Source organism: Thermosipho sp. (in: thermotogales) (assembly GCF_020054775.1).
GTDB classification, from domain to species: Bacteria; Thermotogota; Thermotogae; order Thermotogales; family Fervidobacteriaceae; genus Thermosipho; species Thermosipho africanus.
This window is the reverse complement of record NZ_JAIHAP010000008.1, coordinates 1-48,543: the sequence shown is the minus strand read 5'-3', so window position 1 is coordinate 48,543 and position 48,543 is coordinate 1. Positions and strand designations below refer to the sequence as shown.

Annotated in this window: 48 protein-coding genes; 39 read left to right on the top strand and 9 right to left on the bottom strand. The window is 28.3% G+C overall.

What is annotated here, in order from left to right; translation table 11 throughout:
- Positions 1 to 174, bottom strand: a 174-nt coding sequence (locus JG780_RS03000) for an FAD-dependent oxidoreductase (RefSeq protein WP_287569164.1), incomplete at its 3' end; no start/stop codon positions are given.
- Between the two features lie 153 nt (positions 175 to 327).
- Here JG780_RS03000 and JG780_RS02995 point away from each other — a divergent pair.
- Positions 328 to 1,092 carry a hypothetical protein gene (locus JG780_RS02995; RefSeq protein WP_114702847.1) on the top strand — a complete coding sequence of 255 codons (765 nt, stop codon included), beginning with the start codon at positions 328 to 330 and terminating at the stop codon, positions 1,090 to 1,092.
- A gap of 36 nt (positions 1,093 to 1,128) precedes the next feature.
- Here JG780_RS02995 and JG780_RS02990 read toward each other — a convergent pair whose 3' ends face one another.
- The gene (locus JG780_RS02990; RefSeq protein WP_038042604.1) at positions 1,129 to 3,009 is read right to left on the bottom strand and encodes a transketolase; all 1,881 of its coding nucleotides are present in this window, start codon (positions 3,007 to 3,009) and stop codon (positions 1,129 to 1,131) included.
- Positions 3,010 to 3,104: 95 nt separating this feature from the next.
- On the opposite strand from JG780_RS02990, the gene JG780_RS02985 reads away from it, so the two are divergent.
- The 12 genes from JG780_RS02985 to JG780_RS02930 are packed head-to-tail and all read left to right on the top strand — an operon-like array spanning position 3,105 to position 14,056.
- On the top strand, positions 3,105 to 3,560 hold the full coding sequence (locus JG780_RS02985; RefSeq protein ID WP_004103376.1) for a flavin reductase family protein: 456 nt from the start codon (positions 3,105 to 3,107) through the stop codon (positions 3,558 to 3,560).
- On the top strand, positions 3,561 to 4,157 hold the full coding sequence (locus JG780_RS02980) for a class I SAM-dependent methyltransferase (protein WP_012579317.1): 597 nt from the start codon (positions 3,561 to 3,563) through the stop codon (positions 4,155 to 4,157). It abuts the gene before it with no gap.
- Complete coding sequence (locus JG780_RS02975) at positions 4,154 to 4,816, top strand: ATP-binding cassette domain-containing protein (RefSeq protein WP_004103375.1); 663 nt, start codon at positions 4,154 to 4,156, stop codon at positions 4,814 to 4,816. Before JG780_RS02980 ends, JG780_RS02975 begins: the two co-directional genes overlap by 4 nt.
- Before the next feature lie 16 nt (positions 4,817 to 4,832).
- Positions 4,833 to 6,029, top strand: a complete 1,197-nt coding sequence (locus JG780_RS02970) for a type II secretion system F family protein (RefSeq protein ID WP_287569163.1) — start codon at positions 4,833 to 4,835, stop codon at positions 6,027 to 6,029.
- A 1-nt stretch (position 6,030) separates the two neighbouring features.
- Positions 6,031 to 6,387, top strand: a complete 357-nt coding sequence (locus JG780_RS02965; RefSeq protein WP_004103374.1) for a type II secretion system protein — start codon at positions 6,031 to 6,033, stop codon at positions 6,385 to 6,387.
- Between the two features lie 14 nt (positions 6,388 to 6,401).
- Entirely contained in the window at positions 6,402 to 7,343 is a 942-nt protein-coding gene (locus JG780_RS02960; protein ID WP_287569162.1) for a hypothetical protein, read from the top strand.
- Positions 7,315 to 7,872: a hypothetical protein gene (locus JG780_RS02955; RefSeq protein WP_012579314.1), complete on the top strand. Its 558-nt coding sequence runs from the start codon at positions 7,315 to 7,317 to the stop codon at positions 7,870 to 7,872. The genes JG780_RS02960 and JG780_RS02955 overlap by 29 nt, the downstream gene beginning before the upstream one ends.
- On the top strand, positions 7,869 to 8,309 hold the full coding sequence (locus JG780_RS02950) for a hypothetical protein (protein WP_004103373.1): 441 nt from the start codon (positions 7,869 to 7,871) through the stop codon (positions 8,307 to 8,309). The genes JG780_RS02955 and JG780_RS02950 overlap by 4 nt, the downstream gene beginning before the upstream one ends.
- A complete protein-coding gene (locus tag JG780_RS02945) occupies positions 8,296 to 8,760 on the top strand; it encodes a hypothetical protein (protein ID WP_004103372.1) in 465 nt (154 codons plus the stop codon). Before JG780_RS02950 ends, JG780_RS02945 begins: the two co-directional genes overlap by 14 nt.
- Positions 8,750 to 12,706, top strand: coding sequence for a type II secretion system protein GspD (locus tag JG780_RS02940; RefSeq protein WP_287569161.1), 3,957 nt, complete (start codon positions 8,750 to 8,752; stop codon positions 12,704 to 12,706). Before JG780_RS02945 ends, JG780_RS02940 begins: the two co-directional genes overlap by 11 nt.
- Positions 12,706 to 13,494, top strand: a complete 789-nt coding sequence (amrB, locus tag JG780_RS02935) for an AmmeMemoRadiSam system protein B (protein WP_004103367.1) — start codon at positions 12,706 to 12,708, stop codon at positions 13,492 to 13,494. The genes JG780_RS02940 and amrB overlap by 1 nt, the downstream gene beginning before the upstream one ends.
- Entirely contained in the window at positions 13,472 to 14,056 is a 585-nt protein-coding gene (locus JG780_RS02930) for a ComEA family DNA-binding protein (protein ID WP_287569160.1), read from the top strand. Before amrB ends, JG780_RS02930 begins: the two co-directional genes overlap by 23 nt.
- On the opposite strand, the gene JG780_RS02925 is transcribed toward JG780_RS02930, so the two are convergent.
- The gene (locus tag JG780_RS02925; protein WP_287569159.1) at positions 14,045 to 14,431 is read right to left on the bottom strand and encodes a hypothetical protein; all 387 of its coding nucleotides are present in this window, start codon (positions 14,429 to 14,431) and stop codon (positions 14,045 to 14,047) included. The two genes, JG780_RS02930 and JG780_RS02925, sit on opposite strands and share 12 nt — an antisense overlap.
- Positions 14,432 to 14,541: 110 nt before the next feature.
- Between JG780_RS02925 and JG780_RS02920 the strand changes: the two genes are divergently transcribed.
- Complete coding sequence (locus JG780_RS02920) at positions 14,542 to 14,970, top strand: FeoA domain-containing protein (protein ID WP_287569158.1); 429 nt, start codon at positions 14,542 to 14,544, stop codon at positions 14,968 to 14,970.
- 1 nt (position 14,971) lies between these two features.
- Positions 14,972 to 16,918, top strand: coding sequence for a ferrous iron transport protein B (feoB, locus tag JG780_RS02915; protein ID WP_287569157.1), 1,947 nt, complete (start codon positions 14,972 to 14,974; stop codon positions 16,916 to 16,918).
- A 20-nt stretch (positions 16,919 to 16,938) separates the two neighbouring features.
- Here the strand turns inward: feoB and JG780_RS02910 are convergent, their stop codons facing one another.
- On the bottom strand, positions 16,939 to 17,211 hold the full coding sequence (locus tag JG780_RS02910) for a thioredoxin family protein (RefSeq protein WP_004103357.1): 273 nt from the start codon (positions 17,209 to 17,211) through the stop codon (positions 16,939 to 16,941).
- A gap of 198 nt (positions 17,212 to 17,409) precedes the next feature.
- Between JG780_RS02910 and gcvH the strand changes: the two genes are divergently transcribed.
- From gcvH to JG780_RS02825, 17 genes are all read left to right on the top strand, one after another.
- Positions 17,410 to 17,778, top strand: coding sequence for a glycine cleavage system protein GcvH (gcvH, locus tag JG780_RS02905; protein ID WP_004103356.1), 369 nt, complete (start codon positions 17,410 to 17,412; stop codon positions 17,776 to 17,778).
- Positions 17,778 to 18,218 carry a hypothetical protein gene (locus JG780_RS02900; protein ID WP_012579309.1) on the top strand — a complete coding sequence of 147 codons (441 nt, stop codon included), beginning with the start codon at positions 17,778 to 17,780 and terminating at the stop codon, positions 18,216 to 18,218. Before gcvH ends, JG780_RS02900 begins: the two co-directional genes overlap by 1 nt.
- Before the next feature lie 62 nt (positions 18,219 to 18,280).
- On the top strand, positions 18,281 to 19,936 hold the full coding sequence (gene uvrC / locus JG780_RS02895; RefSeq protein ID WP_287569156.1) for an excinuclease ABC subunit UvrC: 1,656 nt from the start codon (positions 18,281 to 18,283) through the stop codon (positions 19,934 to 19,936).
- 119 nt (positions 19,937 to 20,055) lie between these two features.
- Positions 20,056 to 21,093 carry an ABC transporter permease gene (locus tag JG780_RS02890; protein WP_012579307.1) on the top strand — a complete coding sequence of 346 codons (1,038 nt, stop codon included), beginning with the start codon at positions 20,056 to 20,058 and terminating at the stop codon, positions 21,091 to 21,093.
- A gap of 14 nt (positions 21,094 to 21,107) precedes the next feature.
- Positions 21,108 to 22,022 carry an ABC transporter permease gene (locus tag JG780_RS02885; RefSeq protein WP_287569155.1) on the top strand — a complete coding sequence of 305 codons (915 nt, stop codon included), beginning with the start codon at positions 21,108 to 21,110 and terminating at the stop codon, positions 22,020 to 22,022.
- A gap of 14 nt (positions 22,023 to 22,036) precedes the next feature.
- Positions 22,037 to 23,053 carry an ABC transporter ATP-binding protein gene (locus JG780_RS02880; RefSeq protein ID WP_287569154.1) on the top strand — a complete coding sequence of 339 codons (1,017 nt, stop codon included), beginning with the start codon at positions 22,037 to 22,039 and terminating at the stop codon, positions 23,051 to 23,053.
- A complete protein-coding gene (locus tag JG780_RS02875) occupies positions 23,050 to 24,192 on the top strand; it encodes an ABC transporter ATP-binding protein (protein ID WP_012579304.1) in 1,143 nt (380 codons plus the stop codon). The genes JG780_RS02880 and JG780_RS02875 overlap by 4 nt, the downstream gene beginning before the upstream one ends.
- A gap of 111 nt (positions 24,193 to 24,303) precedes the next feature.
- A complete protein-coding gene (locus JG780_RS02870; RefSeq protein WP_287569153.1) occupies positions 24,304 to 25,470 on the top strand; it encodes a flagellin N-terminal helical domain-containing protein in 1,167 nt (388 codons plus the stop codon).
- A 113-nt stretch (positions 25,471 to 25,583) separates the two neighbouring features.
- A complete protein-coding gene (ade, locus tag JG780_RS02865) occupies positions 25,584 to 27,308 on the top strand; it encodes an adenine deaminase (protein ID WP_004103343.1) in 1,725 nt (574 codons plus the stop codon).
- A 3-nt stretch (positions 27,309 to 27,311) separates the two neighbouring features.
- Positions 27,312 to 29,594 (top strand): xanthine dehydrogenase family protein molybdopterin-binding subunit, encoded by a 2,283-nt coding sequence (locus tag JG780_RS02860; protein ID WP_287569151.1) that lies wholly within the window; start codon positions 27,312 to 27,314, stop codon positions 29,592 to 29,594.
- Positions 29,591 to 31,009 (top strand): PLP-dependent cysteine synthase family protein, encoded by a 1,419-nt coding sequence (locus JG780_RS02855; protein ID WP_114702841.1) that lies wholly within the window; start codon positions 29,591 to 29,593, stop codon positions 31,007 to 31,009. Before JG780_RS02860 ends, JG780_RS02855 begins: the two co-directional genes overlap by 4 nt.
- 10 nt (positions 31,010 to 31,019) lie before the next feature.
- Entirely contained in the window at positions 31,020 to 32,387 is a 1,368-nt protein-coding gene (locus JG780_RS02850; RefSeq protein ID WP_287569148.1) for an 8-oxoguanine deaminase, read from the top strand.
- Positions 32,388 to 32,550: 163 nt separating this feature from the next.
- On the top strand, positions 32,551 to 33,426 hold the full coding sequence (gene rsmH, locus JG780_RS02845; protein ID WP_004103334.1) for a 16S rRNA (cytosine(1402)-N(4))-methyltransferase RsmH: 876 nt from the start codon (positions 32,551 to 32,553) through the stop codon (positions 33,424 to 33,426).
- Between the two features lie 14 nt (positions 33,427 to 33,440).
- Positions 33,441 to 33,713 (top strand): hypothetical protein, encoded by a 273-nt coding sequence (locus tag JG780_RS02840; protein WP_004103332.1) that lies wholly within the window; start codon positions 33,441 to 33,443, stop codon positions 33,711 to 33,713.
- Positions 33,714 to 33,717: 4 nt separating this feature from the next.
- Positions 33,718 to 35,451, top strand: coding sequence for a penicillin-binding transpeptidase domain-containing protein (locus tag JG780_RS02835; RefSeq protein WP_287569146.1), 1,734 nt, complete (start codon positions 33,718 to 33,720; stop codon positions 35,449 to 35,451).
- 59 nt (positions 35,452 to 35,510) lie between these two features.
- A complete protein-coding gene (locus JG780_RS02830) occupies positions 35,511 to 35,966 on the top strand; it encodes a hypothetical protein (protein ID WP_004103107.1) in 456 nt (151 codons plus the stop codon).
- A 191-nt stretch (positions 35,967 to 36,157) separates the two neighbouring features.
- The gene (locus JG780_RS02825) at positions 36,158 to 36,895 is read left to right on the top strand and encodes a sulfite exporter TauE/SafE family protein (RefSeq protein ID WP_287569145.1); all 738 of its coding nucleotides are present in this window, start codon (positions 36,158 to 36,160) and stop codon (positions 36,893 to 36,895) included.
- Here the strand turns inward: JG780_RS02825 and JG780_RS02820 are convergent.
- Positions 36,890 to 37,819 carry a serine aminopeptidase domain-containing protein gene (locus JG780_RS02820; protein WP_287569144.1) on the bottom strand — a complete coding sequence of 310 codons (930 nt, stop codon included), beginning with the start codon at positions 37,817 to 37,819 and terminating at the stop codon, positions 36,890 to 36,892. The genes JG780_RS02825 and JG780_RS02820 overlap by 6 nt on opposite strands.
- A gap of 157 nt (positions 37,820 to 37,976) precedes the next feature.
- On the opposite strand from JG780_RS02820, the gene JG780_RS02815 reads away from it, so the two are divergent.
- On the top strand, positions 37,977 to 38,840 hold the full coding sequence (locus JG780_RS02815; protein WP_004103109.1) for an EamA family transporter: 864 nt from the start codon (positions 37,977 to 37,979) through the stop codon (positions 38,838 to 38,840).
- A 75-nt stretch (positions 38,841 to 38,915) separates the two neighbouring features.
- Here JG780_RS02815 and JG780_RS02810 read toward each other — a convergent pair whose 3' ends face one another.
- Complete coding sequence (locus JG780_RS02810; protein ID WP_004103111.1) at positions 38,916 to 39,470, bottom strand: hypothetical protein; 555 nt, start codon at positions 39,468 to 39,470, stop codon at positions 38,916 to 38,918.
- Between the two features lie 310 nt (positions 39,471 to 39,780).
- Here JG780_RS02810 and JG780_RS02805 point away from each other — a divergent pair, with 310 nt between their 5' ends.
- The 4 genes from JG780_RS02805 (at position 39,781) to pgeF (ending at position 42,232) form a co-directional block, all read left to right on the top strand.
- Positions 39,781 to 39,954, top strand: coding sequence for a hypothetical protein (locus JG780_RS02805; protein ID WP_004103113.1), 174 nt, complete (start codon positions 39,781 to 39,783; stop codon positions 39,952 to 39,954).
- 69 nt (positions 39,955 to 40,023) lie between these two features.
- Entirely contained in the window at positions 40,024 to 41,163 is a 1,140-nt protein-coding gene (locus tag JG780_RS02800; RefSeq protein ID WP_287569142.1) for a lysoplasmalogenase, read from the top strand.
- Between the two features lie 127 nt (positions 41,164 to 41,290).
- Positions 41,291 to 41,428 carry a hypothetical protein gene (locus JG780_RS02795; protein ID WP_004103133.1) on the top strand — a complete coding sequence of 46 codons (138 nt, stop codon included), beginning with the start codon at positions 41,291 to 41,293 and terminating at the stop codon, positions 41,426 to 41,428.
- A 12-nt stretch (positions 41,429 to 41,440) separates the two neighbouring features.
- Positions 41,441 to 42,232: a peptidoglycan editing factor PgeF gene (gene pgeF, locus JG780_RS02790; RefSeq protein WP_287569141.1), complete on the top strand. Its 792-nt coding sequence runs from the start codon at positions 41,441 to 41,443 to the stop codon at positions 42,230 to 42,232.
- Between the two features lie 214 nt (positions 42,233 to 42,446).
- Here pgeF and JG780_RS02785 read toward each other — a convergent pair whose 3' ends face one another.
- The 3 genes from JG780_RS02785 to zorA form a co-directional block, all read right to left on the bottom strand.
- A complete protein-coding gene (locus JG780_RS02785) occupies positions 42,447 to 42,839 on the bottom strand; it encodes a hypothetical protein (protein WP_287569140.1) in 393 nt (130 codons plus the stop codon).
- 85 nt (positions 42,840 to 42,924) lie between these two features.
- Positions 42,925 to 43,578, bottom strand: a complete 654-nt coding sequence (locus JG780_RS02780; RefSeq protein ID WP_012579291.1) for an OmpA family protein — start codon at positions 43,576 to 43,578, stop codon at positions 42,925 to 42,927.
- The gene (gene zorA, locus JG780_RS02775; RefSeq protein WP_012579290.1) at positions 43,571 to 44,812 is read right to left on the bottom strand and encodes an anti-phage ZorAB system protein ZorA; all 1,242 of its coding nucleotides are present in this window, start codon (positions 44,810 to 44,812) and stop codon (positions 43,571 to 43,573) included. The genes JG780_RS02780 and zorA overlap by 8 nt, the downstream gene beginning before the upstream one ends.
- Positions 44,813 to 44,902: 90 nt before the next feature.
- Here zorA and JG780_RS02770 point away from each other — a divergent pair, with 90 nt between their 5' ends.
- Both JG780_RS02770 and JG780_RS02765 read left to right on the top strand, forming a co-directional pair.
- Positions 44,903 to 46,699, top strand: coding sequence for a hypothetical protein (locus tag JG780_RS02770; protein ID WP_158301505.1), 1,797 nt, complete (start codon positions 44,903 to 44,905; stop codon positions 46,697 to 46,699).
- On the top strand, positions 46,696 to 48,543 hold a 1,848-nt coding region (locus JG780_RS02765; RefSeq protein ID WP_287569139.1), incomplete at its 3' end, for an SNF2-related protein. The genes JG780_RS02770 and JG780_RS02765, both read left to right, overlap by 4 nt.

The following is a 48,543-nucleotide window of genomic DNA, read 5'->3' as shown; positions in this document are numbered from 1 at the left end:
AGTAAAAAGGTGTGAGGCTGTAAGCATAGCTTTAGTAGGAATACACCCTTTATTGGTACAAGTACCACCAAATTCTTCTTTTTCAACAATTGCAACTTTTTTGCCAAGCTGTGAAAGCCTTATCGCTGCAACATATCCTCCAGGCCCTCCACCTATTACTATTGCTTCATACATGTTTTTACCTCCTTTGTTTATTCTACTAACTTATGATATAATATAATCTCATTTTTGGCAACAAGTTTAATTTTAGAAAAATGGAAAAAACTTATAAATATGTTAAAATTTTAATATAAAATATGATAAAATATAAAATGTTGGGGGGATTTAATGGAGATCAGACTGTTTGGCAAAGAATATGGTGTTTATTTTCAGTCAGAAAAAATTGTTTTAAAAAGTAAAAAGGCAGAGCATATTTTATATTACTTAATTTTGAATTATAAAAGAAAAGTATTTGTTAGTGAAATTCTTAACGTTTTTTTTGAAGGATATGATGAAAGTTATTCTCGGAAGAATCTTAATACACTTTTATATATGCTCAGAAAAGGATTAAATTTAACAAAAGATTCTCTAAAAATTGATAGGAATGTTGTATATTTAGACGTTTCGAAGTTGAAGATTGATTATATTTTATTTCAAAAGCTTATGGATAAAAGTCCTTCAAAAAAAACAAGGGATGAAATTGCAAAGATTTATAAAGGTGAGCTTTTGGAAGGCTTAGATGAAGAGTGGGTTGTTCCTTATCGTGAGTTGTGTGAAATGCAGATTTTAATGATCACTCAGCAATTGAAAAAGAATGATTTGAATTTATTTGAAAAACTTGCTGAGTTACCTACTAAAAATGAAATACCAATGGAACTTGCTTTAAAACTAATAGTATTGGATAGAAAAAGAAGAAATCCAATGTTTATTCCATTACTTATAAAGTCGCAGAGTGATATTAGTTCAAAAATTAGAAAAAGTGACTTTTATGTGAAGGTTTCAAAAAATACATATTTAATATTATTTGAATCCGGGAAGTCCGACAGTGAAACTTTGGAAAATATATTAAAGTTTAGATTTAATAATGATATTAAAATAATTGAAAAGCTTTAACTATTTAAAAAAGCCTGGCTGATGCCAGGCTTTTTATTAGTCTTCTAATATTTCTTTAACTTTATTTTTAATACTATCACTATCAAAACCATAAATTTTGAATAAGTAATTGCTATTACCAGATACTGGGAACCTGTCAATACCAATCTTAACAAATTTGTCAGGGATAATTTTTAGATTGAAGAGTTTGTTTTCTATTAATGTTCCAAGTCCATTGTAAACATTATGGTCTTCAATTACAATCACTTTGTTTCGTGTGTATCTTGTAAGAACTTCCTCGTCTAAATCAAGTGGACAAGATACATTAAGTAAACCTACTTTGATTCCTTCATTCCTTAGTTCATCTACTGCTTTTAATGCTGGAGGAATTATTGAACCCATCGTGATAATTACAATATCATCTCCATCTCTTAATATATCAATTTTTCCATATTTAAATTCGTAATTTTCATCAAAGAATATGCTTCCATCTTCTTTTTTTATAGGTTCTAATTTACTTCTACCCATAGCTATTACAAAATTTCCATATTCTGATGCAACATATCTTACTGCTCTATCAGTTTGATTTGGATCTGCAGGAACAATGACTTTGAAGCCAAACCATGATAGAGGTGCAGAAACATAATTTAACGCATGATGTGTTTTTCCATCTTCACCAACATCTGTTCCGCAGTGAGTTACTACAACCTTAAGGTTTGTATTATTAATTGCGTTTAACCTATGTTGATTAAATGTTTCATCTATCCCAAATACTCCAAAATCTGCAAAAAATGTAATAAATCCTTCAACACTTAGTGCACCTGCTAATGCAGCAGCATTATGTTCTTGAACGCCAATTTCAATAAGCCTATCCTTTCTTTCTTTGTCAAGAAAATCTAATTTTACAGAAGATTTGAGATCGCAATCAACCGCTACAACGTTATCATTTATTAATGCAAGATCAGCAATAGCTCTTCCCAATGCTGATCTATTATCAGTTTTTTCTGTATAAGTTCTAAATTCACCTTTATTGATATTTACATCGTATTTTAATAACAATTTTTTATGTTCTGAAATTGGCAGTTTTTTTCTATTTTCAATGTATTTATCTATATCAATATTTAATCCGAGTTCTTGAATAGCCTTTTTGAATTCTTCTATTGATAATGGTTTACCGTGGTATTTTGGTGTATCTTCCATAAAGCTTACGCCTTTTCCAATAATAGTATGTGCAATTATTGCTGTTGGTTTTCCATCATTTTTAGCAATTTTTAGAGCCGAGAGTATTTGCTCGAAATCGTGTCCGTTTATTTCCAAAGTATTCCATCCAGCTGCTTCATATTCTTTTTTTAGATCTACATACATTATCTCTCTTGCTCTCCCGCTGATTTGAATATCGTTATAGTCAATAATAACAGTTAGGTTATCGAGATTATATTTATTTGCAGTTCTTCTTGCTTCTGCTACTTGGCCTTTTGCACTTTCACCGTCACTCATAACAACGTAAACATGATAGTCTTTATTTTTTAATTTTCCAGCTAAAGCCATTCCAACACCTGCGGAAAGTCCTTGGCCAAGATTTCCAGTAGTCCATTCAACGCCAGGAATACCTCTTGTGATATGTCCTTCAAAAATACTTGATGGATGTCTAAAACCAGTTAAAACTTCTTCTCTATTGATAAACCCATACGCTGCAAGTGTACTATATACCGCAGGTGAAATGTGACCATGGCTAACTATGATTCTATCTCTATCTTCGTTCCAAGGATCATTTGGAAAAACTCTTGCAAAAGAGTATAAACTAACTAAAATATCAATTGATGACATAGAACCACCTGGATGTCCAGATTGAGCTACGGTGGTCATGGTTAAAATATCTCCTCTACATTTTTTTGAAATTTCTTCAAGATTTAAATTCAAAATATACACCTCCTTCATTTTATCTCAATATATTATACCAAATGAAAAACAAATTTTCAGTAAAAATATTGTTATAAAAATTACTATGTTATAATATATTCTGAGGTGATTTTATGGATGCTTTGTCAAAAATTTATAACTCTGTAGCAGTTGTAACAATGAATTATAATGGTAATTTAAATGGGATAACTGTAGCCTGGATAATGAGGACTTCTATAGATCCAAAACTTTTAGCAATTTCAATAGGTAAACAGCGATATAGCTATGAACTTTTGAAAAAAGTAAATTTTTTTGGAATAAATTTGCTTAGTATCAATCAGATAAATATTGCAAAACATTTTGGAACTATTTCTGGAAGAAATTTTAACAAATTTGAAGGAATTGATTTTAAAATGAGTAAAAATAAAATTCCTATATTAAATGGTGTAGTTGCATATTTAGAGTGTGAAAAAATTGGAGATTTTGAATCAGGAGATCATAATATATTTTTAGGAAAAGTTAATTTTGAAGAAATTTTTAATAATGAAAAAGTTCTATTGTATGGAGAACATAAATTTTGGAGGGATTAAATGTTTGAGCATTACTATACTGAAAAACCAACAAGTGTTTTAAAAGTAAAGATTGTTGAATTAAAACTAAAAAATGGTCATGTATACAGATTTAAAAGCCCGAGTGGTGTATATTCATTTGGAAAGATTGATAGAGCGACAAAAATTTTGATCGAAAATAGTAGAATTAATTTTGGAGATGTATTAGATATTGGCTGTGGTTATGGAGTGATTGGAATAACTCTAAAAAAAGAAAATCCTGACATTAACCTTTATATGAGCGATATAAATCAGCGCGCAGTTGAGTTTGCAAAAATTAATAGTAAAGATAACAATATTGAAGCTGATATCAGACAGGGATATTTATATGAACCGTGGAATAATATGAGTTTTGATCATATAATTTCAAATCCACCAATTGTGGCAGGAAAACAAGTTTGGATGAACTTGATTGAGGGTGCATTTGAAAAGCTTAGAGAGGGTGGTACATTAGAACTTGTTGCATACCATAATAAAGGTGGAAAGAGAATAAAAGAATATATGAGATCGATTTTTGGAAATGTTGAAGAATTGTGTAAAGAAGGAGGAATAAGGGTATATAGTTCTAAAAAATTATGACGCTTGAATTAAAAAATGTAAATTATATTTATAATTATAAAACAGTATTTCAAAAGCATGTTTTAAAAGATATAAACTTTAAAATTAATGATAATGAAGTTATTTTCATAATTGGGAAATCGGGAAGCGGTAAGACTACTTTGTTATATTTAATGGATTTTCTTTTGAAGCCTACTTTTGGAGAGATAGTTGTTGACGGCGAGGATCCTTTTACAAATCCTCATAAATTTAGGAAAAAAATAGGTTTTGCCTTTCAGTTTCCAGAAAAGCAGTTTTTTTCTGAGACTGTAGAGGATGAAATTATGTTTTCAATAAAAAATTTTGAAATTAAAAATCCAAAAGAAAGATTAGAAGAAATTAAGGATTTAATGAATTTAGATGATGAGTTATTGAAAAAATCTCCATTTCAACTTTCTGGCGGTCAACAAAGAAAAGTTGCAATAGCTAGTGCAATTGCTCATGATCCAGAACTCCTTATATTAGACGAGCCGACAGTAAGTTTAGATTATAAATCTGAAAAGTCGTTGATTGAATTTTTGAAACTTTGGGCCAGTAAAAAAGATAAATCATTGATAATAGTAACACATGATCTTGAAAAATTTTCTGACTTTAAAGGTAAAATTTTTGAAATTGTAGATGGGGAAGGTTATTTCCAGTAAACAGGGGGGAATTATTTTGAAATTTGCTTATAAAGCCTACGATAAAGAAATGAAAAAGATAAGAGGGGAAATTGAAGCATATAATCTTCAAGAGGCATTATCTAAGTTAAAATCTAGTGGTTATATAGTTATAGATATTAAAGAAGCAAGTAAAGTAAAGAAATTTAATTTTAATATATTTAGTATAAGATTAAAAGATATAGTTTTTTTTACAAGGCAATTAGAAACTATGGTAAAAGCCGGATTAAGGTTAAGAGAGGCAATTTATATTTTGTCAAACCAAGAGATATTTTCAAAAAGGTTTAGAAGTATTTTAGTTAATATAGTTAGTGAATTAGATGTGGGAACGTCTCTTTCTGAGGCGTTTAAAAAGCAAAAAGCTTTTGATGACGTATTTATCAATATGATTAAAGCCGGGGAAGAAGGTGGAGTTTTAGAGGAAACTCTCGAAAAATTAGCTAGTTATTATGAAAATTTAAATAGAACAAATCAACAGGTAAAATCTGCTATGGTTTATCCTACGTTTATTTTAGGATTTGCTGTTATAGTTGTTGTAGTAATAAGTGTTTTTATCTTGCCAAAGCTTTTCAATGTGTTTGGAACTATACCAACAGGGGGTATAATTTCCTTTTTAATTAGTGTCAATAAAGTTGTGACAGGTAATCCATTTATGGTAGCTTTTGTTATAATTTCTTTATTAGTTGGAATGTTTTTATTTTTAAGAACAGAACCGGGTAAAAAAACGAAAGAATTTTTCGGAAGATTATTTCCACCGATTAGGAAATTGCAGGAGAAAATTACATATGAAAGATTTTGTAGAACATTTGGAGTTTTAATTGCAAGTGGTGTTTCAATAATAGATTCATTGGAGATGGCAGCAAAAGCTTCAAATAATTTAAAGTTTATTATGAAAATAAAAAATGTTTCTGAAAAAGTAAAAAGTGGAAGTACTTTAAAGCAAGCTTTGAAAAGTGAAAAAGTTTTTCCTCAGATTATTTATGAAATGATTGGTACTGGAGAGGAAACAGGTAAGTTAGACACGATTATGGAAAAAGTGGCGGACTTTTTTGATGAGCAAATTCAACAGGATACAAAAAAACTTTTATCAATGCTTGAACCTTTAATGATTGCTTTTGTAGGTTTGTTTATTGCATTTTTAGCTTATGCAATGTATTCTACTATTTTTCAAATGCAATCTACTTTTGGTGGTTAATATGACATATATTGAGGTTTTAATGGTTATTGCAATTTCGTTAATAGTTTTTTCTGTTTCAATTTTTTCGTTGTTTTCGATTCTTGATAAAGTTATGCTAGAAGAAGAATTATTTAAAACGATTGTATATTGTGGATTGTGGAAATCTAATGCTGATATGATTGAGTATAATGCTGATACTGTCAAAATTTATTACTCGTTATTTACAAAGAATGAAATACTAATAAGGAAGAAGATATATTTTGGAGATTATTTTGAAGATAATAACTTGAGAATTATTCCAAGAAAAAGTGTTACTTCAGGAACTTTTGGGAGTTTTAAGATTGAACCTATTTCATTTGATGTATCTGTAAAATAAAGGGGGGAAGTTTTTTGCCGAATCTTTTAAGTAGAAGATTGGTTGGGTTTGATATAATTGGCAGTAAAGTATATCAGGCGGTTGGTGAGTATTTTTTTGGAAAAATCAAAATTAAAGAATTAAGAGAATATAATGGAGATTTTGAATTTGAAGTAGATGATTTGATTATAGTGAATATACCTTGGGATTTGATTTTAAATTTAAATCTTCAAATGCCAATGATAAAAAAAAGGAAGGATATTGAAAATTATATCGTTTTAGAAGTTTCACAAAATTTTAATTTAGAAAGTTCTGAATTTAGTTTTGATTTTTTAAAAACTTCTAACGGTTTGGAAGTATTTGTTGTAAGAAAAGCCGATTTAAATGAGTATTTTCACAAATTAGAATCTATGAAGATACCTGAACCAGATATTGTTTGTCCTGATTTCTTTAAGGAATCTTTATTGCTTTCAAAATTTCCAGGTTATAACATTGAATTTTTCATAAATTCAGAATATTCGGGGCTAATTATTTTAAATGGAAGTAGTATAGAATCGGTAAGGTATTCAGAATTGAGCCTAAAATACTTAAATGATTTGTGCAATGATGAATTTGGTTATAATTTATATGAAGTTGAAGATTTGGATGATGAAGCTTTAAAAGAAGATGTTAGTAGATTTTTATACAATTTTTTAGGAGACATGTTTTCATTGATTGAACGTGAGATTTTTGTTAGTTTAAATTCTTCTCAAAAACAATTAACGATTGAAGATATACAATCTGGATTTGTATATACTGATTCAGAATTAGTGAATAAATTAATTTTTGAACATTATACAGATTCTGAAATTTTTAATAAAATTTTCACTGCTCGCAATTTTAAATATCCTGTTATAAAACCTAAGTATTTAGGAAGTTTAGGGTTAATTACAAGGGGGGGATTTGAGTTTGGAAAATTTAAATTTATACAAAGATAAAGAAAAGAGAATTTCATTAAAGAGATTTTTAATATATTTAATTATATCGTTTCTACCTTTTTTTTCATTGTATTATTTTTCTCAATTCTTTTTGTTTACAAATATAGCAAATATAATTAGAAATCATCCATTGGTTTTTAATGAAATTTCTTTTAATGAATTAACTGAAATTCCTGACATTGTTGATTTAAAGATTTCAGAATATGATTCTAAAATAAATAGTTTGATTAATAAGATTAGATTTTTAAAAACTTCTTTGAATAAATCTTTCTTTTCAAAGTATTTTCTTCAAGTTTTAGTTAATGAATTATCTAATATTAATGAATATTTTTTTATAAAAAATATTGAATTTGATGGTAATAGTTTTTTGATAACTTTTTATGAATATTCGGAAAAGCCTGTTGTTCCCGAAACGATAAAGGAGAAATTAAGTAAGTATTATAAAAATGTCGAACTAAAAGTTACTGACATTAAAAATGTATATGAGAATTTTAAAATGTATGAGTTACAATTGGGGGGAGAGTTGTGAGTTTGAAATTAAAAATTGCTAATTTGATTTTAATTATAGCCTTTTTGTTTGGGATTTTATTTGCACTGTATGATTTTTTATTTATTAAAATTTCATTTTTAAAAAAGTTTAATCAAAAAACTATAATTTTAGATAGGAAAATTAGTGATTTTAAAATTTTGTTAACGCAGTATAATAATGCAAAGTTATTTTTAAATAAAGATAGTCATTTTAGTAGTGAAATAGCTAAGTATTTAGATGAAAACAAACGTTTATCTAATACACTTGAAAGGGAAGAATTTGAAAAGTTTTTCTATAATTTGGTTAATTCAAAATCTATAATTATTAATAAATTAAATGTTGATGTAAATGTTGATTTTCCATTAATATTTAATTCCAAAAGTAAAGCAAACATTTCGTTAGATTTAGAGGTTGGTGATATAATTGACATTAAATAAGAAATATTTATTTATTATTTTAGTGTTAATTTTAATTGTAGTAATTTTTTTCATTTCTATTTTAAATTTGAGAAAAAGTTTAGAAGTTGAAGTTTTAAGTTCTGTTAATGTTGTTAAAATAAAAGATTATTATCTAAACTTTATTAATGTAAAAGATGTAAGTTTTTTTGAGCCTTATTACTTGAAAATTGATGGAAGTTACTCGAAATTGGGTAATTTTTCAATTGTAGAAGATTTAGAATATTTAGGTTATTATGATGAATCAGGAACTTCAGTGGTATATTTAAGAAATGATAAGCAATTATTGAAAGTTGATCCCAAGCAGATTTTACTAAATAGATATTACATATTAAATATTTCAGGAAATAGTCTTGTGGTATTAGATATTAAAGATGGAAGTATTAAATTAATAGTTTCAAAAAAGTCAGGGGGGATAAGTGATGAAAATTAAATTTGCAGTTATTTTATTTTTGGTTATATCTTTAAATTTGATTGCTAATTTAGTTAACGTTGATTATTACATAAATGGTAATAAAATGCAGTTGATAATAGAGAATGATAGGAATCTTCAACCCTCTGAAGTTGATTTTGGTTGGAATGATTCACAAAATGTTTATTATTTGACCTTAAAAAATACAATTTCTAAAAATTCATTTTTACCAGTATCGAAAGGTCCTTTAGAAGGTTTACAAATAGTAACTATTAATAATGATACAAATGTATTCTTGTTTTATCTGGTACCAGTTAAGGTTGATTGGATTGTTATGGGGAATAAAATAGTTATTACAATGCCTGTAAGTGTTTCTGATAAGAAATATAGTTTTTCATTTTTGAATGCTCCATTGGATGTTGTTATAAGGGATTTTTCTGATGCAATTGGTGTTAATATTTCACTATACGATGGAGTTAGAAATAAAAATGTGAATCTCGAGGTCAATGATGTTTCTATTGAAGATGCTTTAAGATTGTTACTATTAAATAATCCAGATGTTTGTTATGCATATGGACCGGATGGAACGCTTTATTTGGGGTTAGAAAATGAAATTAAAAAGAATTTTGCATATTATTGGCAAATTTATTATGAGGAAATTGATTCTGAGAAAATAAGATTGTTACTTGGTGCTGGAACTTTTGCTAATTATATAAAGGATAAGAGCAAACTATTTGTCTATGGAGGCATTAGGGAACACAGATTAATTGCTGATGCTATATCTCAGCAGCCCAGTAAGTCATGGTATTACTTTAAATTTAATGTTAGTAAAGAAGTTTTAGAAGATTTTTTAACTAATATTTCGAGTATATATGATTTTAAATATTCTATTTTGTATGGATTAAGGCAAGTTGCGATATATTCAGATAATGAATCTGCTAATACTATTGGTTACTTAATTTCAATTTTAAAAGATAGTTTTGACGATCCATTTTTTGATTATGTAACAGTTGAAGTTGGGTATCCAGAAAGAATAAAAACTATTTTAGAAAGCTTAAATATACCATTTAAATCTTTAGGTCAAGACATAAAAGTTCCAGAGAAGTTTAGAGATGTAGTGATTAGATTAAATAATGATAGAACAATAGGTAATCCTTACAGAATGGTTTTTGAAGATATAAATGTTGATACAGTTAAAAGGGCATTAGAATATTTAAGTGTTTCCGAGGAAAACGGTAAGGTTTTAGAAGTTAATGGAAAAGTTTTCGTAACTCTTTTTGTAACTAAACAAGTTTATTCTAGATTTATGCAATTTTTGGAACTTGCAAGTGTAAAAACTTTAAGGTTGAAAATTAATAAAGAAAATTTAAAACTGTACGATGTGGAAATTTTAAAGGAATTTTCAGATGGTAGTTTCTTGATTAGAGGAAAAGAAAAAGTTATTGATGAAATAATTGCTAATAATACTTTAAATTCAAAATTTGTTTTAGAGATAACTCCATTTGATCCGCCAAAAGCAGTTTTTAAAGCACTTTTGGATGCTTCACCAGTCTATGAAACTGATAATTTGATGGTTTTTAATAATGTAAATAATGATATGGAAAACAAGGTAAAGGAAATTAGAGAAAGTTACGGAGAAAAAATACAGTTTATTGAAAATATTCATCTTAATGAATCTCAAACAAAGATTTTAAAAGATTTGTATAACATTGAAGTTATCAATACTGAAAAAGGTGTTATTCTTAAAGGAAGACAAATTTCCAAGGCATTTGAGTTTATAAATAATTATTTTGGCAATAGTGAAAATAAATATTATTTGGAGAAAATAAATCTTCAAAATTACGAAGAACTTCAAGGAGTAATATCGCAGTTGTATAAAGTGAATATGGAATATTATCCAAAAAGTCAGATATTAATTCTTAATGGAAGTAGTGAAAATGTTGAAAAAGCAAGAGAATTTGTAAGAAAATACTCACAAGGTAAGAGTTTTAAGATTTTAAATAATGTTTATTTTGATGGAATTGACGAATTATTAAAAGAGGTGGGAGAATTAAAGGTATTTAAAATAAACAATAATGTATTGCTTTTAGGGAGCCAGTCAGAAATCGATGAAGCAGAAACTTTGCTTGAAAATTTAACTAATGATTCGACAATAGTTTCGTTGGCAAGTGATTTAGACGAAGGAAAGATTAATGAGCTATTAAATCTTTACTTTGGAAATAACATAATTGTTAAAAAAATAGATGATAAGTTTTATTTAAAGGGCAATGAAAAATTAGTTTATAGGGCAATAGAGTTATTAAAAGAATTTTCTAAGAATCAAATAAGTTTCGAAAATGGTAGATTATATATAGATGTAAAAGATTATGATTTAGACGAATTAATTAAGAAAGTATTTTTATTAACAACTAAAAAGAGTGTAATATTTGATGAAGAAGTGAAAAAGAAAGTAGATATAAAATTGTCAAATGCATCGATAGAAGATTTTGAGAAATTATTAAACGAATACGGTGTTTTTGTTAGAGAAGAAAACGGATTTTTACATGTTGGAAGAAAATTAAAATCACAATTTGTAGAGGTTGTTGATAATAAAATTACTATTAATGCTACTAATATTTCAATAGAACAACTTGCCAGAGAAATTTATCCCAAATTTGGTTATTCGGTTTTGATTGATTCTGTAACCGATAATTTGAATATTGTTTTAAAAGATTCGAGTCTGGACGAATTTGAAAATATTATAAGTTCGAAAGTCGATATAACAAAAGAAGGAAGTATGGTATTTATAAAACCAAAAGGGCAAGAAAATGTTACAAATGTTAGTGGGAAAAATGTGAATATAAGTGAAGATGGTTTAATTACAATAAACGCAGAAAATGTTCCACTTAAAAATATAATTGAACAGGTTGTAAAAGGTTATAAATACTCTGCTGTTATTTCAAGAGAAATTAATTCAATTGCTAATATTTACGTTCAAGATATTACTTTTGATGATTTTGAAACAATTTTAAGTAATTATAATGTAGCAATAAAAAAAGAAAACGGTATTTACATCTTTGATATGATAACAGGTAGTTCAACAAAGACAACTACAACATTTGTATTTTCAGTTTCTCAAAATGTTGATAAAGTAAAAGAATTAATAGAGTTTTATGGTGGTCAATCGTTTGTTGATACTTCGGCAGGAGTTGTTATTGCAACAGGAATTGATGCAAAAGTTGCTGAAGAGGTCAGAAGTTACATTAAACAAAATTTAAATGCAAAGCTTGCATTGATAGAAGTTAAAGTAGTAGATGAAGAGTTATCAGATAATTTTGAGTATAATTTGGGGAAAATAACGTCAGATTTGGGTACTTTATCAAATGATGATTTTAACGTTAAATTATCATTGAGTAATTTGAGCATTGAAGGAATTATAAATAAGTTATTGTCTATTGGAAGTGATGGTAATAGTAGTTTAAATATTGAGATAGGCAATGGAAATAATGTAACTAATAAAAACACAAATGTTTTAGCAAGTCCAAACGTAGTAGCAAAGAGCGGAGAAACAGCAAGTATTTTAATAGGTGATAAGATCCCTATAGTTTTATCAACAGCAGAAAATACTCAAGAAATTAAATACATTGAATCTGGAGTAACACTTGAAATTACTCCGTATATTAATGCTGATAATACTATTGATTTGGAACTTAATATTAAAGTCAGTAGTTTTGATTGGGATTTAAAGAGACAATACTCGCTCTCATTACCAGTTGAAAGAACAAGAGAATTTTCATCAAAGATATTGTTGAAAGAAAATCAGACTTTAGTAATTGGAGGACTTTCTAGAGAGGAAAATAGCAAAACAGTTTCAAAGATTCCAATATTAGGTGATTTACCAATTATTGGAAAATTCTTTGTTTCTGAAAAATCTGATAAAGTTAAACGTAATATAGTAATATTTATTTCAGCCAAGGTTGTGAAATAATGGAAAGAGAGATGTACTATGCTGATAAATTTTATCCTAAAAATTCAGAATTATTGATAAAATTTTTTAACCAATTTTGCAAAGTAAAAGAAATTAAAAATACAAATTCTAATTTTGGTTTAATTTTGCCTCATGCAGGATACGTTTATAGTGGCAAAACGGCTTTGTATGCAATATGTAAAGCTTTGGATTTTGGAAAACCTGAAAGAATAATTATATTTGGAACAAATCATACTGGAATTGCCGGAAATATTTGTTCATTGTGGCCAAGAGGAAAATGGAATACTCCCTTTGGATATGTTGGGATTGACGAAGAATTAAATAATTATTTGTTAAAAAATGAAATTTTTGAAGAGAACTATAAAGCTCATATATTAGAACATTCAATTGAAGTTTTGCTGCCGATTTTAAAATATTATTTTGGCAGCTTTAAATTTGTACCGATTATTTATAATTATCAATCTTATGAAAACACAATAAAGATAGTTGAATTATTAAAAAAGATAGATTTAAAAAATACTCTTTTAGTTGCTTCATCTGATTTTAATCATTACGAATCTCATGAAATTACTCTTAGAAAAGATGAAAAATTGATTGAAAAGATATTGGAAAGGAATATAGAAGGAATTTATTCGCTAAGAAAATCAATTAGTGCTTGTGGAATAGGGCCAATGTCAGTTTTAACGATGTATTTTGATAATGTAAAGCTTGTATATCACACTACCAGTGCCGAATATTCAAAGGATTATACTTTTACCGTAGGGTATGCAAGCTTTGTTTTATGGTGAGATTTTGAATAGCAAAATAAAGTATTTTAAAGAATTTATCATTATTTTCACACTATTTATATTGATAAGTACAGTTATATTTCATGAAAAACAATATAATAATGTAAATAGTAAGGAAATTAAGAGAGACTATGAATCACAAATAATAGATCTTAACAAGGCTGATTTAGAACAGTTAATGAGTCTTCCTGGGATTGGAACAGTAAAAGCAAAAGCAATTATTTCCTACAGGCAGGCGCACGGGAATTTTAATTCAATTGATGATTTAATAAATGTTACTGGGATTGGTCCGTCAACACTTGAAAAAATAAGAGATTATGTAACAGTTTCAAAAACGAATGAGGTACAAATTAATATGAATAATGAGCTAAAAAAGATAAATATTAATGAAGCTGATGAAAAACAGCTTGAAAAATTACCAGGAATAGGTCCTTCAAAAGCAAAGAGAATAATTGAGTATAGAGAAAAAAATGGTAAGTTTAAGTCTTTAGATGAACTTCTAAATGTTAATGGGATTGGTCCAAAAACACTTGAAAAGATTGAAAATTATTTAGCGTTTTGAAAATATAAAATATAACAAAAGTAAAGAAAAAAGGAATGCTATTAGTTGAAAAATATTGTAAAAAGATAATAATGAAACAAATAAGAAAGTTATACCAAGAACAAGTGAGATTTCGTCAGTAATTTTATTATTAAATTTGCTAAATAATGTCGATAAAGTAAGAATTGCCAATGTATTGAATAAAAAGCTAAGGAAGAGTTTAAAATACAACTTTTCCATTCCAGGTATAAATTGTCCTCCAGAAATTCTTCCAGGAACTTTTAAAATCCAAGAATATTGAATTATTCCTTTTGAAAAAAGCGTTACTGTGAACATACTAATTATAGTTAAAGTCAGTGAAATTGTTATGACAATCCATTTTAATTTATTATTCATAAAATCTCCTCCTTTTAGTCATATATAAATTATATCACTACTTGACTTTAACTAAAACTTTTGATAAAATCTTGTTGAGAATAATTTTCAATAAGAAGGGAGTAGTAGCTTTGACTTTAGATAAAATACCTGAATGTGTAAAAGTGAAAATTTTATCAATCAAGGATTCTAAAATTAGAAACAGACTTTTGGGTTTGGGATTAATTCCTGAAAGCATAGTCGAAGTTGTTAGAACTTCTCCTATGGGAGATCCAAGAATGTACAGAGTTTTTAATAAATTAATATCTATGAGGAATTCAGAGGCTTCTACTATTGAAGTTGTATTGTTAGATGATTCAATACCATTATCTTTGGCAAATGATGGTGAATATGAAGTTGTTAAAGTTTGTGGAGGAAAAAGATTTATATATAAGATTAGTAGATTGGGAATTTTGCCGGGAAAAATTATTCAAATAAAAAATAGTGAAATTTTTGTGGATAATAGTAAGATTCATTTAGGTGAGGGGATGAAAAACAAAATAATATTAAGGAGGAAATGATATGGTAGTGACCGTAGCTTTAGTTGGGAATCCAAATGTTGGTAAAACAAGTATTTTTAATAGGCTCGTTGGTGCAAGGCAATATGTTGCAAATTGGCCCGGAGTTACTGTAAGCAAAATTGAAGGTGCAACAGAATGGAAAGGAAATACGTTACATTTTATAGATCTTCCTGGAACGTATTCTTTATCATCAAAATCGATTGATGAAAAAATTACTAGAGATTTTTTGTTTTTTTCAACTCCTAATGTGACTCTACTAATAGCTGATTCTTTGAATCCGGAACAGAGTTTTTATCTTCTAATAGAAACTTTGGAGATTACAAAAAGCGTAATCTTGGTTATGAATTCTTATGATGAAGTTAAAAGGCAAAAGACAAAAATTGATAAGTATGAACTTCAAAAACATTTTGGAGTCCCTGTAGTATTTACTTCCGCAAAAACTGGAGAAGGAATTAGTGAGTTAAAAGATATGATAGTTGATATAGCAAAAGGTAAAAAAATTAAAAATGTTATTTTTGATTATAAAGAATATGAAAAGATAATTGTAGATATTGAAAATCAAATTCCAGATGATTTATTTAAAAATAAAAGATATGCTGCACTTAAATATTTAGAAGGGGACGAATATTTTGTTAATAAACTTGAAAATATAGTGAAAATTGATAAAGCTATTAAAGAAAATGCATTGAATCATATTCCGAAAATAAGATATGAATATGTAAAATACGTATTAAAAGAAGCGTATTCTGGTAATAATATTGAGTATATAAAGACCATGAATGATAAGATAGACCACGTTTTAACACACAAAATATTTGGTATTCCAATTTTAGTAGCTATTATGTATATTATATTTAAATTTACTTTTGATGTGGTACAGCCATTAGCTGATATATTGGATTATTCTTTTAGTCAACTTGCAGACTATGTAAAATCTTTTGGTGATGGTTTGTTCACTTCGTTAATTGCAGATGGATTAATTGGTGGTGTTGGTGGTGTTTTAGTATTTGTTCCTAATATTTTTGCATTGTTTATTGCGTTAGGTATTTTAGAAGAAACAGGTTATTTGCCCAGAGCAGCTTTTGTATTGGATAGAATAATGTATAAAATGAAACTTTCAGGAAGATCATTTATGTCTTTACTGTTAGGTTTTGGTTGTAATGTTCCATCTATTATGACTGCAAGAGGATTACCAGATGAGAAAGAAAGATTAGGAACTATACTTTCGGCACCTTTTATTTCATGTAGTGCAAGGTTGCCTGTTTATATGATGATAATCAGTATATTTTTTCCAAGGTATAAAGCTGAGGTTTTGTTTAGTATTTATGCTATAAGTATATTGATTACAGCTTTTACAGCTTTTTTTGTCAATAAAGTATTTTTCAAGGGTGAAAGTGTCCCATTAGTAATGGAATTGCCCAGGTATAGAGTGCCTACGATTAGAAATATAGCAATTTATATGTGGAATAAAGGAAGTCATTTTTTAAAGAAGGCAGGAACAATAATTCTTATTACAAGTATTTTAGTTTGGGGACTTACTTATTTTCCAAATAAAGGAGATGTTGAAACAAGTTATGCATCATATATCGGAAAAACTTTGGAATATATTTTAAAACCTCTAGGTTTTGATTGGAAAATTGGAACAGCATTATTTTTTGGAGGTGTTGCTAAAGAAGTAATAGTTTCGACAATGTCTATGTTATATGGATTTACAGAGGGAGATTTGATTAGTGCAAAACTCGCTCTTAGTGAGTCTTTAAATAGTGTAAATGCTTATGCATTTTTAATTTTTGTGATGTTATATATTCCTTGTTTTGCTACAATTGCGACCATAAAAAGTGAAACTGGAAGTTGGAAGTGGGTTATTTTTACTGTAATATATAGTTTTTTGATAGCATATATATTGTCCTTTATCTTCTTAAATTTAGGAAAATTAATTATAGGCTAATAGGGATTTCCCTATTAGCCTTATTCTTTATTACTTATTTCTAGGTATCTTTCAATTGTATTTATTACCTCACTAATACTAAAATTTCTTGCAAATCGTTTGATTTCAAATTCTTTATCCAATATTATTACTGTTGGTACTGTAAATACTAATTTTTGAGCTGGATAAGAAGGATTTTCTATAACGTCAATTACCTCAATATCAATATCAAAGTTTTTTGCTATAGTTTGGATTTTAGGAAGCATAGCTTTACATACACTGCATTTGTCATTCTTAAAGTATTCTATCTTCATTAAATCACCTCCTGATCTAATTCTTCCAAACATTGTCCATTTTAACATTTGATTTATGACATTTCAATAATTTTATTAATACAGGAAAATTACAAATTTTCTATTAGAATTAAACTTATATACTATCTCTAGATAGTTGAAATAGTTAGTTTATATGTTAGAATATTAATGAACAAATAAAATCAAGGAGGGGTTTTCATGAAAAAATTTACAAAAACTCATGAATGGGTAGATGAAAACGGGTATGTTGGAATTACTTCTCATGCACAAGAAGAGCTTGGAGATATTGTTTATGTTGATTTGCCAGAAGTAGGTAAAGAAGTTAAAAAAGGTGATGTTTTGTTATCAATAGAAAGTGTTAAAGCAGCAAGTGATGTTTATGCACCAATTAGCGGAAAAATTGTAGAAGTAAATAGTGAGCTTGATGCAAGGCCAGAACTTGTTAATGAAGATGCTGAAGGTGAAGGATGGTTGGTGAAAATTGAAATTTCAAATCCTTCAGAGCTTGATGAATTGATGACCGAGGAAGAATATAAGGAATTTCTTAACAGTGAAGGTGATAATTAATGTTAGGGGTTACCGCTTATGCAGTTTTGGTTTTTATAATGAATATAGTAATTGGATTGGTATTATTGCTTGGTGTGATTCAACAAGCTAAATCCTCATTTGGTATTTCAAGTGTGGTGTCATGGGTATTTTTCGCTGTTTCTCTTGCGTTTTTTGCATCTGGTGGATTTGTAAATTTTTATTCAAAACTTGGTTTGTCTATATCGCCAGTTGCGTATTTAGTAATAGCTATTTACTCAATGCTAGCTGCTAGTGATATTTCAAAGTTGAATATTCGTAAGGCAATGAGAAAAGCTATACTATTTTCAATAATAATGATTGTCTTCTTGATAATTGATTTGATTTGGGTTAAAGATGCTGCATTTGTTGCTTTATTTTCTATCGGTTGGGCATATGTTATAACTTTGATTTTTGGTATTAAAAATAGAAATATAGAATAAGAAAAGTTTAGCTCATAAAAAATGTGGGGGAAGTCCCCACATTTTTTGTATGGAGGGATCAAATGTTAGACAAAAGTGTTTTATATAACGTCAGTGAAAAACCTGGAGTATATATCTTTAAGAATGGAAGTGAATATATTTATATTGGAAAAGCAAAAAATTTAAAAAGAAGGCTTAATTCACATTTTTCACTTAAAGAAGAAAAGAGTAGGCTAATTGTTGAGGAATCAAATAGTCTAGAAGTTATTATTGTAAAAAATGAAAAAGAGGCATTATTATTAGAGGCTACCTTAATATTTAAACATAAACCAAAGTATAACATAATGCTAAAAGAAGGTGAAAGATATCCGTATATTAGGATATCAGATGATGAATATCCGTATGTTGAAGTTACAAGAAGTAGGAAAAGTTCAGGAATATTTTTTGGCCCTTTTACTAATATAACTTTTACAAGATTATTGTTAGAGATTTTACAAAAAATTTTTGGGTTCAGAACTTGCAAAAAAGATTTATCTAAAATTAAGAAACCTTGTATTGAATATCATTTAAAAACATGTCTGGCACCATGCAAATTTGAAAATAAAAATATTTATATGTCGGCAATAAATAATTTAAAAAAGGTTTTATCAGGAGATTTTGAATTTGTAAAAGACTATATTGAACAAAAGATGAATTATCATTCTAAAATGCTTGATTTTGAAAATGCAGCTAAATATAGAGATTTGTTATTATCATTTGAAAAACTGTTAAACACACAAGGTGTGATTTTAAATGATAAAAGATGTGTGGACTATATTGCATATTCAAAAAAAGTTTTTTTAGTTTTAAAGGTTCGTGGTGGAGTTTTATTATCAAAGCTTTTTTATGAAGCGAATTTGTCATTTGAAGAATTTTTATATCAATTTTACTATGGAATGAAAAGTGATTTACCGACAAAAATAGTTACATTCGAAAGTAGTAATTTAAATAAAATAGAGTTTGATATACCTATAAATGTTTCTTTAGATGATAGTGATAGATATTTACTTGAAATAGCATATGAAAATTTAAAAGAACATTTCAAAGCAAAAAGACTGAGAAGAGATACTTTAAAAAAGATTAAAGAAATATTAGGTTTGAAAAAGATTCCATATAGAATTGAAGGAACAGATATTTCTCACAGAAATGGAAAATTTACAGTAGCATCTTTGGTAGTGTTTGAAAATGGAGTACCAAAGCCAGAAGAATATAGAAGGTATAAACTTGGTGATATTTTAGATGATTTTGAAAGTATCAGGATGTTTATTAGGAAAAGATATACAAAACATGAAGCGCCTGATCTAATTTTTGTTGACGGAGGAAGAGGACAGGTCAATGCTGCGATTGAAGCGTTTAATGAATTGGGACTAGATGTTGATGTGGTTGGTATTGCTAAAAAGGAAGAAATAATTGTTACAAAAAATAAAGAATTTAAATTGAAAGAAAATGATGAAGTTTTACGCACTTTAATATCAATACGTGATGAAACACATAGAGTAGCAAATAGTTTTAGTGGTAGCTTAAAGTTAAAAAATTATACATTAAGCAAACTAGACGATATTCCAGGAATTGGACCAAAAAGAAAAAAAATATTGCTTAAAAAGTATAAAAGTATAGAAAATATAAAAAATGCACCTCTTGAAGAACTTTCGAAGATAGTGGGTAATAAGATAGCGTTACGTTTAAAGGAATATTTATAAGTATTTACTAAAAATTACAAGATTTAAAATAAAATTAAGTTTAATTCAGACTTGAAACATTTTTTACTGCTGTTATAATAATATTGATGTAAACTTAAAAAATTTAGGAGGTGTTAAACTTGACGGCGTATATTATTCGGAGGCTTTTGCTACTTCCACTGATTTTGTTTGGTGTAACTTTGATAATATTTAGTTTTACAGAAATATTAGGTCCTGAAAAAATGATTTCAGCATATGTAAATCCAAATGTATTTGACAAGCTTTCAAATGAAGACATTGATAGATTAATTGAAAAGTATGGTTTAAATGATCCAATGTGGACTAGATATTTTAAATGGCTTGGTGGAGTTTTAAAAGGTGAATTGGGATGGTCTGTTACAGCCAAGCAACCAGTTGCTGATGCTATTAAAGAAAGAATTCCTTATACGATCGAGCTTGCACTTTATGCATTTATACCGGTTATTGCAGTTGGTATTTGGTTAGGTGTTACGGCTGCGGTTAATAGAGATAAGTTTATAGATCATTTTATAAGGATTTTTGCAATTGTTGGTTGGTCTCTTCCTGATTTTGTTTTTGGGTTAATAGTTTTGATGATTTTCTATTCAGTTCTTGGATGGTTTCCACCAGGAACTTTGAGTGATTGGGCAGATTCAATAGTAAAATCAGATAGTTTTCATAAAATAACGCATTTATTGACAATTGATGCTTTATTGAATGGAAGACTTGATGTTTTCTGGGATGCATTGAGACACTTAATTGGACCTATTCTAACAATTTCTTGGCTTTGGTGGGCGTATTTGTTAAGAATTACAAGATCAAGTATGCTTGAAGTTCTTGGTAAAGAATATGTTAGAACTGCTAGAGCTAAAGGGGTTCCTGAAAAGGAAGTTATACACAAACATGCCAAAAAGAATGCAATGATTCCTGTTGTAACGGTTGCTGGTGCAATGGTTATTGGCTTACTTGCAGGAACTGTTATAGTTGAAGTTATTTTTAATAGAGTTGGAATGGGTAGATTTACAGCACAAGCAGCTACTCAGCTTGATTATGCAGCAATTTTAGGTAGCACTTTGTTTTATTCAACACTGCTTGTTATTGGAAATTTGATAATCGATATACTATACGCAATATTAGACCCAAGAATCAGACTAGGTTAGGGAGGTGGATGTTGATGAATACAGAGTTTAAAAGAACAATGAAAAAATTGTTTAGAAATCCTTCTGCAGTTTTAGGATTTTCATTGTTAATATTTTTTGCGTTGATTGCTGCATTTGCTCCATTACTTGCACCGCCTGTTAATCCAATGTTTCCAGATGAAAATGGAAATCCTATGAAACTTGAAGATCCGTACATAATGCCAATACTTTCTTGGAGTTCAGATCCAGTACCACCAAGCAAAGATCATCCCTTTGGTATGATTGCCGGTAGAGACATTTATTACGGGGTAATTTGGGGTACAAGAACTGCTTTTAAAATTGGTTTAACAGTTGTCACGTTATCAACAATAATTGGTTTAATAATAGGATCAATTGCTGGTTATTTTGGTGGTTGGATAGATGAAATTCTAATGAGAATTACGGATATTTTCTTATCAATACCATTTTTGTTAGCTGCAATGGTATTAACAACAATATTAGGAAGTGGTTTAGATAAAGTTATGATTGCAATGATAGTTTTTGGTTGGATGGCAGTTGCAAGATTAATTAGAGCTAATATATTGCAAGTTAAAGAAGAACAATTTGTTTTGGCTGCAAAGGCTCTTGGAATAAAAAACTTTATTATAATTGTAAGACATGTACTTCCAAACACAATCTTCCCGGTTTTAGTTCAAGCTACAATGAGATTAGGATCTTTAGTAATTACAGCTGCTGCACTTTCATTCTTAGGACTTGGTGCTCCAATTGGTTATGCTGATTGGGGTTCAATGCTTAACTATACAAGAAACTATATATTAGGTGCTAGTGGTCAAGCACTAGCTTATTGGTATACCGTTTTTTATCCAGGAATGGCAATGGTTTTGTTTGTATTAGCATGGAATTTAGTAGGTGATGCTTTAAGAGATGTCTTTGATCCGAAATTGAAATAAAAGGAGTGATTGAGTTGGAAAAAAAACCATTATTAGAAGTAAAGAATTTAAAGACCTATTTTCATACAGAAGATGGAGTTGTTAAAGCAGTTGACGGAGTGGATTTTGAAGTTTATCCTGGCGAGACACTTGGAATTGTTGGTGAATCTGGTAGTGGAAAAAGTGTTACCTCATTATCAATTTTAAGATTGTTGGATCCAAATGGTGAAATTTTAGAAGGAAGTCAAATAATTTTTGAAGGAAAGAATCTTTTAGAGCTATCAGAAGATGAAATGAGAAAAATTAGAGGTAATGATATTGCAATGATTTTTCAGGAGCCAATGGTAGCTTTAAATCCAGTTTTTACAATTGGTGAGCAGATTATGGAAGCAATTTTGTTGCACCAAGATGTTGATAAAAAGGAAGCAAGAAGAATGGCAATTGACATGTTAAGAAAAGTTGGAATACCTGAACCAGAAAAACGTGTTGATGAGTATCCACATGAATTATCTGGTGGTATGAGGCAAAGAGCGATGATTGCAATGGCACTTTCATGTAAGCCAAAATTATTAATTGCGGATGAGCCAACAACTGCTCTTGATGTTACTATTCAAGCGCAAATACTTGATTTAATGAAGGAATTACAAAGAGAGTATGGAATGGCTATAATTTTAATTACGCATGATGTTGGTGTTATTGCAGAAAATGCTGATAGAGTTGTTGTAATGTATGGTGGAATGGTTATGGAAACTGCTGATGTAAAAGAATTATTTAAAGAAATGAGACATCCATATACTTGGGGACTTTTAAATTCAATTCCAAGATTAGATATAGAACAGGACAAACTCTATAATATACCAGGAATTGTTCCTGATCCATTACATTTTCCACCAGGATGTAGGTTTAATACCAGATGTGAGTTTGCAGATGAAAGATGTAAAAAGGAAATTCCACCTTTATATGAAGTTGGAAAAAATCATTATTCAAGATGTTTTTATTATAAAAAAGTTGAAGAGGCTCAGAAACTCAAAAAGGCTGGTGAAAGTGCATGAGTGAAAAAAAAGTATTAGTTAAAGTTGATAATCTTGTAAAGTATTTTCCAATTCGTGCAGGAGTATTTAAAAGAATAGTAGCATGGGTTAGAGCAGTAGATGACATCAGCTTTGAAATTTATGAAGGTGAGACTGTTGGGCTTGTTGGTGAATCAGGTTGTGGAAAAACTACTGCTGGAATGACGCTTTTAAGACTTTATGAGCCTACATCTGGAAGAATTATTGTAGACGGAAAGGATACAACATATTATTTTATGCCACGTTATAGAGCAAAGAAATATTTAAAGAAAATGTATATAGAGAAATTTAAAAAGGAAGATCCATCAAAATTTACAGGAATTGATAAAGAATATTATGAGTTATATGAGGAACTAGGCGAAAGTGGTTTTTATAGCAAACTTTTAGATAATATCACTGAAAAGAGAAGAGATTTTAGAAGAACGATGCAAATAGTTTTTCAGGATCCATATAGTTCTCTTAATCCAAGAATTAGAGTTAAGACAATTGTTTCTGAAGGGCCTGTATTGCATGGGCTGATAAAAAAATCTGAAGTAGTAGATAAGGTAAAAGAAGTTTTAGAAGAAGTTGGTATTCATGGAGAACATATGTATAGATTTCCTCACCAATTTTCTGGAGGACAACGTCAAAGAATAGGAATAGCAAGGGCATTATTGATGAATCCAAAATTAATAGTTGCCGATGAAGCAGTAGCAGCACTTGATGTTTCCATTAGATCTCAAGTTATTAACTTAATGCTTGAACTTCAAAAGAAACATAATTTAACTTATTTGTTTATCTCACATGACTTATCAGTCATTAAATATATTTCTGATAGGGTAGTCGTTATGTATTTAGGAAAAATTGTTGAAAATGCTTCCAAGAAAGAACTATTTGATAATCCATTACATCCCTATACAAAAGCATTAATGAGTGCTATACCGGTTCCAAATCCTGAATATAAAAAGAAAAGGATAATTTTGACAGGAGATGTTCCAAGTCCAGTAAATCCACCTAGTGGATGTAGATTCCATCCAAGATGTCCTGTAGCAAAGGAAATTTGTGCAAAAGAGGAACCACAATTGAAAGAGGTATCACCGGGTCACTTTGTAGCTTGTCACTTCCCAGGATCATTAAAATAATAAAAAATTCTTTAAAATAGCATCTCACCAGTAAGGTGAGATGCTATTTTTTTAGGAAAAAAATAATTAATAAAGAAAAATTTGTTAGAAAAAGAATAGGAGGTGTATAAAGTGAGAATAAACCATAATTTAAGCGCTTTAAATGCTTGGAGGCAAATTTCATTAACTAATTCAAATATGTCAAAAACGTTGGAAAAATTATCTTCTGGATTAAGGATTAACAGAGCAGCTGATGATGCAGCTGGACTTGCAATAAGTGAAAAGATGAGAGGTCAAATTAAAGGACTTGATATGGCAAGAAAGAATGCACAAGATGCTATATCATTAATCCAGACAGCAGAAGGTGCATTGAATGAAGTTCATTCAATCCTTCAGAGAATGAGGGAACTTGCAGTTCAAGCAGCAAGTGATACAAATACTGATGTTGATAGAGAAAATATTCAAGCTGAAATAGAACAATTGCGTCAAGAAATTGATAGAATTGCTCGTTCAACCGAATTTAATACTAAAAAGCTTTTGAATGGAAATTTAGAAAGTTTTAGAGCAAATCCTGAAGCAAATATTGTAAATGGCGGAATAATAGATTTAACAATTAACACTTTAAATCAAAATGCTAAAGAAGGTACTTATTTGGTTGAAGTTGGACAATTTAGAGGTTCACCTACAAGTGCATTGGATGTAAGAATAACTTTAGTAACAACTTCATCTGTTTATAGCACAATTGTTACTTCTTTTGCTCAAGGATATGTTCTAGTAGGTGGTGTTACTCTAAGATGGGATTCAACTGTCTTATCAATTTCGAATTATAATGGATTACCAAGTGGTGAAGTTATTGATGCTGCGGTTGCAAGAATTGAAGGGAAATACACTGGTTCTGATTATTTGGTTTTCCAGATTGGTGCAAATGAGGGTGCGAATATGATTGGCGGAATTGATGCTGTTGATTCAAAAAATTTGGGACTTAACACTAGTTTAATTGATGTTACTTCGCAAGATGGAGCAGAAAGGGTAATAAGTTTAATAGATGCTGCTATAGATAAAGTAAGTGGAATTCGCTCAAAATTAGGAGCAATGCAAAACAGATTGGAACATACAATTGCTAATTTAGGTGTTTCATCGGAAAATCTAACATCGTCTGAAAGTAGAATAAGAGATGCTGATATGGCTAAGCAAAATATGTTCTTTACAAAACAGCAGATATTAATTCAATCAGGTATGGCTATGCTTGCTCAGGCAAATACACTTCCACAAAATATTTTACAGTTACTGAGAGGTTAAAAAGGATAATATTTTATAATTTTACGAATTTATTATTAAATAAGATAAAAAATCACCCTTTTTTATAAGGGTGATTTTTTTATATAATCTTCCTAAAAAGAAGGAGGGATATAATGAAAATTTATGAAATTGTTCCTGTTGCTTTAGGGAAAAAAATGCCTGATGTATTAATAAAGAATGTTAATCTTGTAAATGTTTTTACTGGAAAAATTGAAAAAACTAATATTGCTCTTTATAAAAAAAGAATTGCAGGAATTGGAGATGATTATAAAGTTGGAAAGGAAGTTATTGATGCAAAAGGTCTATTTGCAATTCCAGGACTTATAGATGCTCATGTTCATATTGAAAGTTCTATGCTTTCACCTACTGAGTTTGCCAAACTAATCCTTCCTTTTGGTACAACAACTATTATTGCTGATCCACATGAAATTGCAAATGTTTTAGGAGTAGAAGGTATTGAATACATGATTAAGTCAACTGAAGGTATACCGTTGAATGTCTATTTTGCAATTCCATCTGCAGTGCCAGCAACAAATCTTGAAACATCAGGAGCAACACTTGGTGCTGAAGATATGGTAAGCTTAGTTGAAAAATATCCGTTTAGAATTATCGCTTTAGGAGAAGTTATGAATTATCCTGGTGTTTTAGATTGTGATAGAGATTTAATTACAAAAATTGAGATATTAAGACATAAATATAAAAAGATTGATGGTCATGCACCAGGATTGACGGGAAAAGAATTAAATGCATATATTGATGCTTTTGTTCGATCTGACCATGAATGTGAAACAAAGGAAGAAGCATTAGAAAAACTTTCAAAAGGAATGCAAATATTTATTAGAGAAGGGACGGCAGCCAGAAACCTGAATGCATTACTTCCAGCAGTAAATGAAATGAACCACTTTTTCTTCTCTTTTTGTACTGATGATAGAGACCCAAATGACATAATTGAGAGAGGTCATATAAATGGAATTATTAAAAGTGCAATTGATAGTGGAATTGATCCAATAATTGCAATTAGGATGGCAACAATTAATACTGCTAAATATTTTAATTTGAGAAGTATGGGTGCAATTTCACCTGGTTATAAAGCTGATATTGTTTTTATTGATAATTTGAAAGATTTTAATATTAAGTTTGTTATTAAAGATTCAAAGATTGTAGTTGAAGATAAAAGGATTAATATGAATGTTGAAAGCATAATTCGTAATATTCCAAACACATTAGGCAAAATAAATATTGTAAAAAACTACTCTTTAAGTATTAAAAATAGGAATAGAAAAATACGTGTGATATCTGTAAAATCTGGGACTCTCTTAACAGATGAGCTAATAGTTGAACCAAATGTTGAAAAAGGTTACGTGGTTTCAGATATTGATAGAGATATTATAAAAATAGCAGTTTTTGATAGGCATAAAGCAAGTGGTTATTCAATTGGTTTTGTTCATGGACTTTCAATTAAAAATGGAGCAGTTGCAACTACAATTGGTCATGATTCTCATAATTTAACTGTTGTTGGGACAAATGATGAGGATATGAATTATGCAATAAGTAGAATAAAAGAGTTGAATGGAGGAATTGTTGTTGTAAAAAATAAAAAGCTTATAGCTTCTTTGTCGCTTCCGATAGCTGGATTAATGTCAGACAAAAACTATGGCTTTGTAGTTGAAGAATTAAGAAAATTAAAAAATTCTTTAGTAGAAATTGGTGTAAATAGTGATATTCTAATGCAAATACACTTTTTACAACTTGCTGTAATACCAAAATTAAAGATTACAGATAAAGGATTAATTGATGTTGAAAAACAGAAAATAGTTGATTTATTTGTGGAGGTGTAATTTATGAATGTAATTGGAAAGAAAGTAAAGAGAATTGATGGATTAGAAAAAGCCTATGGAACCTCAAAATACGTAGCAGATTATTATTTTGAAAATATGTTATATGCAGGAGTAGTTTATGCTAATGTTCCACATGGAATATTGAAAAATATAGATATTTCGGAAGCAAAGAAAGTTCCCGGAGTAGTATATATAGCAACATACAAAGATGTTCCAGGAGTTAATAAATTTGGCCATGTTATAGATGATATGAATTTTCTTGTTCCTGTAGGGGAAAAAATTAGGTTTGAAGGAGATGTTTTAGCACTGATTGCTGCTGAATCTATGAATGCAATTGAAGAAGCTAGAAAATTAATAAAAGTAGAAATTGAGGAGTTGCCACCTGTTTTGTCGATTGATGAAGCAATACAGGATAAAATAATTGTTAATGGGAAATCAAATATTGGTTTTCATAGAAAAATTAGAAGAGGAAATGTTGATGATGCTTTTTCAAAAGCTGATCTTATTATAGAAGAAAATTTTGAAACGGGGTATCAAGAACATGCATATTTAGAAACACAAGGAGTTGTTGCAAATTATACTCCAAGAGGGGTAATGGAAATTTATGTTAGTGCGCAATGTCCATTTTATGTTCAAAAAGACGTAGCAAAAATATTAGGAATAGAATTAAATAGATTAAATGTAATACAGACTGAAACTGGTGGAGGATTTGGCGGAAAAGAAGATGTTCCATCATACATAGCATCAAAGGCTGCTCTTTTATCATATATTACAAAAAGACCTGTAAAATTAATCTATACAAGAGAAATGGATATTAAAGAAACAAGTAAAAGACATCCTAGTAAATCATATTATAAAGTTGCATTTGCAAAAGATGGAAAAATTTTGGGAATTAAGACAAAAGTTTATTTAGATATAGGAGCTTATTCAACTCTTTCACCGATAGTTATGTATAGAACAATGGTACATGCAAGTGGAGCTTATTCGGTAAAAAACGTAAGTGTTGATGTATATGGAGTATATACAAATAAAGTTCCTTGTGGAGCTTTTAGAGGCTTTGGTTCACCTCAAGTTTTAGTAGCAATTGAATCGATAATGGATCGCGCGGCAAAAAAGTTAAATATTGATCCGTATGAAATAAGAATGAGAAATGCACTTGATAGAAATAAGGAGACATCAACCGGACATGTACTAACTCAATCAGTTGGGGCAAAAAAAACTTTAGAAAAAGTTTATAAGGCATCAAATTATGAATTTTTAAAGAAAGAAGTTTTAGAGTATAATAAAAATTCTACGTTTAAAAAACTAGGATTAGGTTGGTCTCATATTTTTTATGGTGTAAGTTTAGGAGCTGGCGGTCAACATCTTGATGGCGCTACTGCAACGATTAATGTTCAATCAGATGGTACTATTAATGTAATGATAGGTAATACCGAAATGGGGCAAGGTGCAAAAACTACAATGGCGATAATAGTATCGGAAATATTGGGACAAGATATTTCAAAAATTAGAGTTTTACAACCTGAGACATTGTTTATTCAAGATAGTGGGCCGACTGTAGCTTCAAGGACTACATTCTTTAGTGGTAATGCTTTAAAGATAGCAACTGAGAAATTAAAAGAGAACATAGTTGGATTTTTAGCTTCTTATTTTGGTGTTGGCAAAAATGAAATTATTTTTTTAGACGGGAAAGTGTTTATTAGAGAAAAAGTATTTTCTTTTGAAGAAATTGCAAAGTTATGTAATGATAATAACGTTAAGTTGTCTGAGGTTGGATGGTATAAATCTCCAAAATTACATTTTGATCACGAAAACGGAATTGGTGAGGCGTATATAACATATAGTTTTGCAACGCAACTTTCTCTTGTGGAAGTTGATTTTTTAACTGGAAAAATAGCATTGAAAAAGGCATGGGTTTGTCATGATATTGGAAAAGTTATAAACTTTGAAGGTGCCGTTGGTCAGGTCCATGGCGGGGTAATTCAAGGCATGGGGTACGCTATTATGGAAGAAATCAAGCAAAATAATGGAAAAATCCTTACTACTAATTTTAATAATTATTTGATTCCAACTATTAAAGACATTCCTGAAGAAATTCATGTTTATTTTGTGGAAGAAGAATTTTCAGAGGGACCATTCGGTGCTAAAGGATTGGGTGAACCATCGTTAATGAGTTCACCACCTTCAGTTTTAAACGCAGTTTCTAATGCTATAGGGGTTTTTTTAAATAAGATACCTGTTTCTTTAGAAGAAATAGTAAAAAATACTAAGGAGGGAAAATTATGAAAAGCAAAGTCCCTGTTATTGGACCAACTTTTGAAGAAATGCTTAATCCAGAAAAGATTGATCCAAAAATTAGGAAAAGAGCTATTGAAATGAAGAAAAAAGACCCACTTCATCCAATTAACTTGTTTAATATTACTTGGAAAGATGAAAATAATGAAATTTATTATTTTGAAGTTCCAAAAGAGATTACAGGAGTTGATGCTAATATAATTGTTTTATATGCAAAAGAATTTCCGTCAGGAAGTCATAAAGTGGGTGCAACATACTCAGTGTTGGCAGAAAAAACCGTTTATGGTGAAGTGGATCCATTGAAACATACATTAATTTGGCCATCAACTGGGAATTATGGAATTGGAGGAGCTTGGGTTTCATCTAGAATGAATTATAGATCTATTGTTTTACTTCCAGAACTTATGAGTAAAGAAAGATTTGAAATTATTAAAAAATATGGTGCTGAGGTTATTGCAACGCCTGGTTGTGAATCAAATGTTAAAGAAATATATGACAAATCAAAAGAACTATATAATAAAGATCCTGAACACGTAAGAATATTAAACCAATTTGAAGAGTTTGGCAATTATAGATTCCATTACTATGTTACAGGAAATACAATGATTGAATTAGTAAAAAATAAAAAAATTGGAAATTCTAGAATTTCGGCAGTTGTTTTAGGTGTAGGTTCTGCTGGAACGATAGCATCTGGTGATAGAGTAAAACAAGAATTTTCAGAAGCTAAAGTAGTCGCTGTTGAGCCATTACAATGTCCAACGATTTCTCTCAATGGATATGGTGGTCATGATATTCAAGGTATTGGAGATAAGCATGTTACATGGATTCATAATGTTATGAATAATGATGCAGTTGTTTTGGTTGATGATATGGAATCAAAGAAAATGCTACAGGTTTTAAGCGATCCAGTGGGAATTGAATTTTTGAAAGAATTTGCTCCAAAGGATATGGTTGATTTTATATCAGATAAATTTGGGATATCAGGAGTTGCTAACTTAATTGGAGCAATAAAAATAGCAAAGTATTATAACTTTACATCTGATGATAATATTTTTATAGTTGCAACTGATTCAATTGAGAGGTATTATTCGGTTATGAAAGATTTAGAGGAAAAGTTTGGAAAACTTGATAGAGCAGAAGCTAAAGCACGAACTGAAAGAATTTTATTATATAAAGAGCCTTCTTGGGTTTTTGAAGGTGATAAATATTCTAGAGAAAGATGGCATAATTTAAAATATTATACCTGGGTTGAGCAGCAAGGAAAAACTGTAGAAGAGTTAAATGCACAGAAGGATCAGAGTTATTGGATTAAGCAACAAGAAAAAGTTTATGAAGTCAATGAAAAAATACTTGAATATAGAAACAAACATTATGATGAACTTATGAAAATATATTTTGAAGATTGAAGGTGATAATGTGAGAAAATTATTTAAAAATATATCTTATATTTACACATTTGATGAAAAAATTGGAGATATTGAGAATGGTTATATTTTAGTGGAAGATAATGTAATTAGAGAGGTTGGAAGAAATTGGGAGAATATTGAAGCAGATAAAGTATATGATTTAGATGGATATATGGTTATTCCTGGTTTTGTAAATACACATCATCATATGTTTCAATCACTTACTAGAGGACTTGCTGCAGACAAAAAACTTTTTGATTGGCTTGTTTTTCACTACGAAATATGGAAATTCATAGATGAAGAGGCAATTTATATAAGTAGTTTAATAGCACTCTATGAAATGATTAAAACTGGTGTTACAACAACAACTGATCATCTTTATCTTTACCCTTATGGAAATAACAAGCTTTTTGATGCAGAAATCGAAGCTGCAAAATTGATAGGTGTAAGGTTTCATCCTACAAGAGGAAGTATGTCGCTTAGTAGAAAAAACGGAGGTCTTCCTCCAGATAGTGTTGTTCAAACTGACGATGAAATATTGCAAGAAAGTGTTAGAGTTATAGAAAAATATCATGATCCAAGCAAATATTCTATGCTTAGAGTTGCGCTTGCGCCTTGTTCGCCGTTTTCGGTGACACCATACTTGATGAAAGAGACTGTAAAAATTGCTGATAAATATGATGTTTTACTTCATACACACCTTGCTGAAACAAGAGATGAAGAAGAATATTGTCTTGAAAAATTTGGGAAAAGGCCCGTAGATTATATGGAGGAACTTGGTTGGCTTAACAATAAAGTGTGGTTTGCTCACATGGTTTGGTTGAGTAAAGAAGATATGGAAAAACTTTCAAAAAATGATGTTGGAATGGCACATTGTCCTTCTTCAAATATGAGGTTAGGCTCTGGAATTGCTCCAGTAACTGAGTTAAAGAATAAAATCAGAATAGGAATTGCTGTGGATGGTAGTGCAAGTAATGATACAAATAACATGATAATGGAAGCAAGAAATGCACTATTACTCCAGAGAGCAAAATATGGAGCCAATGCTTTAACTGTTAGGGAAGTTTTAAGAATGGCAACAATAGGTGGAGCAAGTGTTTTAAAAATGGATGATTATATTGGAAAAATAGCACCAGAAATGGCCGCAGATTTTATAGGTTTTAAGTTAGATAAGGTTGAATTTGCTGGAGGTTTACATAATCCAATAAATTCTATATTGCTTTGTGACCCAAAACAGGTTGATTTATCTGTAATTAATGGAGAAATGAAAATATTTAATGGTGAATTTACGAGCTTTGAGATTTCTGACTTTTTAGAAAAACATAATATGATCTCAAAAAAATTGTTGAAAAAGGCAGGAATTTTATTAGAAATTTAATTGTAATATAAATGTATACTTTTGTTATTAAATTAGAAACGAGCAGCAGAGCTTATAAATAAATGCTTAAAAGCTGCTCGTTTTTTTTAATTTTAATTTTGAAAAAGAATATTTAAATGTTATAGTAGATAATGAGTTATTTTAGCGGAGCGGAGCGAGAAAAGTGAGAAAATATGAAGATAAGCATATTCCAGTAATGCCTAAAGAAGTTATTGAACATCTTATTTGGAAAAAAGATGGAATATATGTTGACTGTACAGTTGGTGAAGGTGGTCATACTTCCCTTATGGCCTCAGTTTCGCCTAATATTTTTGTTATTGGTTTAGATATTGATTCTGAAGTGTTGACCATTGCAGAAAAAAATCTTTCCAGCTTTAGTAATGTTAAACTCTTCAAGTCTTCCTATGTTGACCTTCCTGTTGTTTTAAAAGCCCTTAATATTGAAAAGGTTTCTGGAATCTTGATTGACCTAGGTATATCAACTTATCAGCTGAAAGCTGAAGGTAGAGGTTTTACGTTTAATAGGGATGAGCCTCTTGATATGCGTATGAATTTAGAACAGAAAAAAACAGCATATGATGTTGTAAATTTTTATTCTGAAAAAGAACTTGCAGATATTATTTTTAAGTATGGTGAAGAAAGATTTTCTAGAAGAATTGCAAGAAGTATTGTAAATAGTAGACCAATTAATTCTACTTTAGAATTAGTTGAAGCAATAAGAAAAGCTTTACCACCTCAGGAAATAAGGAAAAGAAAAAGACATTTTGCCACAAAAACTTTTCAAGCGATTCGAATTGAAGTAAACGGTGAACTAAGTAACATTGAAAATTTTTTAAATAACGTTCCTGATTTGTTAGAAATTGGGGGTAGACTTGCAGTTATTTCATTTCATTCACTTGAGGATAGACTTGTAAAACATTTTATTAAAAATTCAAACAAATTAAGGCAAATAGTTGGTCCAATAATACCTAGTAAAGAAGAAATTGATGAGAATCCAAGAGCAAGAAGTGCAAAATTAAGAATAGCGGAGCGAATTTAGGGGGAGGGATTTTTATGGCAATTAGTGTTCAAGCGAAGCGGAGCAGAGTAGAAAAGTTATCAAAGTTATCCGTATTAGAACTTTTAAAAAAGTTTTTTCTAGTAGCTATCCCAGCATTGCTTATTTTTACGATGGTTTATGTTGTTGTTCATTTTTCCACCCTTAATGTAGAAATCCAAACTCAAAAAGAAGCATATCAGAGAGAATTAGTTGAGTTAAACACTAAATTAATTAACCTCAATAAATCGATTGAATCTCTTACAATTGGACTTGAAAACATAAGATAATTATATGAAAAATCCGCGAGTAATATTCTTGTATTTTATATTTGTTATTTTAATTTTTATTGAGATAGTTAAACTTTTTGAGGTTAATAAGATTGAAGAAAACACTATAGTTTATGAAAAAATACCTTCATTGAGAGGTAAAATTTATGGTTGTAATAACCAACTTCTTGCAACTAGTCTTCCGTTCTATGTTGCATATTTTGATGTTGATTTTTTTAAAAGACTGTATAATCCTTCTTATGATTTAGATATAAAGCTTCTTGAAAGTCGATTTAATGTGAAAATAGACTTTAATAAAAGATTTGTTAAATTAGGAGAATCTTTTGATATAAATGTATTGAAACAAAAAATACCTGTTGAATTAAGAAAGTTTGTTAATATTAGTATAAATGAAAAAAGACTGCGATTGGAAAATTTTGGGTTAGAACAGATAATAGGAATAGTCAGAGACGGCAACGGTGTAAACGGTGTAGAAAAGTCTTTTAATGAGAAATTATCAAAGAAGCAAGATGGTGAGATTAATTTAAAAGTTTCAGGTGGTGTTACAAAAGAAGCATCAATAATTCAATATATTCCACCAATTAATGGTGAATCAATTGTTTTATCAATAGACACGAATATACAAAAAATATTGTATGAAATAGCATTTGATTCAAAAATTAATTATCATGCAGAAAATGTAGGAATAATTTTAATGGAAACAAAGACTGGAAAAATAAGAGCTTTAGTAACGACAAATAATTGGCCTGATTATTTTATGGGATACATTGAACCAGGTTCAGCAATGAAACCAATGTTTTATTCAGCTGCACTAGATCTTGGTGTTATTACTGAGGATTCAACATTTGTTTGCAAAGGTTATATTTATCCAGATAGTGAGTTAGATATAAAGATTAATGATATCCACCCTCATGGTTTGATAGATTTGAAAGAAGCAATTTCAGAGTCATGTAATGTTGCCGCAGTTTCAACTTCTAAAAAAATAATCGAAGAATACAATTATGAAACTTTATATAATATTTTTAAAACTTTTGGTTTTGGTGAACAAACTGGTATTGAGCTACCGAATGAAATTGAGGGAGTTTTAAATTCTCCAGATAAATGGTCAAAAATTGAATGGGCATATTTACCAATAGGATATTCAATTGGAGTAACTCCATTACAATTAATAACAGCATTTAATAGTATTTTTAATGATGGTATATTAATAAAACCAACATTAATTGAAAATGGTATTCCTAAAAAATACAGAGTAATGTCTACTAATACAGCTAATAAGATGAAAAAATTTTTGAAAGAAGTTGTAGAAAATGGTACAGGAATTTTTGCAAAAATTCCTGGAATGGATATTTATGGTAAGACCGGTACGAGTGAAATTCCTGGTAAAGAAGGGAGTTATATTATGACATTTGAAGGTAATTTTTCTTTAAATAACATAGATTATACTGCTTTAGTTTGGGTTACAAATCCTGAAGGATATTCACTTTCTAGTTATGTGGCAGCTCCAATATTTAAACAAGTAGTTTTAAAACTAAAGGAATATTATTCAAAAGATAATAGAATGATTTATGTAACACCTGGTTTGGTTCCTAATGTTGTAGGATGGAATATTAGGCAAGTATTTGCTTTAGAAAAATATTTTAAAATAAAATTTGTCGGAAAAGGGTTGTATGTAAAAAAACAGTTTCCAGAGCCAGGAAGTTTTAATGAAGAAATAGTTGTTTATTTAGGTGAGTGAATATTCAAAGAATGCAATATAAGGTAACTTATATTGCATGGTAAAGAAGGAGTGAGAAATTGGTAGTAAAATCTAGATTTGTTATCGTTCCAATGCCAGTTATGCAATTTGTAATGAAAGCAAGGCCAGCAAATGCTGGTAGAGCGTATTTATATCTTTATTCTATGTCGATTGCAGTTGGTAAAAAGGTGACTCCATGGATTTCATATAGAGATTTAGCAGATTATTTCGGTGTTAAATATGGAACTATTGAGCTTTCGATGAGGCTTTTGCAAAGATTAAATGCAATTGTACCAATTGCCAGAAAAAATAAGAAAGGATATGGTCAAAAATATATTGTAAATGTTCCTGAATATGTTAATGGTGAATTTATTTTTGTTGATTTAGAGGAATCATCAATATTTGATGATTTAGTACTGGATGAAAATTCAAAAACATTTGTATCTGTTATAAAAAGGTTTAAATCAAGAAAGGAAAAAGCTATGAAGGATCAATTAAAACTGTTTGATGATTGAATAATTTTGTCAACAAGAAAACCTGCCAAGCAATTGCTTGGCTTTTTTGTTTTTATAAAGTAGTTTGTGTAGATATATTTATATGTAAGATTAAATATAAAAAATATTATCACATATATTTGTTCAACGATATTTTATATCATCCAAAAAATATAGTATAATATATAAAAATAAAAGCAGGAGGCTAAAAAATGGCAATACTGTTATACTTATTTCTCTTTTTTGCGGGAATTGCAGCAGGTTTTATAAATGTTCTTGCTGGTGGTGGATCAATGCTTACACTACCTGTATTAACACTGCTTGGACTTGATATTTCTGTAGCAAATGGTACTAACAGGGTAGGTATTTTACTTCAAAACATAATTGCAACAAAAAATTTTAAAAAACATAGACTTTTTACGTTAAAAGAGGGATTTTCAATTGCTTTGCCTGCAACTATTGGTGCAATCTTTGGTACTTTTACTGTCTTAAATTTAAACAAAGAACTTCTTGAAAAGATTATTGGTACTATTTTTTTGTTTATGAGCTTTTTTATATTGTATAAACCAAAACTATGGGAAGAGGGAAAAAAAGTGAAAAGAAATTATCTAATCACTTTTATAGTATTTTTTGCAATAGGATTTTATGGCGGCTTTATTCAAGCTGGTGTAGGATTTTTTCTAATTCTAGGATTAGTATTGGTTGAAGGAAATAATATTATTAAAACTAATGCTTTAAAAGTATTTGTTGTTTTAAATTATACTGTATTTTCATTTCTTATTTTTTTATTAAATGGGAAAGTTGATATATTAAAAGGTCTTGTTCTTGCAGCAGGAACAATGATAGGTGCTAATTTAGGCACAAAAACAGCACTAAAAACAGGTGCCAAATTTGTTAGAATATTTGTGTTTTTGATGATTGTAATCTCAGCAATAAAATATATATTATAACTTTTTATTCAATGTGTTTTTGAAAAAATGTAAGCTTTTTCTTGCAATTACTCTTCTAAAAAAGTAGGATGATTTATGACCAGAAGGTATTGTAACTTTTCTAGCATGTTGTAATTTATTGTATAGATTATTTGATGCATTTTTAGGCATTATCTTGTCAAACATCCCTTTAAAAAATAAAACTGGCTGGTCTACAAATTTAGCGTATGATATTGGATCGTAGTGAAAGCATCCAGGCTTTAAAGAAAAAATTTCATTTATATTTTTTAATTCATTTAATTTGTTGAAACTTTCTTCTCTTAATTTTACACATTTGGTTTCATCTTTACATCCCCATTCATTGCTATACTTTTTGTATCCTTCTCTTACTGGTTCTAAATATGGCGAGTACCAATTTATCCATCGCCAATCAGCACCTGTAAAACTTAAGACACCAGCTTTTATTCTTTTATCTAAAGCCATACTTATAGTAGCTATCATTCCACCAAAGCTAAAGCCCATTATACCAATAGGTAATTTATTTTCTATCTCTTCAATTAAATCAATTGTTCTTCTAACATCTTTAACTGCTTGGTGGAATCTTACAACACAGTGTGCTGGTGAATGATGATAAAATGGTTCTCCGCCTTTCCAATTAGGTTTTGCCCTCTCTTTATGATATGGATGAATTAAAAAGTATGTTTCAAGTCCCATTTTTGAAAACTTTTCAGCAAACCACATTAAATATGGTATATGACCATTTCCAATACCATGTAAAAATATTAATCTTCCCCATGGGTTTTCTGAATTATATTTGTACACATAGATTTTTTTTGATTCAGGAATGTCTGGCTCGTAAACTGTATCAAACTTTAATAAAGTGTAATTTGTATAATTTTCAATCTCAAGATTAAATGGAATTGTATTATCATATTCGTATATCATTTAATTCCCCCTTTAAAGCTATTTCTAATAAAATAATATACCTAAATGTAAAATTTAGCAATTATGAATCTTGAAAAATTTAAGATTTGTGTTATATATAAATGGTAAAATAAATTAGTGGAAAATTAGAAAATTATGAAATTGTGGAGGAATAATTATGCATTATATTACAGCAATAATGTCTGCTTTTTCATCATCAGTAACTTCTATTTTTGGTAAGTTATCATTAAATGTAGGAGCATCTGCGCTTCAGATATTGTTTTTAAGATTCTTTTTTTCACTCATTATTTCAGGACTGTTTTTTGTTTTATTAAAAAAGAAAATTAACATTAAATATTTACTGTTTTTTGGGATTTTTGGAATCGTTAATTATGGAATTGCAGCTTATCTTTTCTTTTATGGGTTAAGATTTCTGAATCCGGCATATGCCACAGTTTTGTTTTTCTCAAATCCAATATTTGTATTAATATTTCAGAAACTAATATATAAAGGTAATTTCAGTGTATTTAATTTATTCGCTGTAGTTTTATCTTTTACTGGGATAATATTATCAAATTTAGCAGAAAAAAGTATAGGTGGATCCGAAAATTTAGTATTTGGAAGCTTATTAGTTATCCTTGCAGCAATTTTTAACGCATTGTTTATTACATTAGTTGGGGATAAAATAAAAAAACTACAATTAAGTCCATTTGAAAGCAGTTTTTATACATTTTTGGGAGTAACAATTTTGTATTTTATAATCTCAATTGCAAATAAAGAATTATATACCATAAAACCAGATTATTACATTTACGGCTTACTACTTGCAGTATTTTCTACATTAATTCCTTTAACTCTAAATTATTTTTCATTAAGAAAGATTAATTCGACAACTTTATCTTTAATAATGCCCCTTGAAATTGTATTTGCAAGTATTTTATCATTTATATTTTTTGATGAAATGTTCAATATTTTAAAGGTTTTAGGTTTTTCATTTGTTGTTGTAGCTCCAATTTTAGAAAGAGTTAAGATAAAAAAGTGAGAATATATAGATTATTAACAAAGTAAAACCTCGCCATTTTTGGCGAGGTTTTTTAGTTAAAGAGGGGATAAACTATTATCTTTGTCTACAAGGTCTGTTTTCGTATCCACCTTGCCTTTGATTGCCTCTTTTTGACCTACCATTTTGAGTTGGTCTACCTACGTTATTTCTTTCACTCACATTACCTCTTTGGTTATTGCCTCTTTTTGCATATGTTGGAAATCCATTCTCTCTAACTACAAATTCATTTCCATCAATTACTGCCTTTTCTAAAACAACAAATGTTTCATCTTGAAGTGTAACTAACTTTCCAGAAACTTCGATAGTTTTACCAGTTTCTAAATAATCTTTGAAAAGCCAAATAGGTCCAGAATGAACTTTGTATTCCTCACCATCAGCATCAATTAGAATTTCAGAGCCTTGACCAGGTACTAAGTTAATTTTTTTAATAACACCAGAGAAAGTTATGTCTGAAATCTTAGCATCTTTTGGTAGATTTTGAAAGAGTGGGATAGAAGAATTCTGTGGTACGTTGTTTGGTTGATTAGAATTACTCCAAGGCCCATATGCAAAGATACTTGCTGATAAAACAAGTAATGATAATAAGATAACACTAAACTTTTTAAACATAATAACACCTCCAAATGATTTGATTGACGTTATTAATGATACTATTAAATACTTAATAAGTACTTAAAGTTAGCTTAGAAGTTGCTTAGAGATTTAAAATGAGATAGGTAGATATATATAAATAGAGTAATAAATAGGGGAATACGCAAATAAAGCCAATTATTTGATGAATATATACATATATATTTGTTCAACGATTTTTAATATCATCCAGAAAACAAAACATTAAAACAGCAAAAACTAATTTATTGACTTATAATAAATTAATTTGCTATAATTTAATTAACTAATAATATCAAGGGGGCGGGTTATGAAAAGGGGAGAAATTGTTGGAGCTACAACCTTATTAGGGTTAGGAATTGGATTTTTTACTAAATCATCTTCTCATTTTGTTGGTTCATTATTAATTGGAATTGGTGTCGGACTTTTAATCGACTATATTACTTTTGTTGTTTCTGAAAGGAAAAAGAAATCTTCCTCCTAATTAGGAGGAATTTTTTTAATTTAATGCATTTGATATAATTAACGTACGGGGATAAGGGGGATTAAAAGATTGAAAAAGATCATTTTTATATTATTTGTTATTATTACAACAACCTTTTTTTCAATTCAGTTTGAGATTAAATTACCTATCTTTGATAAAAATAATGGGGTTCATCAAATTTATACATTTGAACATCAAAATAAACTTGAAGTTACTGTAGTTTTCTGGGATGAAGATCATCCTAATCCATTTATTGATTTTATCTATGATATATATCGTTTTTTTAAATGGGGAAGATTTTATGACATTGAAACATTCTTTATTTTAGATGATAAAGTAATTTTTGAAGATGATTATTGCAACTCTCAATCATATTTTCAAACAGAAAATTTGCATAATTATAAGGAATTACCAACTGATGCTTTTGAAAATGATGGAAAAAAATTTTTAATATACGTTTCTACCTGGAATCATATGTTTTCAAATAAACCTCTTCCTAATACAAGCTATATAACTTATTATCCCACTGTTCTTGTTGGAACTAGAAGTGATGTTGAACAATTTTTTAGTTGGCATAAAAATAAAAAACTTATTACTACGTTTTCTTTTTCTTTAATAGTTGTTATTTTTGCTATTTTAACAATTTTTATTAAGAAAATGCCAAAAAGTAAGGTCATTTTTAAAGTGCTAACAACGTTTACAATATTTCTTATTGCACTATTGAACTCCTCAGGTTCTGAATTCTTAATTGTCACTGGGCTGCTTTTTGGAATGATAGGAGACTTTCTTTTAGAATTTGAAGATAAATTCTTACACGGAATGTTTTCATTTCTAATTGGTCATATCTTTTATTCACTATCCTTTTTAATAAAATTTGGTGTTCCAAGTATTTTAGTATTTTTTATAATACTTCCTATTTTGTTAATTCTCTATTTTGTTATATTATTTAAAAAAGCTGAAAACTTTAAACTCCCAATTTTAGTCTATACAGTTGCCATTGGCATAATGTTTTCCTTTACATTTGCCCCTGCATTTAAAGACATATATTATTTAAGATGTATGTTGCCACTAGCAGGTGGATTATTTGTTTTCTCCGATTTTTTAATTGCTATTGAAAAGTTTGTAAGAAAAATAAAATATTCTGAGATAATTATATTAGGTACGTATTTTTTAGCTCAGCTTATAATAGCTCTATCTACTATATTTTAAAATGAATAAATTGGAGGAATTTTTATGTGTGATACTATGGTTGCATTGCAAAATGCAACAGTTGATGGTTCAATAATTTTTGCCAAAAATAGTGATAGAGAATCAAATGAACCTCATATAGGCGTTTATGTATAAAAAGAAAAAACATATGGAAAAACTTAGAGATAAACTAGAAAATGAAATCCCAAATACTGAAAGGAATGAAAAATTACTAATAAAAGTTTGGGATATAGCAGATATTTTAGTTAATAAATTTTTACTTTAAGGGAGGAATAACATGCAAATAGGAAATTATGTTTGCAAAGAAATAAATGGACTTTTTCTTTGTAGATCAAGCCTTTTATGTCAGTTTAATAAATTATTTCATATAGTTACAACACGAAAAGTAAATAAAAATCAATTTAATTTTGATGAGCTTGATATGTCTTTTAATAATGAAAATTTTAAAGATCATTATATTTTACTTTCAGACAATTTAGGACTAGATTTAAACAAATTTATCTTTACAAATCAAGTTCATGAAAACAAAGTTGAATATGTAACTAGTAAAAACTTAAAAGGTGAATTTTATGAAAATGTAATTAGTAAAACAGATGGGCTCATTACTGATGAAAAGGGAATATTTTTAGTTACCAAATATGCAGATTGTATGCCAATAATTGCATATGATCCTATTAAAAATGTTGTAGGTGTTGCCCATTCAGGATGGCGTGGGACATTGATTGATATGCCGAAATATCTTATTATTAAGATGATGAATGAATTCGGTAGCAATCCAGAAAATATTTTTGTAAGTATAGGACCATCTATAGGGCCTGAAAGCTTTGAAGTAGGCAAAGATGTAGCAGAAAGTTTTGCAAAAAAGTTTGGTGATATGTTTATCATGGAAAGTAACGATAAATATTTTGTCAATTTATGGAAAATAGCAGAAAATCAAATATATGAAATGGGAGTTAGAAATATAGAAATATCACTAATTGATACTTATAGAAATACAGATTATTTTTATTCCTATAGGAAAGAGAAGACAAAAAAAAGATTTGCCGTGATTGTTGGATTGATACCTTAATATTGAGAAATTACTTATTACACTAAATAAAAAAAGAGTAATTTGTTTATTTTTAATAATAAGAATTCCTTTATTTTTAGGAATATTCTCAAAAATTACATCATTACACAAATATTTGTATTTAAGAAAGAGTACATTCTAATAACAGCACTTTATTTTAAATTTAATATTTGCTGTATATTTTTTATCAAGTTCTTTGATTACTTTTTAAATACTAGTTCTCGTTGTATAGTGTATTTTGACGACCAATTAATGAACCATTTTTATCAATCTTTTTAATTATTATTTCAAATTCTTCATCACTTTTAGCTTTGTAGTAATATCCATTATTACTTGAAAGCTTATACCCTGGAGCAGGTATATGTAAAGTTTTGCAATCACCACATGTAAATATTCTTGGAACTTTTTTAATTCCATCGTTTGTTTCAAAAGGATAATCATTTGGAAAAACTGTTTTCATCATTAATTTTCCACATTCTGGGCAAATATATGAAGATAGATAGAAATTTTGTGTGTAAAAATTCCAAACAGGCATTATCTCATCTGGGATAAAACCAAAAAAAGGGACAGCTATTTCGTATTTAAATGTCGTTTTTTTAAAAACCATAAAAACCCCCCTTAAAATTAAATTTTTATTTCATAAATTATTATAAACACTTTGTTGCTAATTAGTCTTAAAAAATTTGTTAGATTTAATTTTGGAATATCTCTAAAATTTCTTTAATCATTTCTTGATCTTTCAATGTAAATTTTAATTCTACTCTTCGACTTTTTGTATAATTTATTTTTCCATTCTCTATAATCGGATTGTTATATCCTTTTCCAGAAACTACTAATTTTTTGAAAAACAACTCCTGATAGGGTATTTCATCTAAATTTTCTCTTAAATATTTAAAGACTTCAAAGGCTCTTTTCATTGAAAGATCTATGTTATATTCATAAGTTCCAGTAGGATCAGAATTTCCTTCTAAATAAAATTCTGCAATATATGTTTCGTATTCAGGTTTAAGTATAACATTTAAATATGTTTTAATAACCTTTAATAAAATATTTTTACCCTTGGTTGACAAAGTGTAGTCATTATAATTAAACAAGATGTCATTATTAATTATTATTGCTCCAGAATTTGGATCAACTTGAATTTCCAAATCTAAATCTTTAAAAGTATTCACTAATTCTTCAACAATTTTCGCTTTTATACCAATTATTTCTTTCAATCTCGTTTCTTTGTTTTGTATCGCATAAGTATATTGAAGCAATGTCAGTGATAATAGTAATACAAATATTAAAAGTAAAGCAGAAAATAAATCTGAGTATGAAATCCAAGGGTTAAATTTCCTATTCATTTTTTTTCTCCTCTTCATCATTAATATTGTTACTAATTTTATAATAATCTTCCAATAATTGTATCAAAGAATTTTTAAAATCTTTTATTGCAAACTCTATATCATTTCTAATATTGTTTAAAGAATAATTAAAATACTCTAATGATTTTTCAAAATCATCAATTGTATTATATAAGTAAACAGAAATCTCTTTAAATTTTGAGAAAAATTCTATAGTAAAATTTTCCATTTCTTCAAAAGCATTTTTGTATTTTAAAGACATTTGGTTTGGAATCTGTTGAGTAACTCTATTAATACTCGAAATAAATTCATTAAAGTTAGAATTAAATTCATCCGTGAATCTTTTAAAATTATTAATCACTTCTAAAACATTCTCATTTAAGCTATTTAGATCAGCTTTATTTTCAATAATACTCTGGATTAGTGTCTCCACTTTTTCTAACTTTTCAACAGTATTCTTTTGTTTTTCAAAAATTTCATTAAAAGTTTCCCTACTTTTTTCAATAATTAATGAAAAGTCTTTAAGAAGTTCTTTTTCATTTTGAATAACTTTTTCCCTTTTTTCAATAAGTTCACTCTGCTGTTTAATAGAATCAAATTGTTTATTTAATTCTTCTGAAATATTATGAACAATATTACTAAATCTATTTATGTTTTGCTCAAAAGTGTTATTTAAAGTTTCATTAAGCTGATTAAAACTACTAGAATATTGTTCAACTGTTTGATTTGCTTTTTCTGAGATAGTTTCAAATGGATTGGCAAGAAATTCTTTAATATCATTTCTTATTCCTATAATTTCATCTAATAATTTTTCCTTATTTGTTTTAGTAATTTTTGACAAACCCTTTACTACTGGCTTGTTTATTATTTGTGCCGCAATTGAAAAAATTACACCAATAATTGATGAAAAAAAAGCAGTTCCCATTGATGAAAGTAAAGAATTAATACTATTCTTTAATGAATTTTCATTTTCAAAATCCAGATTGATAATACCTATGATAATACCAATAAAAGTTCCTAATATTCCTAAAGTAATAAAGAAACTAGGCCAAAAGTTTGTAAAAGAAATAATCTCTTCTTCAGTTAGTTCATTATCCTCTCGATTCAAAGAATTCTGCAATGAACCTTTTTTAAAAAGATAGTATGCAAAAAATAAAAATTCAATTAACATGTAAATAACAGTAAATGGATTTAATAAAACAGTAAAAAATCCTTTTAAAAAGCTAAGAAACATAAAGATCACACCTCCTGTTAACAATTATACCAAAATATTAAATAGTTTTTTATTTTTATAAACATTTCATTGAGTTCATTTTAAGTGCAAATGTTATATAATATAATTGAGGTGGTAAAAATAGAAAATAAAAATAACTTAATTTCTAACAAAAATGATTTTTTTTCAATCGAATTTATAAATAAATTACTAGATAAAAAATTTATAACTAAGAGTTATAAATACTTTTGGTTTTATGCTTTGCTTGAAGAAATTATTGAGGGAAATACCACAATAAAATTTAGAACTTTATCTATAAGAATGATTGCAAATGCTTGGTTAATTTTTAAGACAATTCTTGTAAAAGAAAAAAACAGGGATTTGTTCAATGAAATTGTTGATTATTTAGATAATAACTATAACATCCCAACTAAAATTTCTAAAAATGAATTAATAAAGAAATTTGAAGAAATCTATTATCAAGATAATACATTAAAAAATTTAAGTGAAAGATTACTGTTATATGTTCCTTATAGATTTTTAAGTCCGTTTTTTTCAGAAATAAGAGGAATCAATGATACTTTGAAAAATGAGGAAATCGAAAAGTTATCTAAAAAGTCTTTGAATGTTTTGTATAAAATTGATTCTAAATATGAAGTTATTTATATAAACAAAGCATGGTTTGAATTCATAAATAAAAATAAGAATTTTATTTCTAAACTAATATACCAAAAATTAAGCGAGTATTATAATTTTAATTATAATATGCTTACTACAGAAGATTTTGAAAAAATATTAAATGAACAATTATTTCAAAACAGCAAAAATAGTTTAGAAAACAATTATTATGATTTAACAATAGAGCCAAAAAATTTGAGGAAATTTATGAAAGAATTTAATGACTTTTACAGTAAATTCAAATCAAGATTTGAAAAATCAAAATATGACAAACTAAAAGAAATGTTTTTAAAAGATAGTATTGACACTTTGATAGAAAAAATCCCTAAGAATTATTACAAAATCATTTTAAAACTATATAAAAATGAAAATGATTTGAGAACGAAGATTCTAGAATTTATTAGTAATCAAAAATTTGAATTTAAAGAAATTATTGAAGATGAATTTCAAAATTCCTTTTTTACAGATAATGATTTTAAAAATCTTCTTATAAGTTTATATGATGATTTAAAACAAATGTACGAAAATGATCCTATTAAAAAATTGATATATTACATCAAAAACGTAAATGATTTAAACGATATTTCAAAGTATATGATGATAAAAAATAAAAAACTAAAAAATTTTGTAGAAAGAACTTTCAAAGCTTATAAATATCCTTCAAATAGTGAGTTGATAAAAAGTTATGTAAAGTTCTTGGAAGATTTTAATTATTATAAATATTATAAGAAATTAATTTTAGAAATTTTCGAAAGACATGTATTGGAAGTTGATGATTTTAATCTAAGATTTTTAGAATTAATTTTCAAACTAAATGGTTGGGAAACCTACAATTTTAGCGATACAGAATATGTATCTTCACTTTTAACAAAATTAGGTTTATCGTTATACGTGATTAATAAGATAAAAAAATATATTTTAAAAGAACACATTGAAGATTTTTTTAAAAAAGATAATGAAAGATTGGAATTTTGGAGAAACTATACAAACAAAATGATTAATGTAAAAATGAAAAACTACAATAATACCAAAGCCATTATTATGTATTTTTATAAATATGACATTGTAGAATTTGAAGATGTTGGAAATGCCCTTTACATATACAAAAAAGGAATAGTTGATGGATTATATGATTTAAAAAACAGAAATAAATGCTATGAAAGACTACCTCATAGTGGTAAAATTTGGAAAACGAAATTTTATCATAGATTAAAGGAGCTAGGTATATGAAGTATGTTATTCATAAAGATTTTATTGAGATAAAGTTAGGAATAGGAGATAGAAGATTAAAAAAATTCTACTATGTGTTTTTTAATACAAGAAACAATAAGTTTAATTTAACATATGATTTTCTGAATATGCTTTATCAAGAAGATCCTACAATTTTAGAAAAACTGGGCTTTAAAACCGACTATGAAAATTTAACAGTTAAACTTCGATTCGTTAATAAAATAGACTCTTCAACTATTAAATTTAAATATAATGAAGAAATTGATTTAGTCATCAATGAAAGATTTTTAGTAAATTCTAATAAAGGGGTTATTTTATTTTTAAATTCCGAAGTTTATGATGCTTTTTCATTTATTCTTTATAATAATTCGAAAATTGTTGAAAAAATAAATAAACTAAATCAATTGAAGAAAAAATACAATATCTCGTATATAGCACCTAAGAAAATTGAAATTATTAATAAATATAATTTAAAAGTTAATGAGGAATCTGATGGAGAAGTTATAGATTATACAATATTTGGCATTCCAAAAAAAGAAAGTTTTGTATTAAGTGGTTCACTTGTTACAAACAAAAAGGTCTACTACATAGATGAAAGCACAAAAAAAGATTTATTAATCTTAGAAAAATATAGAGATCCAAAAAGTAAAAAGATAATTATAAATGAAAATAATATTGAGAAGTTTCATGAAGATTATTTACATTCTTTTTCAGACGAATTTATTGAAAAACTTTCTGATAGAATAAAATTCCTTACTTTTCAACCTTCTAACATTCTCATACGTAAAAATGTTTCACCAATATCTAAGGAAGAACTATTTAATTATAATATAATTCATTTTCATGATTTACTTAATGGAGGAGTTGAAAATCTAGAATTAACTCCTGAATTAAAAGAAAAAATAGAAAATGCTAAGAAAGAAAATAAAAATTTTGTATTTTATAAAGGTTCCTGGATTAGGCTAGATACACTCCCAGAAGAAGTAGTTGAAGAAATAAAAACAAAAAGTTTTGAACCACATAAGGAGCCCAAGAGCAAGCTTTTCGATTTAGAAATAAAAGAGAATATTGAGAAATTAGAATATTCAAAGTTTAAAAAAGAAGAAAAAAAACAAACACAGGAAGAAAAATTAGATTTGAAGTATTTTGAAGGAAAGTTAAAAAAATTTCAAGAGATTGGCGTTAAAAAAGTTATTTCCGCTTATCTAGAGGGCTTTAGAGGTTTTTTACTTGCCGATGATATGGGATTGGGTAAAACAGCTCAAGCAATTGCTTTTATGACATGGCTTTTGGAAGAAAAAGAGTTATTTCCAGTAATGATTGTTGTACCAAACTCTCTTCTTGAAAATTGGAGAAAAGAATTGGAAAGGTTTAGTCCAGAGATTTATAAACATTTTAACACAAAAGATTTGGTACTTATTAATTACGAAAAGTTGTTAAGAAATGAAAAACTATTAATTAGAGATTGGAATTTGATTATAACAGATGAAGCTCAAAGATATAAGAATTATCGTTCTAAGACTACTAGAATAATTAAAGGTTATAAATTTAAGTTCCATTTAGCTTTGACAGGAACTCCTGTAGAAAACAGTATTGATGAACTTTGGAATATAATCGATGCAATAACTCCTGGATTGCTAGGAAAATTGAAAGATTTTAACAATAAGTATAATGTCATTAATTCAGATCCAACCTCAGAAAAGGCTCAAGAAAAGTCATTAGAAATATTGAAAAGTATTGATCCGGTGTTTTTAAGAAGAAACAAAGAAGATAAAGAAGTTGAAATTAATTTTCCGAAAAAAGAAGAGTTTTTTATTGAAAGTTATTTAACTCAAACTCAAGAG

Excerpts from the sequence above, each read along its gene's own strand:
- JG780_RS02940 (WP_287569161.1), top strand. The coding sequence starts at position 8,750 with ATGAAAATTAAATTTGCAGTTATTTTATTTTTGGTTATATCTTTAAAT.
- JG780_RS02910 (WP_004103357.1), bottom strand. The coding sequence starts at position 17,211 with ATGAAGATAGAATACTTTAAGAATGACAAATGCAGTGTATGTAAAGCT.
- amrB (WP_004103367.1), top strand. The coding sequence starts at position 12,706 with ATGGAAAGAGAGATGTACTATGCTGATAAATTTTATCCTAAAAATTCA.
- JG780_RS02975 (WP_004103375.1), top strand. The coding sequence starts at position 4,154 with ATGACGCTTGAATTAAAAAATGTAAATTATATTTATAATTATAAAACA.
- JG780_RS02835 (WP_287569146.1), top strand. The coding sequence starts at position 33,718 with ATGAAAAATCCGCGAGTAATATTCTTGTATTTTATATTTGTTATTTTA.
- JG780_RS02965 (WP_004103374.1), top strand. The coding sequence starts at position 6,031 with ATGACATATATTGAGGTTTTAATGGTTATTGCAATTTCGTTAATAGTT.
- zorA (WP_012579290.1), bottom strand. The coding sequence starts at position 44,812 with ATGTTTCTTAGCTTTTTAAAAGGATTTTTTACTGTTTTATTAAATCCA.
- JG780_RS02820 (WP_287569144.1), bottom strand. The coding sequence starts at position 37,819 with ATGATATACGAATATGATAATACAATTCCATTTAATCTTGAGATTGAA.
- JG780_RS02855 (WP_114702841.1), top strand. The coding sequence starts at position 29,591 with ATGAAAAGCAAAGTCCCTGTTATTGGACCAACTTTTGAAGAAATGCTT.
- uvrC (WP_287569156.1), top strand. The coding sequence starts at position 18,281 with ATGTTAGACAAAAGTGTTTTATATAACGTCAGTGAAAAACCTGGAGTA.
- JG780_RS02825 (WP_287569145.1), top strand. The coding sequence starts at position 36,158 with ATGGCAATACTGTTATACTTATTTCTCTTTTTTGCGGGAATTGCAGCA.
- JG780_RS02780 (WP_012579291.1), bottom strand. The coding sequence starts at position 43,578 with ATGAATAGGAAATTTAACCCTTGGATTTCATACTCAGATTTATTTTCT.
- gcvH (WP_004103356.1), top strand. The coding sequence starts at position 17,410 with ATGAAAAAATTTACAAAAACTCATGAATGGGTAGATGAAAACGGGTAT.
- JG780_RS02995 (WP_114702847.1), top strand. The coding sequence starts at position 328 with ATGGAGATCAGACTGTTTGGCAAAGAATATGGTGTTTATTTTCAGTCA.
- JG780_RS02875 (WP_012579304.1), top strand. The coding sequence starts at position 23,050 with ATGAGTGAAAAAAAAGTATTAGTTAAAGTTGATAATCTTGTAAAGTAT.
- JG780_RS02930 (WP_287569160.1), top strand. The coding sequence starts at position 13,472 with ATGCAAGCTTTGTTTTATGGTGAGATTTTGAATAGCAAAATAAAGTAT.
- JG780_RS02985 (WP_004103376.1), top strand. The coding sequence starts at position 3,105 with ATGGATGCTTTGTCAAAAATTTATAACTCTGTAGCAGTTGTAACAATG.
- JG780_RS02900 (WP_012579309.1), top strand. The coding sequence starts at position 17,778 with ATGTTAGGGGTTACCGCTTATGCAGTTTTGGTTTTTATAATGAATATA.
- JG780_RS02795 (WP_004103133.1), top strand. The coding sequence starts at position 41,291 with ATGTATAAAAAGAAAAAACATATGGAAAAACTTAGAGATAAACTAGAA.
- JG780_RS02925 (WP_287569159.1), bottom strand. The coding sequence starts at position 14,431 with ATGAATAATAAATTAAAATGGATTGTCATAACAATTTCACTGACTTTA.
- feoB (WP_287569157.1), top strand. The coding sequence starts at position 14,972 with ATGGTAGTGACCGTAGCTTTAGTTGGGAATCCAAATGTTGGTAAAACA.
- JG780_RS02810 (WP_004103111.1), bottom strand. The coding sequence starts at position 39,470 with ATGTTTAAAAAGTTTAGTGTTATCTTATTATCATTACTTGTTTTATCA.
- ade (WP_004103343.1), top strand. The coding sequence starts at position 25,584 with ATGAAAATTTATGAAATTGTTCCTGTTGCTTTAGGGAAAAAAATGCCT.
- JG780_RS02885 (WP_287569155.1), top strand. The coding sequence starts at position 21,108 with ATGAATACAGAGTTTAAAAGAACAATGAAAAAATTGTTTAGAAATCCT.
- JG780_RS02980 (WP_012579317.1), top strand. The coding sequence starts at position 3,561 with ATGTTTGAGCATTACTATACTGAAAAACCAACAAGTGTTTTAAAAGTA.
- JG780_RS02770 (WP_158301505.1), top strand. The coding sequence starts at position 44,903 with ATGTTATATAATATAATTGAGGTGGTAAAAATAGAAAATAAAAATAAC.
- JG780_RS02815 (WP_004103109.1), top strand. The coding sequence starts at position 37,977 with ATGCATTATATTACAGCAATAATGTCTGCTTTTTCATCATCAGTAACT.
- JG780_RS02860 (WP_287569151.1), top strand. The coding sequence starts at position 27,312 with ATGAATGTAATTGGAAAGAAAGTAAAGAGAATTGATGGATTAGAAAAA.
- JG780_RS02840 (WP_004103332.1), top strand. The coding sequence starts at position 33,441 with ATGGCAATTAGTGTTCAAGCGAAGCGGAGCAGAGTAGAAAAGTTATCA.
- JG780_RS02785 (WP_287569140.1), bottom strand. The coding sequence starts at position 42,839 with ATGGTTTTTAAAAAAACGACATTTAAATACGAAATAGCTGTCCCTTTT.
- pgeF (WP_287569141.1), top strand. The coding sequence starts at position 41,441 with ATGCAAATAGGAAATTATGTTTGCAAAGAAATAAATGGACTTTTTCTT.
- JG780_RS02805 (WP_004103113.1), top strand. The coding sequence starts at position 39,781 with ATGAAAAGGGGAGAAATTGTTGGAGCTACAACCTTATTAGGGTTAGGA.
- JG780_RS02990 (WP_038042604.1), bottom strand. The coding sequence starts at position 3,009 with ATGAAGGAGGTGTATATTTTGAATTTAAATCTTGAAGAAATTTCAAAA.